We start from the raw sequence: 56,065 nt of genomic DNA, 5'->3' as shown, positions 1-56,065 counted from the left end.
GCCGGGGCGGCCGACCAGGCACCCCGTCTGCTGCAGGACGGCATCGGCCTGTACCCGCGAGCGATCCGCCTCGCGCACCAGGGCGAGGCGGACGACCGTCTGCTCGCCTCCGTCGTCACCTTCGAGGGGGCCGACGGCGCGGAGGGCTCTGGCGCGATCTTCGAGTCGACCGACGGCGGCGCCACGTTCGCCCAGGTCGGAAAGGTCTTCGACGAGGCGACGCAGGGCGGGGAGGGCATCTGCTGCGCCACGCTCTACGAACTCCCGCGCGCGATCGGTGACCTGCCGGAGGGCACCCTGCTCTGGAGCGCCTCGGTCGGCGCCGACGCGCCCGAGCGCCGGATGACGATCCGCGTCTGGGCGAGCACGGACCTCGGCCGCAGCTGGGAGCGACTGGCCATCACCCACGCCGCCGCCAACACCGGCGGCCTCTGGGAGCCCGAGTTTGCGACCACGGATGACGGCATGCTGGTGCTGCTCTACTGCGATGAGACCGACGCCGAGCGCCACTCGCAGAAGATCGTCCTGCAGACCTCCACGGACGCTCTGAACTGGACCGACCCGGTGCCCGTGATCGAGCTCGAGGACCCGACGTCCCGGCCGGGCATGCCCAACGTGCGCCGCCTCCCGGACGGCCGCTGGGCGATGACCTACGAGGTGTGCGGGCCCAGCCCCACCGATGCCTGCCGTCTCTTCGTGCGCACGGCCGACGATCCCCGCGACTGGGGTCCGGTCACCGCGAGGGACGCCGCCATCGTCGCCGACGACGGCACCGAGCCCCGCCACACGCCGACCCTCACCCTGGATGCGGACGGCTCGGTGATCCTGGGCTCGCAGATGCACTACACCGTCGACGGCGCGATCTCCCCGAAGAACGGCCAGGTGCTGCTGCGCGCGCGCAACAGCGCTCTGACCGGGGACATCTCCTGGTCGACCGAGCCCGCGCCCGTACCGGTGGAGGACTCCGACGACTCCCCGTGCCCGAACTACTCCCCCACGTTCGTGCGCACCTCCACCGGGCGGCTCCTCGAGATCACCACCGCGCCCGGCGCCGACGGCTGCCGGGCCTGGTACGGCTCGAGGGAGTGAGTCGGGGCCCGGCTTCGGCGCCGGTCCGGCCGTCGGTCCGCGGCCTCCTTCCCGAGTCATCTGCCGCGCGTTGGTCAGTGGGCGGCAAGCGGCGTTCCGGCACAGCCCTATCTCCGTACCGGAACGCCACTCACGGCCCACGCCCGTGGGGCGTGCCGCTCGGGCCTGAACGGGTCGCTCGGGTCGAGTCAGGCGAGTGCTCCGAGCCGCTCGCGTAGGAGGACTGCGCCCTCACCCTCGAGGCAGTCCGCGGCCTGTGCCCGACCGGCCATCGTCAGCACGAGGTCGAGCGCGGTACCGCAGACGGCGGGGCCATCGCCCAGGCGCAGGTCGAGATCTGTCGAACAGAGCTGCAGTCCCTTCACCAGCGTCGCGCTGTTCACGGCGAAATCCTTGCGCGCGAAGAACTCCGCGACCGTACGCAACGCTTCGGGTGAAGGATCGAGTGGCAGGCCGAGCGGACGCGCGATGTCCTGGCCGTGGACCACCACCTCGCCGAGCGCCGCCTCGAGCGCGCCGAAAGGGGCGTTCGTCGTTGAGATGGTCGCCTGGAACGATCGGATGGCGGCGGCGGGTCCGTTCTCGAGATGCCGACGCAGCAGGCGGTCGTTGTGGCGATCCGTGTCGAATCTCGAGCGGATCATGGTCAGCAGCCAGATCGGTGTAGGCGTCGACGCGGCCGCAGCGAGATGGGCGACGATCTCGTGGACGGACCACGACGGGCAGAGCGTGCTGTGCTCCCAGTCGTCGGTGTCGAGCTCCGTGAGCAGCTCAACGAGGCGGGAGCGTTCGGCGCGAAGCAGCTGCGGCAGGTCCGACATGCCGCGATCATAGGTCCGCGGCCCTATTCCCCCGCCCCTACTCCCCCGCCACCAGCTCCCGCGCGGTCGTCGAGTCCACGACCAGGTGCGTGACGAGCCCGGCCGTCAGGGCCGCGCGCAGGGCCTCGGTCTTGCCGGCCTCGGCGGCGACGAAGAGGCGCACGGGGATGCGGCGGACCTCGTCGAAGGGCATGCCTGTGGAGCGGTCGTTGACGGCGATGCCGTCGGTCGAGCCGTCGGCCCGGAAGAAGATCGAGGCGAGGTTCCCGACGGTCCTCTCGCGCGCGAGCTCCTCGACGTCCCCTGCGGCGAGGAAGCCTGATTCGTAGAGCCGGCTCGGGTGGTCGGTGTCGGGAACGCCCACGGAGGTCAGCAGGATCTGGGCGCCCGCGCGCATGGCGAGCGTGCGACGGATGCTGCCCTCCTGCCACATCAGGCGGCGGGTCTGGGCGGAGTCGAAGATCGCGGGCACGGGGAACAGGTGGACGTCGGCCCCGAAGGCGCCGCCGAAGCGGTCCAGGATCACTGTTCCGTAGTTCTTGCCGAGGCTCGCGACGTTGCCCGAGCCGTGCATCTGGACCACGTGCAGCCCGCGCACGCGGCGGTGGGTGAGCTGCGAGGAGACGGCCTCGATGGTGGAGCCCCAGGTGACGGCCAGGGTGGAGTCGGGCTGGACGAGGCCCAGCAGCAGTCCGGCGGCCTCGCGCCCCACGGCGAGGCGGCGGGCGGCGTCGCTCGCGTCGGCCGGGACGTCGGCGATGACGGCCTGGATGCCGAAGCGGTCCTCGAGCTCCTGGCGGCGGATCGCGGGCGAATCGGGGTCGCGGTGGATGAGGAACTCGACGACGCCCTCGGCGCGGGCCTGCGCGAGCATCCTCGAGACGGTCGACCGCGAGACGCCGAGCTCCCGGCCCACGGCCTCGACCTTCAGATCGCGGCCCCAGTACAGCTCGGCGGCGTCGGCCAGTCGATCGCGCTGGGACGGACTGAGCATGGCTGGCTCCTCGGGACGGCACCGATGACGTGGGCGCTGGGAAAAGTCCCGCGAGTCGCGCCTCTGACCCCAGAGTGACACATTTTCCCGATTCCGTCCCTCTCATTGCTCAGATCCACCCTCTCGATGCGACGATTGCTCACGCTTCACCCGCCCGGACCCACGAAGGAGTGAGCGATGTCCGCACCGCGCAGCCGCCTCGGCAAACCCACCCAGTACCGCTGGCTCGTCCTCGGCGCGATCTTCCTGACCTACGTGGTCGCGATGGCGGACCGCTCGAACGTCGGCACCGTGCTGCCGTACATGCAGCAGGAGTTCCACGTCTCGAACACCGCGCTGGGCGCGATCTCGAGCTTCTTCTTCCTGGGCTACGCGATCTCCCAGATCCCCGCCGGCATCCTCATCGGCCGCATGGGCACCCGCACGATCGTCTCGATCGCGGTGCTGCTGTTCTCGGTGATCACCTTCCTCATGGGCTTCACGACCACCGCGGTCATGCTCATCGTGCTGCGCCTGCTGCTGGGCGTGCTCGAGGGGCCGACGCCCGTGGGCATGACCTCGACGATCAACCGCTGGTTCCCGACCAAGGAGAAGGGCCTGGCGACCGGCGTCTACATCGCCTCCACGCAGGTCGCGCCGCTGGTCGTCCCCGTGATCGCGGTGTTCATCGCGGAGGCCGCCGGCTGGCGTGCCGTCTTCCACTGGTTCGCGATCCCCGGCGCGATCATGGCGATCGTCTTCTTCCTCGTGGTCCGCTCCCGCCCGAGCGACGCGAAGCTCGTGAACCAGGCCGAGGCCGACTACATCAGCGACGTCGCCGGCGCCGTCCCGGTCGTGGCCCGCGAGTTCGGCGACATGGGGATCATCGACCGCATCATCCGCCTCAAGGACTCCGCTCCCCTGGGCGACGCCCGCTCCGTGCTGAAGTCCTGGAACGTCTGGGGCATCACGCTCGCCTACTTCTTCATGAACAACGTCCTCTACGGCATGATCACGTGGGTGCCCACCTACCTGCGCGATGCGCGCGGCTTCGACGCCGTGGGCATGGGCTTCGTCGCCTCGACCCCGTTCATCGGCGGCATCATCGGCGCGATCGCGGGCGGCGCCGTCTCCGACCGCCTGTTCCGCGGCCGCCGCAAGCCCACCGCCCTCATCACGGCGCTCATGACCGCGATCATGATGGCGCTCGTCATCGTCATCCCGCAGAACACGCCGCTGCTGGTCACGGCCCTGATCCTCACCGGGTTCTTCCTCAACATCGGCTGGTCCTCGTTCACCTCGTACGCGATGAACCTGACCACCGGGCGCACCTACCCGTTCACGATCGCCGTCATCAACTCCGGCGGCAACCTCGGCGGCTTCTTCGCCCCGATCATCGTGGGTGCGCTCCTCGACGCGACCGGCAGCTACTCGATCGCCTTCAGCTACTTCGTGGGCGTGCTCGTGGTCGGCTTCGTGCTGCTGCTGAGCATCACCGAGATCCGCCCCCGCAAGGAGCAGGGCGCGATCACCGCGACCGACGGACCCTCGTCCCTCGCCTCCGACGACCCCCACGAGGTGATCGCGTGAGCCGTCTCGGGATCGTCGCAGACGACCTCACGGGCGGGACCACCGTGGGCGCGCTGATCGCCCGCGAGGGGTCCCGCCCCACGGTGCTGTTCCGCCACCACGGGATCGCCGAGGCCGTGACCGGCGACGAGGACACGATCATCGTCTCCACGGACTCCCGCGCGATGGAGCCCGAGGTCGCCTTCGGCCGGGTCCGGCATGCGGCCGAGCAGCTCCTCGCCCTCGGCGCCGAGCAGCTGTCCAAGCGCATCGACACGACCCTGCGCGGCGGCGTAGGCCCCGAGGTCGAGGGCATGATGTCGGCCCTCGAGGACGCGGGCGAGGACCCGACCGCGATCATCGTCCCGGCGATGCCGCAGTCCCGCCGGATCGTCGTCGGCGGCTACTCGCTCATCGACTCCGTGCCGCTCGCCGAGACCGACGTCGCGCGCGACGTCCGCACCCCGGTCACCGAGTCCCATCTGCCCACGCTGCTGTCCCGCCAGTTCTCCCGCGAGGTCGCGCACGTGGGCCTCGCCGACGTCCTCGCCGGGCAGGCCGCCCTGCGGGCGCGGTTCGCGCGCCTGCACGAGAGCGGCGTGCGCGCGATCGTGCTGGATGCGGCCACGATCGAGCACGTCGACGAGATCGCCCGCGCGGTCGTCGCCGTCGGCGGCTGCGTGGTGGCCGTCGACCCCGGGCCCTTCAGCGTGCGCCTGGCCGCCCACCGCGGCCTGCTCGCCGGCGCCGAGAGCATCGAGCGTCCGCTGCGCACCGCCCCGTCGGCCGAGGCGGAGCACGGCACCATCGCGGTGGTCGCCGGCAGCGCGTCGGCCCGCACGCACGAGCAGATGACCAGACTCGCGGCCGAGCCCGGCACACAGGTGCTCACGGCTGACGTGCTGCGCCTGATCGGCGACGAGACCTCCTTCGAGGTCGAGGCGGCGCGCGTGCGCGGGACGCTGCGAGGCCTGTTGGACGGGCCCGAGCCGGTGCGCGTGGCCCTGCTGGCCCTGGACACCGTGATCAGCGGCGGCCGCACCGCGAAGGCCGACCTCGAGGCCGCCAGCGGACTCACCGGACATCGCATCTCCACCCTGCTCACGCACCGATTCGGGCGGCTGGCCCGCCTGGTGCTCGACGAGATCGGGCGCGAGCACCTCGCCGGCGCCTATCTCACGGGCGGCGACGTCATGGTCGCCACCTGCCAGGCCCTCGAGGCCGACGGCCTCGCCATGGTCGACTACGTGATCCCCCAGGTCGATCAGGCCGGGATCGTGGGCGGCCCGTACGCACATCTTCCGGTGGTCTGCAAGGGCGGACTCACCGGCACCGAGGTCACCGCCCTCCAGTCGGTGAACCGCCTGTTCGACGAAAGGACCCTCTCCTCATGACTGCCCCCGACACCACCGCGCCCCGCAAGCCCACGATGGCGATCACGCTCGGCGACCCCGCCGGCATCGGCCCCGAGATCGTCCTGAAGACCATGCAGTCCCCCGAGATCTTTGAGATCTGCGATCCGTTCGTCATCGGCCACCGCGACAGCCTCGAGCTGGCCGCGAAGATCCAGGGCGTCGACGCGCAGTTCCACATGATCTCCGACCCCTCGGAGGCCCGCTTCGAGCTGGGCACGATCGACCTGCTGCAGACCGACGTCGAGAACGACGCCGAGATCGAGTTCGGGAAGGTCCAGGGGGCCGCCGCCCTGCGCGCCTACTCCTACCTGGAGAAGTCCATCGAGCTGGGCCTGGCCGGGAGGATCGACGCGGTCTCCACCGCCCCGATCAACAAGGCCGCCCTGCAGGAGGCCGAGGTCCCGCACATCGGCCACACCGAGATCTACCAGGCGCTCACGGGCTCGAAGTACGCGCTGACCATGTTCAACTGCCACAAGCTGCGCGTGTTCTTCCTGACCCGCCACGTCTCCCTGCGCCAGGCCTGCGACCAGATCACGCGCGAGCGCGTGCTGCAGTACCTCCAGGACATCGACGGCGAGCTGCGCGCCCTGGGCATGGAGAACCCCTCCATCGGAGTGGCCGCGCTGAACCCCCATGTGGGCGAGGGCGGCATGTTCGGCACCGAGGAGATCGAGCACATCGGCCCCGGCGTCGAGGACGCGAAGGCCCAGGGCATCAACGCCGTGGGTCCGCAGTCGGCCGATGCGATCTTCGCCTTCAACCTCGACGGCCACCACGACGCGATCCTGTCGATGTACCACGACCAGGGCCACATCGCCTGCAAGACCTACGACTTCCAGAACGCCGTGACCATCACCCTGGGCCTGCCCTTCATGCGCAGCTCCGTGGACCACGGCACCGCCTTCGACATCGCCGGCAAGGGCATCGCCCAGGGCGAGTCGATGATCGAGGCCACCCGCGTCGCCGCCGTCTACGCCCAGATGCAGCTCGACCACCGCCAGAAGCAGGGCGCCGCCGCCTGAGCGGGCCGGGGCGGGGTCGGGGCCGGGGTCCGACCACCCGTGTCACCAGCACGCACCACCAGCGCACATCGCGCACCACACACCAGCACTACGCACCACGCACCACGCACCACGCACCACGCACCACGCACCACCACGAGGAGCAGAACATGGCACTGAGGATCGTCGTCGGCGGGGACAACGCCGGATACGGGTACAAGGAGGAGCTCAAGGCTCTTCTCGAGGCCGACGAGCGGGTCGCGTCCGTGACCGACGTCGGCGTCACCGGCCGTGAGGACGGCACCTACTACCCGAACGTCGCGGTCGACGCGGCGGAGAAGGTCGCGGCCGGCGAGGCCGACCGTGCGCTGCTGGTCTGCGGCACCGGCCTCGGCGTCGCGATCGCGGCGAACAAGGTCAAGGGCATCCGCGCGGTGACCGCGCACGACCTCTACTCGGTGCAGCGCTCGATCCTGTCGAACAATGCGCAGGTGCTGTGCATGGGCGAGCGCGTGATCGGCCTGGAGTCCGCGAAGGCCCTGGTGGACGTGTGGCTGGATCTCGAGTTCGACCCGAACTCGTCGTCTGCCGCGAAGGTCGACGCGATCTGCGCCTACGACGGGTCCCTCGAGGAGAACTGACCTCGGGGCGCGGCCCTCGGCCGCCACTCCCGCCGATCGGCCTCGCCGGCCGCACCCGCGGAGCCGAACCACGATCGGATCGGCCGGCCTGCGGCTCCACCCGACGACCCAAGATCCGACGGCCCCTCCGATCCAGCGATCGGAGGGGCCGTCGTCGTACCTGTCCGTCTCTCTCCCCCCTCCCCCTCCCCGGGAGCCCGGGACGAGAAAGACCTGGGGCCCGGATCGGCGTCGAGGGGGATGGGTGGCAGGGGGCTACGAATTGCGGTGGAAAATCGACGCTTCCGACGCCGGCCCCTTACCGACCATTTCCCACCGCAACTCGTAACGCTCCCGCACCTTCCCCTGTGCGCATACCGCAGGCCGCACCCCCGTATGCCCCGCCCCGTGCCAGTGCGCGAACGTGCGATTCGCGCGGATCGCGCCCGCCCATAGTCTCGGAGCAGCCCGCCGCGCACCCATGAAAGCCCGCTCGAGGAGGAGCATCGTGCCCGCACCTGCATCCGCATCCACGTCCGCGTCCGCGCACCGCATCACCATCGTCGACTGCGACCACGAGGCCTTCGCCGAGGAGCAGCAGGCGGCCGACGCCGCCGGCATCGAACTCGTGAAGGCCCAGGCCACCACCGAGGACGAGGTCATCGCCGCCGCTCAGGGTGCCGACGCGATCCTCGTGCAGTACGCCCCCATCACCGCTCGGGTGCTCGACGCGCTGCCCGACCTGAAGGCCGTCGGACGCTACGGCGTGGGTGTGGACACCGTGGACCTCGAGGCGGCGACCGCCCGCGGCGTGCCCGTGTGCAACGTCCCCGACTACTCGATCGAGGACGTCTCCGACCATGCGATCGCGCTGGCCATGACCCTGGTGCGCGGCACCGCGCAGCTCGACCGGCAGGTGCGCGCGGGCCGCTACGGGCTCGAGACGATCAAGCCCCTGCACCGCGTGTGCGAGCAGACCTTCGGCGTGGTGGGCCTGGGCCGCATCGGCCGGGCGACCGCGACCAAGGCGCGGGCCCTCGGCTTCACCGTCGTCGGCTCGGATCCGATGCTCGAGGTCGGAAGCACCTCGGACGACGGCACGCCCGTTCTCGCCTTCGAGGACCTCCTCGAGCGCAGCGACGTCCTCTCCCTGCACGTCCCGCTGACCGACGCGACCCACCACCTGATCGGTGCCGACGCCCTCGCGCGCATGAAGCACGGCGCGATGCTCGTGAACACCTGCCGCGGCGGCGTCGTGGACACCGGGGCGCTGCTCGCAGCCCTGCCCGCGGGCCGGCCGCGCTCCGCGGCGCTCGACGTGTTCGAGACCGAGCCGATCCCCGCCGGTTCCCCGCTGCTGGAGGAGGAGAACCTGGTGCTCACACCGCACGCCTCCTGGTACAGCGAGGAGTCGGAGGCGGAGCTCAAGTCCCGCATCGCCGCGGCCATGGTCGCGGCCGTCCGCGGCGAGCGCCCGCCCCACGTGGTGAACCCGGACGCCCTCGCGGCTGACGACGCGTCTCACGCGAAGCTCACGCGATGTGGGAGCCCCCGTTGATGTCGAGGGTGACGCCGGTGAGGTAGCCGCCATCGCGTCCCAGCAGGTAGGCGATGCCGCCGGCCACGTCCTCGACGGTGCCCACGCGCCCCACGGGCAGCTCCTGGAGCAGGAAGGTCTTGCGCTCGTCGCTCAGGCGGCCGCCCATGATGTCGGTGTCGATCGAGCCGGGCGCCACGCAGTTCGCGGTGATCCCGTACTCGCCGAGCTCGCGCGCCCAGGTGCGGGCCATGCCCAGCAGCGCCGCCTTCGACCCGGAGTAGGCGGCGCGTCCGTAGACCCCTCCGCCGCGCTCGGCCGAGGCGCTCGAGACGTTCACGATCCGCCCCAGGCTGTGGCGGCGGAACACCTTCACCGCCTCGCGGGTCACGAAGTATGTGCCGTGCACGTTGACGTCGAACACCCGCTTCCACTCCTCGGTGCCGACATCCGTGAACGGGGTCGGCGAAGAGATGCCGGCGTTGTTGACGACCCCGACGAGCTGCGGGAGCTCCGCGTCGATGCGGGCGACGGCGTCGATCACGGCCTGCTCGTCGGAGATGTCGACGCCGAGACCGAGCGCGGGCATGCCGGTCTCCTCGGAGATCCTGGCGGCGACGGCCTCGCTCGCGGCGCCGTCGAGGTCGAGCACGGCGACGGCCCAGCCGTCGCGCGCGAGCCGGTGCGCCGTCGCACGGCCGATGCCGCGCTCGGAGGCGGCGCCGGTGACGATCACCGTCGGACGCTCGGGGAGGTCGGAGGCCGGGTAGGCGGGAACGGGCATGATGTCCTCTCGTCGTGAGTGTGGTCGTGTGCTGCGGGTCGGAGGCCCGGGGGCGAACTGCACCCCCGTCGTCCATGCCTGCGCCTATGCCTCGGACTCGCCCTTCAGCGCCGCCTCCTGCAGGTGCGCCGTCTCGGACTCCACGTAGCCGTAGACCTCCGGCAGGATGAACTTGGCGGAGAGGAAGCCGATCAGCGAGAGCACGGAGACGGCGAGGGTCGCGCCGACGGGTCCCCAGGCGGCCGTCATGACCGGGAAGACGAAGGCTCCGAAGAACGACGCCGCCTTCACGAACACGTAGCCGAAGCCCGATGCCGTGCCCTTGAAGCGCGGCGGGGCGACCATCGACACGATCGTCATGCCGTTCGAGGCGTCCCAGTAGTGGCCCCACATGAGCACGAGTGCGGCGATCACGATCAGCGGCTTGATGTCGGCCCCGAGCGCGAAGGCACCCGCGACCAGGCCGATGAACGCCATCCCGTAGCCGGCCATGGCGAGCCCGCGGTGGCCGAGCTTCGGCAGCACGATCGGGGCGGTGAAGCCGGAGACCGTCGCCACGCAGTAGATGAGCGCGGTGATGAGGTTGGTGCCGATGTAGCTCTCGGTGCCGTCGCCGCTGGTGCTCACGCCCACGCCGGCGACCACGAGGATCACCGGCAGGTAGAAGCCGAAGGCGGTGAACTCGGCGCCCTGCATGGCGTTGGAGATCCAGCCGAAGATCGTGCTGCGCTTCTTGATCGGGTCGGCCCACATGACCTTGAGGAAGTCGCTGACCTTCACACGGGGCAGCTCGACGTCCTCGTCCGGCAGCATCTCCAGCGGATCCCCGAACAGCTTCTCGGAGGACTGCTTGGCCTGCCGGAAGCGCCCGCGCTGGACCAGCGAGAGCGGGGTCTCGGGGAGGTTCACGCGGGAGATGAGCAGGATGATCGCAGGGATCGCGCCGAGCGCGAGGCCCACGCGCCAGAGGATCTCGTGGGGCATGCCGGTCGCGTACATGATCGTGACGATGACGATCGCAGCGACCTCGCCCAGGCCGAACATGAACTGCCAGCGGCTGCCCATCTGCTCGCGCTTGCCCTTGGGCATCGACTCCATGATGTAGGCGTAGCCGTTCGAGATGTCGCTGCCCAGCGGGATGCCGATGAGGAAGCGGATGATGATCAGGTCCCAGATGTTCTGGGAGAAGCCCTGGATGACCGCCAGCACGATGAACAGCGCCATCGTCAGCAGGAAGACCTTCTTGCGGCCCAGGCGGTCCGCCACGTAGCCGCCGATCAGCGCGCCCACCAGGGCGCCGCCCTGGACGGCCGCCGTGGCCAGGCCCAGCTGGATCGCCGTCGGCTCGTACTCGTTCTTGATGAAGATCAACAGGAACGAGATCGCATACAGGTCCCACGCCTCGATGAGGATCGTCGAGATCATCATCCAGCCGCCGCGGGTCGAGGACCCCGTGCCCGGCTTGTTCTGCAGCCTGATGGTGGCCATGTCGGAGAGCTCTCGCACGCGCGATGCGTCCATCTCTGCCCCTCTTCCACGTCGTCGTGCCGGGGCGGGTCGTCCCGGAATCCAGGGGCCAACTGAAGCCCCGCAGGGGCTCGCGCGTCAAGCGGCGGCACGAGATCTGGACGGGATCCGGGCGCGGGTCGTGCACCTCGGCTCGACTGCGGTCCCTCGGCCCGACCATCCAGTGACCCCCTCATGACCTGGGCGTGCGGAGCGGACTAGGGTGATCTGCGGTCGGCGCTCGCCCTCGTCGGCACTCCTCACATCAGCCCCCACCCCAGGAGATGATCCGCACGACCGCCACCGCACCCCGGCGCTTCGCGGCCCTGCGCGACGGGCACTCGCGCCCCTATCTGTTCACCGCGGGGCTCTCGATGATGGGCGACAACATCGAGCACGTCATCACCTACTGGGTGCTGTGGAACCAGTTCCACTCCCCCGGCCTGGTGGGCTTCGAGGTGATCAGCCACTGGCTGCCGTTCCTGCTGCTCTCGGTGTGGTTCGGTGGGCTCGCCGAGCGCTTCGACTGCCGGCGCATCATCCAGATCGCCCAGGGGCTTTTCGCGTTCGTGTCCCTGGCCTGGGGCGTCCTCTTCCTCACGGGCACGCTCGAGATGTGGCACGCGTGCGTGCTGCTGGTCCTGCACGGTTGCGCGGGCGCCCTGTGGGCCCCTGCCGAGCAGCTCCTGCTCCACGACTTCGCCGAGCCCGAGGACCTCCCCGGCGCGGTGCGCCTGAATGCGACCTTCCGCAGCCTCGGCGTGCTCGCCGGTCCCGTGGTCGGCTCGGTGCTGATGCTCGTGCTCGGGCCGACATGGGGCATCTTCGCGAACGTCCTGTTCTACCTGCCGATGACCCTGCTCATGCTGCGCACCCCCTTCACGGGCCACACCCGCAGCGGCTTCGTGCGCCGCGAGCGCCTGAGCATCCTGGACTCCTTCTCGGTGCTGCGCACGGTGCGCTCCGACACCGTGCTGATCGCGATGATCGTGCTCGCGGGCCTGGTCGCGGTGTGCGTCGGCTCCTCGCTGCAGGTCTCGATGCCGTCCTTCGCCGACGCTCTCGGCGCGGGCTCCGCGGGCCTCGGCTACGGCGTGCTGCTGTTCGCCAACGGCGCCGGCGGTGTCCTCGGAGGCTTCCTGCTCGAGGCCACCGGGATCGTGCGGCCCGACACCCGCGCGGCCGTCGTCGCGACCTTCCTCTTCGGGCTGACGACGGTGGTGGTCGCGACCACCTCGCACTACGCGATCGCGGTGATCGCCCTGGTCATCGGCGGCGTCGCGAACATGGCGGCGATGTCGATCGGCCAGGCCGTCGTGCAGCTGCGCGCCCCGATCGAGCAGCGCGGACGCGTGGTCGGTGTGTACAACATGATCGGCAGCGGCCTGCGCACAGGCAACGGTCTCACCCTCGCCCTGCTCGGCGCCGCGGTGGGCGTGACCGGTGCGGTGCTGGTGGGAGGGGTCGTCCTCGCGATCGGTTCGGTGCTGATCGCGGTGCTCGTGTGGGTCGGCTTCTCACGAGCCCGGCGCGCTCGGGGCTGAGGGGCGGTCGCCCTCGGGTGGACAATGCCTGTATGCCCAGCGCCGCGTCCGCTCCCCCGTCCACCTCGCTCGACGCCGGAGGTGCGACCACCACGCTCGGCGCGGCTCCGCGGATCCTCTGGGGGATCGTCGCGGTGTGCGCCGTGTTCGGGATGTGCGGCTCGTTCGTGCAGACCGTGGGCACCGCGCTCTCCCCGGCCGACGGGCCCGGCCTGATCGTGAGCGTCGTCCGCTACTTCTCCTACTTCACGATCCTCACGAACCTGTTCGTCGCCCTCGTCGCGGTCTCCCTCACCGTCGGCCGACGTCCGGGGCCGCTCCTGCGCGTGCTCACCCTCAACGCGGTCACGGGCATCGTGATCACCGGGGTCGTGAACTGGTTCCTGCTGCGGCCGGGCGCGGTGATCGCTCCCGGGATGCCGACGATCCTGGACACCGTCCAGCACATGCTGGTCCCGGTGCTCGCGCCGGTGGTGTGGCTGGTGATCGGCCCGCGGGGCCACGTGCACGCGCGCACCTTCGCCGCGAGCCTGGTCTTTCCGCTCGCCTACCTGGTCTGGACCCTCGTCCACGGGGCCGTGACCAGCTGGTACCCGTACCCGTTCATCGACGTCCCGCGCGTGGGCTACGCCAGCGCGCTCACCGTGGGCGGGCTGATCCTGGTGATCATGTGCGCCCTCGCGGCTCTCTGCTGGGCGTGGGAGAGGTGGCGGGCGCGGCGCGCACGCGTCTGAGCGGCCTCTCCCGGGCGCCTTCTCGGCCGACGAGAACCCCCGTTGCCCACCCCCTCGACCCGGGCGAAGACTCGGGGGTATCAGGGGCCCGCAGCGCAGGGCCCGACCGTCGGCCCGAAGGAGCGCCGTGCCATGCCCTCCACCACCTCGCCCTCACTCACCGTCCTCGCCAGCCCCAGCCGCTACGTCCAGGGGAAGGGGGCGCTCGACGAGCTCGGCACCCACCTCGCCCGGCTCGGCCGCAATCCGCTGATCGTCGCCGACGACACCGTGTGGGGCCTGTTCTCCCAGCAGGTCACCGATGCCCTCGCCACGACGGATCTTCCCGCCACGCGCGTGGGCTTCGAGCGGTTCGCGACGCCGGAGGCCGTGGACTCGCTGGTCGACGTGATCGCCGCGGGCGGGCACGACGTGATCGTGGGGCTCGGCGGCGGGTCGACGATCGACGCCGCGAAGGCCTCGGGCCACCTCGCGCGGGTCCGCTGGGCGAGCGTGCCCACGGCGGCCTCCTCCGATGCGCCGACGTCCTCGCTCGCCGTCATCTACACAGCCGACGGCGAGTTCGTCGAGTACCGCTTCTTCCCGCGCAACCCCGACCTGGTGCTCATCGACACCCAGGTCGTCGCGAACGCCCCCGTGCGCTTCCTCGCGGCCGGGATCGGAGATGCCCTGGCCACCTGGCTCGAGGCCCGCGCGACCCGCCGCGGCACGGCGGACGCGATGGCGGGCGGACGCCCCACCCGCGCCGGCACCGCGCTCGCGGAGCTCAGCTGGGACATCCTGTGGGAGAACGCGCTGCCGGCGCTCGACGCGGTCGCGGCGCACGTCGTCACGCCCGCCCTGGAGGCGGTGGTCGAGGCGAACACGCTGCTCTCGGGCCTGGGCTTCGAGTCCGGCGGCCTGGCCGCGGCGCACGCGATCCACAACGGGCTCACGGCCGCCCCGCAGACCCACGGCCTCACCCACGGCCAGAAGGTCACCATCGGATCCCTCGCGCAGCTGATCCTCGAGGGCGCCCCGACGGAGGAGACCGAGGACTTCATCGCCTTCACCACGCAGGTCGGACTGCCCAACACGCTCACCGAGATCGGACTGAGCCCGGAGGACCGCGACGAGATCGAGGCCGTCGCCGAGGCCGCGACCGTCGAGGGCGAGACGATCCATGCGATGCCCTTCCCGGTGACGGCGGACCAGGTCGTGGACGCTCTCATCGCGACCGAGGGCATCAGCCGTCGGGTCCGCTCCGAGCGCGGCCTGCCCGTGCCCGAGCTCTATACGGGCGGGGGCCACTGAGCCCAGGGGGACGCCCCCGAGGCCCGGCGGGGACCGCGGCGCTGGCCCGGCAGGGGCCGCGGTGCAGGCCCTCGGGGCGTTCGGCCGCGCACGCATTTACGAACCCCTTGGCTTTTAGAAAAGCAGAGGCTTTTCGAAATACCTCCGTCCCCTTAAGAGGTAAGGCAGGTATTCCTTTCTAGAATTCTGCGCAGAGTACGTCTATTCTTCCTGCAGAGCCCGCGATGTGGGCGCTGACCTGCACAGGAGGAGACATGACCGCCATCGAGATGCCGAAGGTGACCGAGTGCTCGGTCTCCGGATGCTCCTACAACCATGACGGCTGCACCGCATTCGCGGTGACGGTCGATGCCGATCACGACTGCGCGACGTTCATCCCCCTGGACACCAAGGGCGGCCTCTCGAAGGTCATCTCCCAGGTGGGCGCGTGCCAGCAGACCGACTGCGTGTTCAACAAGGACCTCGAGTGCTCGGCCGGTTCCGTGCGCATGGGTCCGGGCGCCGGCGCCGCCGCCGAGTGCCTCTCCTTCCAGCAGGCCTGAGCCGCTCCGTCCCCAGGCCTGAGCCCCACCCGCTTCCCCACCCCGTCGGCCCGTCACTCGCTCGAGCGGCGGGCCGACGCCGTGCCGAGGAAGGTCGCCGTGCCGCAGCGCGACGCGGGGCGACTCTGTGCCGCGGGACCTCGCGAGCTCCCCCGTCGATGTCCGTCGATCGGCCTACCGTGGGCCGCATGACGATCCTCGATCTCCGCGTGACCCTCGTCGACTGCGAGCCCGCCGTGTGGCGGGAGGTGCGTCTGCCCTCCGACGTGCTGCTCACCGATCTGCACCACGTGCTGCAGATCGCGATGGGCTGGGAGGACACGCATCGGCACGGCTTCGGGCGCGGCGAGAGCTACTGGACGGCGAGCGCGCGCTGGCTCCTCGAGCCGGAGTCCGAGGAAGCCGAGGAGCGCGGCGTGACCCTCGAGGACGCCCTCGGCGATGGCGCCGTCCTGACCTATCTGTACGACATGGGGGACGACTGGGAGCATCGCGTCGCGGTCGCCGGCACGAGCGAGGGCACCAGCGAGACCGCCGAACTGCTGGGCGGCGAGGGCGCCTGCCCGCCCGAGGACTCCGGTGGGATCTTCGGCTTCGCCGAGCTGGTCGCAGCGCTGCGCCGGGTGCAGGCGGGCGAGGAGCCCGACGGCTGGGACGCCGACCGTCTGCACCACCTCGTGGGCGACGGCGACGCCCAGGAGCTGGCCACGAAGCTGCTGGACTTCGACGACGTGGCGGTGCGCGCGGAGCTCGAGGGCGCCCCGATCACGGAGCTCGGCTCCCTGCGCGACCAGGACCAGGACCCGCACTTCCCCTGAGGTCGACCCCCTTCGATGTCGCTGTGTGAGGTCTCGAGCCCCTGTACGCGTTGAGACCTCACCCAGCGACATCGAAGAGCCCGGCCCCGTCCCAGCCCGCGCACTCCCCCGTCGGCGTAGCCTCGCGAGCATGACCGACGCGACCAGCACCCCCGCCCCCACCCGGATCGCCCTCATCACGGGCGCCAACAAGGGCATCGGCTTCGAGACGGCCCGGCAGCTGGGGCGCCTCGGTTTCACCGTGCTGCTCGGCGCACGCGACGAGGAGCGCGGGCGCACCGCCGAGGAGAGCCTGCGCGACGAGGGCATCGACGCCCGCGCCGTCCGCCTCGACGTCACCGACGAGAACTCCGTGCGCGCGGCCGAGCAATGGGCCTCCGCCCGCTTCGACCACCTCGACGCCCTGGTCAACAACGCGGGCGTGCCCAGCGTCGGCGGGCATCGGGCCGCACCGAGCGACACCTCGATCCAGGACATGCGCTCGGTCTACGAGATCAACGTGTTCGGGGTGGTGCGCGTGACCAACGCGTTCCTGCCGCTGCTGCGCAATGCCCCCGCGGCGCGCATCGTGAACGTCTCCAGCGAGATCGGCTCGATGGACGCGACCGTGAACCCGGGGTCCCCGGTGAGCGGCACGCCCGCCTCGATCCAGTACCCGAGCTCGAAGGCGGCGGTGAACATGATGACCGTGCAGTACGCCAAGGAGCTGCGGGACACCCCGATCAAGGTCAACGCCGCGAACCCGGGCTTCACCGACACCGACTTCACCCAGCACCGCGGGATCCGCCCGGTCGAGCAGGGCGCCGCGCCCAGCGTGCACCTCGCGACCCTCCCCGAGGACGGCCCGAGCGGCGTGCTCTGGGGGCACCTGTGGACCACGGAGGGCGACGGCGACGGCGGCTACGGCATCCTGCCCTGGTGACAGGCGCCTGAGCGGGCCGACGCCGACGGGTCGCAAGCGGGCGACGGTCCGCCACCGGGCGACGGACCGCCGGAGGCCGACGGGCCCGAGGACGGGGCCCGTCGGTCCTCCACTCAGCGGCGGAGCAGCTCCTCGGCGCTGGTGCCGGGCACGGCGAGGCTGACCTGCGTGCCCCAGGGGTCGTGGACGACGACGCGATGGGACTCGTCGGCGTACTCGATGCCCGCGCGCCGCAGGCGGGCCACGAGCGCGTCGAGGTCCTCGCGGCCGGGCACGGTGATCGCGACGTCGCCGAGCCCGAGGGTCGCGGCGCGCGGTCCGGCGCCGGCGCTGTTCCACACGCTCATCGCCACGTGGTGGTGGTAGCCGCCGGCGGAGGCGAAGAGGGCGCCGGGGTGGTTGCCGACGGTGGTCTCGAAGCCGAGGGCGTCGATGTAGAAGCGTCGGGCGGTGGGCACGTCCCCGACCTGCAGGTGCACGTGTCCGACCTTGCCCGCCCGCGAGGGACCGGCGGCGACGACGTCCTGGTCCAGGTGCGCGGTGAGGTAGGCGTTGGGCTCCAGGTAGAGCGAGTCCATCTGCACCTCGCCGCCCAGCCACGTCCACTGGTCGCGCGGACGGTCGATGTAGAGCTCGATCCCGTTGCCCTCGGGATCGGTGAAGTAGAAGGCCTCGGAGACCAGGTGGTCGGCCGAGCCCACGTACCGGCTGCGCGGATCGGAGGCGGCCCGGGCGACGGTCGCCGCGAGGGACGCCTGGTCCTCGAAGAGGAACGCGGTGTGGAACAGGCCCGCGGCGCGCGGGTCGACGGCGGGCAGGCCGGGCGTGCCGATGAGGCGGATCATCGGGACCTGGCCGCGACCGAGCACCCGGTGCACCTCGGTGCCGCGGGTGCGCTCCTCCATCGGCTCGAGCGCGAGCGCGTTGGCGTAGTAGGAGGCCATGTTCTCGAGATCGCCCACGCGCAGCGTGACGGCGTCCATCCCGGTCTCAGGGTTCAGGTGCAGCTCATCGGTCACGGACGCGGTCGCGGTCATGGCTCTCTCCTTCGTCGTCGGCTTCAGCCTCGCGGCCGCCCCTCCCGGGTGCGACGTGTGTTGTTGAAGATTCATCTATAGTGTGCCCGTCCCCTTACCCGCTGGCAAGGACGGGTGCGTCACAGCGTGCAGGGGCGCCAGGAGACCACGAGGTGCGTGACAGCAGACGGGCGGCGTGGTCACAGGGAAGACCCGTAGGCGGCAGGTCACGTGGTCGTCGTCGGGTGGGCCTCGGCGTCAGATCCGCTGACGCGCCTTCTTCACTCCCCGCGCGCGTTGTAGACGAGGGAGCCCGAGGCGCCGAAGTCGCGCAGCACCTGCAGTGACTGCGCATGGCGCACACCGGTGGTGACGTCGATGCCGCGCGCGGAGAGCTGCTCGACCCAGTCGGCGACCATCGGCCCCTCGTCGAATCCGGTGGCCGCCTCGACCTCGGGACCGTCGGCCCCGATCACGAGTGAACGCACGCCGCTCCACAGCACCGCGCCGAAGCACTGCACGCAGGGGCGGGCGTTGACGACGAGCCGGCGACGCGCGCCGCCGGCACCGAGATCCCAGCTGCCTGTTCGCTGCTGGGCGAGGGAGAGCGCGGTGACCTCCGCATGCAGAGCGCTGAGCCCGGTGCGCGGCACGAGGTTCACGCCCACGGAGACCAGAGTCCCGTCCTCTTCGACCACCAGCGCGGCGAACGGGCCGCCGTCGCCCGAGCGCCAGGTGAGGTCGGCCAGTTCGTCGGCCACGCCCATCTGCTCCTCGACGGTGGGGAGCACGGTCGGCAGCTCCTCGATGCGGGTGACGAGCCACCGCGGGAGCTCCACGTGCAGCGTCGTGACCAGGTCCATCGCGGGCTCCTCTCGAGGCGGCGGGCCGCTGACCGGGCTCCTGCCGGCAGTGTGCGCTCATCGTACGAGGCCGGGGGCGGGGACGGGGAGGCTCCGAACTCGATCCGCCACGGAATTTGTGCACCACCTGAGCGCGCAGATCGCGAGTACGTATCCCGTTGTTCGCTTTTGGAACCTGCCGGCTTACACTTCTCCATGTCTGATCCACTCGCGCTGAACCCGGCATTGTTCGGATACACTTTTCGGAGCAGTGCGTCCCTGCCAGATCCGCACTCCCGTCCACCCCGTCCCCATCCACTCACGAGAGGCAGCGACATGGCCGCCCGGAACGACCGCGAGAGCGTCTTCACGACGCTGCGCAGCGAGATTCTCGAGGGCGACCTCGCCCCTGGCACTCCCCTGCGGGAAATGGCTCTGGCCAGCCGTTTCGAGGTCTCCCGCACGCCTGTTCGCGATGCCCTGTCGCGGCTCGAGCAGGCAGGGCTGGCCGTGCGCGCGGCGCGCGGGCTCGAGGTGCGAGGGGTGGATCCGCAGGCACTCCTGCAGGCGCATGACGCGCGCATCCCGCTGGAGGAGCAGATCGCCGGCGATGCCGCCGTGCATCGCACGGTGCAGGACGTGCTGCGGCTCGAGGCCCTCCTGGACCGGGACCGCGCGCTCGAGGACTACGACCCCGCTGAGCTCGCACGCCGCGATCTCGCCGCTCATCGGGCGTTGTGGACCGCCGCGCAGAACCCGGTGCTCAGCGAGCTGCTCGAGGCCCTGGCGGTCCACCTGGCGCCAGGCGCGAGCGCACTGCTCGAGGTGCAGGGACGCTGGGAGGACTCCCTGGCCTCGCGCACCGAGATGCTGCGGGCCGTCGGCGATCGCGATCCTTCAGCAGCGCGCGCGATCGCTCGATCGCGCCACGAGGCCGATCGCGAGGCTCGTCTGCAGCTGCTGCGCGAAGCCACGATCGCCGAGGCCGAGCGGACCGGGGACGGTCCCCGCACCTGACACGGCCCTCGCAGCCGACCTGACGCGGACGACAGTCCAGGTCAGGCGCCCTCGCGCACTTCGTCGACCGAGGCGACAAGATCGTTCGCGAACGCCTTCGCCTCCGCGTCGTCGAGGTCGTGCACGGTGATCCGCAGGTGCTCATCGGCCGACGCTCCGTCGCGCCTGGCCGTCGGCCCGTCGTCGACCCCGAGGTCGAACTCGGCGCCGGTGCGCACGAGCCATCCGCGGCGCATCAGGCGCTCGGAGACGGCGCGTGCGTCGACCCCGCAGCCCACCCACAGACTCATGCCGTCCTGCGCGGGGACCTCGAGCCCGCGCATGCGCAGCAGCTCGCGCATCCCGGCGCTGCGCTCGGCGTAGTGCTCGGCGGCGCGATCGATGAGGGCGCGGGAGCCCTCGTCGGAGAGGAGGGCGTGGGCGATGCGCTGCAGGAGGTGACTGACCCAGGTGGTGCCGGGGCTCAGCCGCAGGGCGAGGCGCGCGGCGGTGCGCTCGTCGGAGGCGACCAGGGCGAGGCACAGATCGGGACCGAGGAACTTCGAGACCGAGCGGACCAGGGCCCAGCGCTCGTGCCCGGGGCCGACGATGGAGCGGAACGGGCCGCGGGCGAGCATCGAGTAGTAGTCGTCCTCGATGACCAGCACGAACGGGTGGTCGACCAGCACCGTGCGCAGCTGCTCGGCGCGGCGCGCGCTGAGCGAGGCCCCGGTGGGGTTCTGGGCGCGCGGGGTGCAGACGATCGCCCGGACCCCCGCCTCGAGCGCAGCACGCAGGCCCTCGACGGTCATGCCCTCGTCGTCGACGGGGATCCCCATGGGCCGGTAGCCGCCCAGGCGCACGGTCTGGATGCTCGCGAGGAAGCAGGGGTCCTCGAGGCCCACGGCGTCGTCGCGCTCGAGGACCTGGGCGAGCAGACGCTCGATCGCATCGACGGCGCCGCCGGTGACGGTGATGTGCCCGGTGGACGGGACGTCCGGCTCCATCCACTGACGCGCCCACGCCCCGAGGTCGGCGTCGACCACGGGCTCGCCGTACAGCACGGGCCGGCCTGTGACGGCGCGCAGCGCCTGGGAGGGATCGGGGATGAAGCGCGGGGCGGGGTTGCCGCTCGCGACGTCGCGCAGGGGACCCGCCGGGGCGGCGCCCTCCTGGGGGATGCGGGCACGCCCGGCGATGCGGGTGCCGGCGCGACCCTGGGCGACCACGATGCCCGCGCGGGAGAGCCGGCGATAGGCGGCGACGGCGGTGTTGCGGTTGACCCCCCGCTGCTCGGCCAGGGCGCGGACCGGCGGGAGCGCATCGCCGGCTCCCAGCACGCCGCGCTCGACGAGTCCGCGCACGCTGTCGGCGATCTCGAGGGCGGTGGATCCGGTGATGCCGGCGGTCGACGCGGCGCTCGATGCAGCGGTCGATGCGGTGGTCGATGCGGTGGTGGGGGCGCTGTCCTGCGCGTTCATCGTCTGCTGCTCGCCGTCGTCCACGCTCGGCAGTCTAGGCGGCGGACCGTCGGCCGAACGACGCTCGATGAACGACCCGGGCCGTGCTACGTTTTGGCCTAGGTCATAGTTCGCGCGGCGCGTGCGCCACCACTCGTCACGGGCACCTGGCATTTTGCACTGCCGCCGCGCACCACCACCTGGCACCACCACCCGCTGCACCCATCCACGCTCGCACCGATGCACCCCGAGGAGTCGCCATGAGCGCACCCGCATCCACCACCCCTGCCACCAGCGCCGACGCCGTGCAGAAGCCCGCCGCGGGCACCGTCCGCGTCAAGCGCGGCCTCGCCGAGATGCTCAAGGGCGGCGTGATCATGGACGTCGTCGACGCCGAGCAGGCGAGGATCGCGCAGGACGCGGGCGCCGTCGCGGTGATGGCCCTCGAGCGCGTGCCCGCCGACATCCGCGCGCAGGGCGGCGTCGCCCGCATGAGCGACCCGCAGCTCATCGAGCAGATCCGGCAGGCCGTGACGATCCCCGTGATGGCGAAGGCCCGCATCGGGCACTTCGTCGAGGCGCAGATCCTCCAGGAGCTGGGCGTGGACTACGTGGACGAGTCCGAGGTCCTCTCCCCCGCCGACCACGCCCACCACATCGCCAAGCAGGACTTCACCGTGCCGTTCGTGTGCGGGGCGACGAACCTGGGCGAGGCCCTGCGGCGCATCGCCGAGGGCGCCGCGATGATCCGCTCCAAGGGCGAGGCCGGCACAGGCGACGTCTCCGAGGCGACCCGCCACATCCGCACCATCCGCGCCGAGATCCGCCGCCTGTCCTCCCTTCCCGAGGAGGAGCTCTACGTCGCCGCGAAGGAGCTGCAGGCCCCGTACCCGCTGGTCGCGGAGGTTGCGGCGACCGGGACATTGCCCGTCGTCCTCTTCACCGCCGGCGGGATCGCCACGCCGGCCGACGCCGCGATGATGATGCAGCTCGGGGCCGACGGCGTCTTCGTCGGCTCGGGCATCTTCACCTCCGGCGACCCCGCGAAGCGCGCCGCGGCCATCGTGCAGGCGACCACCTTCCACGACGATCCCTCCGTGGTCGCCGACGTCTCGCGCGGGCTCGGCAAGGCGATGGTCGGCATCAGCGTCGCGGACCTCCCGGCGCCACATCGTCTGGCCGAGCGCGGCTGGTGAGCTCCGAGGCGACCGACGGAGCGCGCGGGGAGATCCCAGTGCCGGAGCTGCGCGTCGGGGTCCTCGCCCTGCAGGGCGACGTGCGCGAGCACGAGGCCGTGCTGCGGGGGCTGGGCGCCCACGTGGTGCGCGTGCGTCGGCCGACGGATCTCGACCGCTTGGACGCGCTCGTGCTGCCGGGGGGCGAGTCCAGCGTCATCGACCGCCTCTCCCGCCTCACGAACCTGCGCGACCCGCTGCGGGAGCGCATCCGCGACGGCCTCCCGGTGTTCGGCACCTGCGCGGGTCTCATCCTGCTCGCCGATCGGATCCTCGATGCCGCACCGGGCCAGGAGACGCTCGGCGGCCTCGACGTGCTGGTGCGCCGCAACGCCTTCGGCACCCAGACCGACTCCTTCGAGACCGCCCTGGTCACGCCCGCGTTCGATGGGCCGCCCGTGCGCAGCGCCTTCATCCGCGCTCCGCTCGTCGAGGAGCTCGGCGAGAGAGTCGAGGTGCTCGCGTCCCTGCCCGACGGCCGCGTGGTCGGAGTGCGCCAGGGCGCTCGCATCGGCCTGGCCTTCCACCCGGAGGTCAGCGGCGAGGACCGCTTCCATCGCCTCCTGCTCGAGGCGGCGCGGGGACGAGCAGACGACAGCGCGATGGGGCGGACGCCCCGACACATGCCACGCGTGCGCAGCTAGCCTGAGCACCACGGCCCCGTGCCTGCGATCGGCCCCGTCGGGTGCCGCGGGATGCGAGAAGGCCGTCGTCCACCGTCGCGAAGGAGCCCGAAGATGAGCACGCCACCCGCCCCGTCGCCCCAGCCGTCGACCGTCCCGTGGCGCACGCTCGCTGCGGGTCAGGTCTCGCGGATCCGGGTGTGGGAGCGGGGCAGCGGGGAGATCCGCACGGTGCACGTCTCGGCCGAGCGCCTCTTCGAGGCCCCGAACTGGCGGGCAGACGGACTGCTGCTCGTGAACGCCGAGGGCGCTCTGTGGACCCTCCCGTCCGACGGCTCACAGGACCCTCAGCGGCTCGACGCGCCCGGACTGCCGCCCGTCAACAACGACCACGTGCTCGCCCCGGACGGCGCCGGTGTCTTCGCCTCCGCGAGCGACCACCACATCTGGCACGTCGCCTTCGACGGTTCCCCTGTACACCGCGTGACCAGCGAGGACGGTGTCTGGCACTTCCTGCACGGCGTGAGCCCCGAAGGGTCTCTGCTCGGCTACGTGCGCATCGAGCTCAGCGGTGAGGACGCCTGGTCCCGGGCCCTGATCCACACGATCCGCGCCGACGGCTCCGACGACCGGAGCGTCACCACCGATCCCGGTCCGGCCGACGGCTGCGAATGGACGCCCGACGGCTCCTGGATCCTGCTGAACACCGAGCAGTTCTCGACGACGCCGGGCCACGCGCAGCTCGCCCGGGTACGGCCCGACGGCACCGGCATCGAGCAGCTGACCTTCGACGAGCGCGTGAACTGGTTCCCGCACATCGCCCCCACCGGCGACGTCGCCGTCTACCTGAGCTTCCCGCCGGGCACGACCGGGCACCCCGCGGACCGCCCCGTCGAGCTGCGCATGGTCGACGTCGACGACTGGACGAGGCCGACGACGCTGCTCGCCCTCGACGGCGGCCAGGGCACGATCAACGTCCCCAGCTGGGCGCCCGACGGCTCGGCCTTCGCCTTCGTCGACTACCCGTTCCCGGACGCGCAGTCCCCGGACGACCCCGCTGCATGAGCCGGCGCGCCCGCACACGAGGAGTGGTCCCGCTGTCGCCCCGCTGGGCGTCGCGGCTGCGGGATGCCGAGGTCACGGCGCCGTGGGATGCCGCATCACCGGGCCTCGTCCCACCGGGCTTCCGCGGCATCGAGCGCTCTGCGCCGCTGGTCCGGCGCGATCTGGATGGGGCCGGCGAGGACCTGCTCGGTTGGCGGATGCACACGCGCGCAGGCCTCGAGGTCGCCGTGGTTCCCGGCCCCGCGTACGCGGGCCATGCGCACCCCGGAGAGGTGATCGCGCTGCGCCTCGGCGTCGGACGGCTCCGCGTCTGTGCACCGTGCCGCGTCCTCGAGGTCTTCGAGGAGCCCGACCGCCGCGGCCTCACCTACGGCACGCTCCCCGGGCATCCGGAGGCCGGGATCGAGCGCTTCGAGGTCCTCCGCGCGGCCGACGGCGCCCTGCGGCTGAGGATCTCGGGATACTCGCGCCCCGGCTCGCCTCCGGTGAGGGTAGGAGCGCCGGTCGCGCGGATCGTCCAGGAGCGCATCACCCGCCGGTACCTGCGGGCGCTGGACGAGAGATGACGAGACGGCCGGCCCCTCACACGGAGGGACCGGCCGTCGGCCGATCACACGCGGAGCCTCAGCGGTGCTCCGCGAGAGTGAGCGGGTCTGCTGCGTCGTGGCGTCTCAGGCGCCGGGGTTGACCAGGCCCTTCGTGCTGCGAGCGTTCTCGAACCGCGCCTGGACATCCGCCCAGTTCACGATGTTCCAGATCGCCTTCACGTAGTCGGCCTTCACGTTCTGGTAGTCCAGGTAGAACGCGTGCTCCCACATGTCCAGCTGGAACAGCGGCACCGTCGCGACCGGGATCCCGTTCTGCTGATCGTAGAACTGCTCGATCACCAGGTTCCCCGCGATCGGCTCGTACGCCAGGATCGCCCAGCCCGACCCCTGGATCCCCAGGGCCGCCGCCGTGAACTGCGCCTGGAACGCATCGAACGACCCGAAGAACTCCTCGATCGCGGACGCGAGCTCACCGGTGGGCTTGTCCCCGCCCTCGGGCGAGAGGTTCTTCCAGAAGATCGAGTGGTTCGTGTGACCGCCCAGGTTGAACGCGAGATCCTTCGACAGCTGGTTGATCGAGCCGAAATCGTTCGCCTCGCGCGCCGCCGCCAGCTTCTCCAGCGCCGTGTTCGCACCCTTCACGTACGTCGCATGGTGCTTGTCATGATGCAGCTCCATGATCCGGCCCGAGATATGGGGCTCCAGCGCCGCGTAGTCATAGTCGAGATCGGGAAGCGTGTACTCCGCCATGGTGGATTCCTCTCCTCTGGCTGACAGGACGCCTTCGACCGTAGAACTTCACGCGCACGTGAGGTCAAGGGCCGGGGCGCGGCGCCGGACAGGGCCCACGGCGTCGGACCGGCGCGTCACCGGGCGAGGCGTTCCAGGAAACGCTCGCGGTCGACGGGGGCGCGGTCGATCTCGCCTTCGCCCACGATCCGGCCGCGTGCATCGGTCGCCCGGGCGGTGAAGGTCCAGATGCGCTGCGCCGGGTCGGCGGGGCCCTCGGCCGTGATCTCGACCGTCCCGCCCACGGGCGTCGGCGCCGCGTGCACAATGCGCACAGCCGTGCCCACGCTCGTGCGTCCCTCATCGAGATGCGCGGCGGCCGCGCGGACGGTCTCGGCCTCCATCCAGGCGAGCAGCCGGGGCGTTGCGAGCACGGGGACGTCCCCGCTGCCGAGCGCCTGAGCAGTGTCGTTCTCGGTCACGTCGTACGAGGTCATGCTGGCGCCTCTCCTGAGCAGGGGCGGCCGACGCTACCACCGCGGATTGACCTCAAGCGCGCGTGAGGTTCTATCGTCGAGGGACGTGGGAGCACCCGCGACGAGCGAGGAGCGAGCGAGGAAGGAGCCGCGAGCGTGACCTATGTGATCGCCCTGCCCTGCGTGGACGTGAAGGATCGCGCCTGCGTTGACGAATGCCCCGTGGACTGCATCTACGAGGGGAACCGGTCGCTGTACATCCAGCCCGACGAGTGCGTGGACTGCGGCGCCTGCGAGCCCGTGTGCCCCGTAGAGGCCATCTTCTACGAGGACGATCTGCCCGACGAGTGGTCCGACTACTACAACGCCAACGTCGAGTTCTTCGACGAGCTCGGCGCCCCCGGCGGTGCCGCGAAGACGGGCGTGATCGACAAGGACCACCCGCTCATCGAGGCGCTGCCCGCGCAGGAGAATCCTCTGGAGTGAGGCGCGGCGAGGGCATCAGCCCCGGCGGTCGGAGAGCACGGGGAAGCTGACGCCCGTGAGTGCCTCCGAAGCCGTCCACAGCCTGCGCGCGACTTCTGGATCCCGCGCCCGCGACGACCGCCCGACCAGGACCGGCGCTCCCCTGCTCTCGAGGAACCCGCCCGGGCCCGCGTAGCTGTTGCCGGGGATCTCGCTCACCGCTGCATAGAGGATCGGCAGGGCGCCGGCCTGCTCGCTCTGGGACAGCGCCCGGACCGCTGCGTGCTGAATGCTCGCCCAGGCGGGGTTCGCGCCGTCCGTGCGGAGCAGATTCGTGGTCGCAGCTCCCGGATGGGCCGCGACCGCGATCACGGGGGAGCCTGCGAGGCTGAGCCGGCGCTGGAGTTCGGCAGTGAACAGCAGGTTCGCGAGCTTGGATTGGCCGTAGGCCGCCATCGGTCGATAGCGCCGACGTGACCAGTCCAGGTCCTCGAAGTCGATGCGTCCCGCACGGTGCCCCATGGACGAGACCGTGACGACGCGGTCCTGCACCCGCCCGATGAGAAGTGAGGTGAGGGCGAAGTGACCGAAGTGGTTCGTGCCCATCTGGAGTTCGAAGCCGTCCGCCGTGCGGGAGTAGGGCGGGATCATCACGCCCGCATTGTTGATGAGGATGTCGATGCTCTCCGGGGCGCCCTGGGCGAAGGCACGCACCGACGCAAGGTCGGCCAGGTCCAACCGGCGCACCTCGACGTCTCCCGGCATCGACGCCGCGGCGACCTGTCCCTTCTCGACGGAGCGCACGGCGAGGATGACGTGAGCTCCTCGCGAGGCGAGGATCCGGGCGGTCTCGCGACCGATTCCGCTGTTCGCGCCGGTGACAATGATGGTGCGACCACTCTGATCCGGCACGGTCGAGCTGGTGAATGTAGTCATAGGCAACACAGTAGCCACCGGAAACATATGTAGTCAATGACTAGATCCTCCTATGCTGGGATGATGATCGAGTCCTCCGGCGACCGCCCGTACCACCACGGGAATCTCCGTGTCGCCCTGCTCGAGGCTGCGGAGAGTCGCCTTGCACAGAGCGGTGTGGAGGCGATCACCCTGCGCGATCTCGCCCGCGAGATCGGGGTCAGCCACGCGGCGCCGCGCCGCCACTTCGCCGGCCGCCAGGCACTCCTGGATGCGCTTGCGATCTCGGGCTTCACCCGGCTCGACGCGGACCTCCATCGCGCGATGGCTGCGACGGCAGGGGACTTCCCCTCTCGACTGCGGGCCGTCGCCGCGACGTACACACGCTTCGCGACGGAGAACGCCTCGCTGCTCGAGCTGATGTATGCGAGCAAGCACCGCCCCGGAGCGGAGGGCATCGTCGAGGCGGCGGAGAAGCCGTTCTCGATGCTCTTCGAGCTGATGCGACAGGGACAGTCCGAGGGTGCGCTCTCCTCCGAGGACCCCACCGACATCGCCACTGTGCTGTTCGCGACGCTCCAGGGCATCGCCACGATGATCAACGGGGGCTTCGTGCCCTCTGCGCAGCTCCAGGTGCTGACCGACACCGCCGTCACCCAGTTCCTGCGCGGAGCGCGGCCCTGACAGCCTCCTGATCCTCGCCCACCCCGAGGCGCACTGAGGCGCAGCGAGCACGCCCCTCACAGGCGCTCCTCCTGCGTCCGAAGCGCCTGCGGCGGGTGCACCAGCGTCACCAGCACCACCGAGATCATCATCAGCAGCAGCCAGGCCACCATCTTCGTCAGCGGCACCGGCTCCCATCCCGCCTGCTGGTGCGGGTAGATCCAGGCGCCGGCGGCGGTGCCCACGTTCTCGGCGACCCACAGGAAGAACGCGGTGCCGGCGAAGGCCGCGAGCACCGGCATGCGATGCCGGGCACCACCCCGGTGGTTGCGGAAGCTCATCATGCATCGGCCGAACAGAAGTGCCACCAGCACGAGCAGCACCCAGCGGGCGTCGGGCAGGAAGTGGTGGGTGAAGAAGTTCGCGTAGATCGCCGCCGCGAGCAGCGCCGTCGCCCATCGCGGCGGGTAGCGCGTGAACCGCAGGTCGAACAGCCGCATCACGCGCACCATGTACGAGCCGACCGCGGCGTACATGAACCCCGTGTACAGCGGCACCGCGCCGACGCTCAGAAGGCCCTCGCTCTCGTACTCCCATGAGCCGACATGAGTCTTGAACACCTCCGTCGCGGTGCCCGCGACGTGGAACAGCACGATCGTGCCCATCTCGCGCAGTGTCTCCAGGCGCAGCGCGAGCATGAGGACCTGCAGCGCGAGCGCGGCGATCACCAGGGCATCCGCCCGAGCGACCGGGGCGCCCTCGGGATACAGCAGCCGCGCGAGCACGAGCAGCGCGAGCATCGAGGCGCCGAACACGCACGCCCACGCCTGCTTGAGCGTGAAGACCACGAGCTCGAGGGCGCGAAGGCGCCACGGGCCGGCGTTCTCGGCGAGCGCACGCGTGCGCCGGTGCGCCCAGGCGTCGATCCGCTGCTCGAGCGGGGTGAAGGTGCGAGCGCGGCCGTCGGACCGGGCGCGCTGTTCACGGATGACGTCCCCCATGCGGTGAGCGTACGAAGAACCTCCGTGCCGAGGGCGGGGGAACAACGCAGGTCAGAAGGAGGAATCGCGTGGCCCCCGCGGAGATCCTGTGTGCTCGGTCGCGCGCAAGGCCCCGTCGCCGCCGCCCACCGGGTTGCAGGGACCATGCGCCGACGTCACTCGGTGCGGGGCGGACCCCCGAGGACGTTCGCTCCGGCAGGCGGGGGGATCGGCCCGCGCGCGAGCGGGTCGTCGGTCTCGCGCATCCAGCTCTCCAGGCGTGCTCTCATCTCGACCAGGACGTCGCCGTAGGCGGGGTCGTCGACGAGATTGCGGGACTCACCCGGGTCGAGCTGGAGATCGAAGAGCATCTCCCTCTCCGGCGCCCGGTCGCCCCATCCCCTCTCCACGAGGTACTCCTTGCTGGGGCCCGCATCGGTGTGCTCGAGGATCCTGTGTTCGAGCGCTCGGAACGCACGGACGTATGCGAAGCGCTCGGTGCGCACGGAACGCTGCGGCTCGTAGTCCACGTGGTAGGTGAGCTCAGCATGGACGGCGTCGTGCAGCGTGGCCTCCTCGTCCTCGAGAACGGGCGCCAGCGACGTGCCGCGCAGCCCCTCGGGCGCGGGCACCTCCGCGAACTCGCAGAGGGTGGGGAACAGATCCAGCTGGCTGACCAGCGCATCGCTCACGGTGCCGGAGCGGATGCCCGGTCCGCGCATCATCAGCATGACTCCGAGGCCGCCGTCGGTGAGCGTGCATTTCATCCCCGGGAACGCCGGGCCGTGGTCCGTCGTGCACACGACGAGCGTGTGATCGGCGATCCCGGCGCGATCGACCGCATCCAGCACCGCGCCCACCGCGTCGTCGAGACGCCGCACGCTCGCCGAGTATCCCGCCATGTCCTCGCGGGTCTCCGGCGAGTCCGGCAGGTGCGCCGGAGCCCGCAGATAGCGGGCGTCGTCCTGCGGCCCCGGCTCCGGGTAGCGCCGATGGGTCTCGATGAAGCCGATCTCGAGGTAGAACGGCTCCTCATGCTCACCCGACACGAACTGGGCCGCGACCGGCCCCACGTCGACGGCCGAGTGGCTGTCGACCGGCAGGATCTCGTCGAATCCGAGGAGCGCCGGGTCCTCGGAGACGTGCTGCACCCCCGCGAGGGCCGTGCGATAGCCCGATCTGCCCAGGACGTGGCTCAGATGCTCCGTGGGATCGGTGAGGGAGAAGCCCCGATGGCTGAGACCCAGCATCCCGACCTCGTGCGGCCAGCGCCCGGTGAGCAGCGCTGCCCGGCTCGGGGAGCACGTCGGCGACGCGGAGAACGCATGCCGGAAGACGATTCCCTGCTCGGCGAATCGCTGCATCCGCGGGGTGGGCGCGGCGTACCCGTACGGGCTGATCCAGCGCCCCGTGTCGTGGGAGTTCAGATAGATGATGTTCGGTCTCACGGGATCATCCTTCGGCGGCCTCGGACAGGGCCTTCTCGTACTCGTCCCTCATGGTGTCCCCGCCGTTCTTCTTCCAGGTCTTCACCGCTCCGGCCCATGCGCTCACGGGTTTGCGCCCCTGGATGATGTCGCTCTCGATGTCGCCCAGGGCGCTGCCGATCTGCTTGCCCTTGCGGGACTGCGTCTCGGAGTAGAGGCCCGTCGTCGGGTTCTTCACGGCGTTCGGGATCGAGGCGGCCTCCGCCGCGTGCTGGTCCTTGGTCACCTCGGGCGCGCCGGGGGTGAAGTTCACCCACGGCCCCTGGCCTACGTACCGCAGGGCCAACTGGGTCTCGTTGCGGCCCTTCTCCGTGAGCACGGGGTCCGTGCCCTTGAGCTCGTGGTCCACCCCTTCGATGCCGAACATCTTGAAGGTGTACTCCTCGCTGCCGAACGGGGCCGCGAAGTAGTTGAGCACGTCCAGCAGCGCCTCGGCCCGGTCCTCGGCCTTCTTGCTGATCGCGGTGATGTTCTGCGAGGTCGGACCGTGCCAGATCGGTGCCGTTCCCCCGCCGTCGGCCTTGGGCGGCTGGAGGACGTTCAGTCGGAACCCGTCGGGGAGGGGGTAGTTCTGGAAGTCGGCCCAGGCGGTGAGCGTCCCCTGCAGCAGCGGTGTGGTCCCGTTGATGACCCAGGTCTTCTGCTTCGGGCCGTCCGCCGTGAACGCGTCCGGATGGAGCAGTCCGTCCTTGACCATCGCACGCACCGCCTCGAGGGCATCCTCCTGCCGCTCGTGCTCGTTCGCACTGGTCAGCTTCCCGTCGGCCTCGGACCAGCCGTTGGGGATCTCGAACATCTCGCGCACGAACTGGGTGGGTGCACCGCCGAGCGCCCATTGCTTGCCACCTGTGAGCTCGCGGCACGCGTCGGTGAAGTCCTCCAGGGAATCGGAGGTCACCTCCACGCCCTTGTCCGCGAGGAAGTCCTTCCGCGTGTACATGACGATGGACTGCATGCCTCCGCGGGGGATCGGAATGGCGAAGATCTTCCCGCCGTAGACGCAGGCCTGCCAGGTCTCGGTGGAGATGTTCGCCAGGAACGGGTACTTCTTGACGGCGTCCCCGGACAGCAGGTCGGTGAGGTCCGCCGCCTTCGCGGAGAGCATCGCGGGAAGGCTCGGCACGTCGCCCGGGAAGAAGGTGAAGATCTCCGGCAGCTTGTCACCGGCCAGCGTCGTCTGGAACCGGTCCGCGAAGTCGCCCGTGGGGACCACGGTCACCTTCATCGTGCAGCCCAGGCGCTTGTTGAGCTCCTGCCAGTACTTGTTCTTGTCCATCGCCGGCGGGGCGGGGTTGTTCGTCAGGGCGAACACCCCGAAGTCCTTCCCGTCGCCGGGCGTGCCCTCGGTGACCTTCTTGGGCTTCTCCGGATAGGTCAGCATGGCGTCGCTGACCCCGTCCTCACCGGGCAGGTCGAATTCGATGCCCTTGTAGGGGATGTGGCTCGGGAACACGGCGTCCGAGTTGTCGCCGACCGCCGCGCTGCCGCGGCCCTCGTTGCTGCATCCGGCGACGGTGAGAGCGCCGAGGGCGCCCGCTCCGAGTGCGCCGACGCCGAAGGCTCGACGGGTGAGGCCTCGCTCGGCGGATGGGGTGGGGTTGTTCGGGGTGCTGTCCATGGTCTGACTCCTCATCGAGTGTGCGGATTGGTCGGGACTGGTCGGAACTGGTCGGGAAACCTCAGGTGTGGGCGCGGTCGGCCGCTGCGGGGCTCATCCCTTGACCGCGCCGGTGAGCATGCCCTTGGCGAAGTGGCGCTGGAGGAAGGGGTAGACGATCAGCACCGGCAGCACGGAGACCACGAGGATCGCCATCTGCAGGGAGATCTGCGGCGGGAGCGAGGCGCCGTCGATGCCGATGTCCTGGCTGCCCAGCTGGGTCCCCTGCACCACGTAAGTGCGCAGGACCATCTGCAGCGGCCACTTGCTGTTGTCGTTGAGGTACAGCAGGGCGTTGAAGAACGAGTTCCAGTAGCCGACGGCGTAGAACAGCCCGACCACGGCGAACACGGCCTTGGACAGCGGCAGTCCGATCCGCAGGAACAGCTGCAGCTCGCCGGCGCCGTCCACCTTCGCGGAGTCGAGGATCTCCTGGGGCAGCTGCACGAAGAAGGAGCGCACGACCACCACGTTGAAGGCGGAGACGCAGGTGGGGATGATGAGCGCCCAGAGCGTGTCGAGCAGCCCCAGCTGCTGCACGACCAGGTACCCGGGGATGATGCCGGGGCCGAACAGGAGGCTGATGAGCACGATCAGCAGCAGGGGGCGGTTGCCGAAGGTGCCGCGGCGGCTGAGCGCCCAGCCGAGGGATGCGGTGAGGGCGAGGCTGATCGCGGTGCCGACCACGGTCACGAAGATCGAGACCCCGAGGGCGCGGGTGACGACGCCGCCGGCGAAGATCAGGCGGTAGGAGTCGAAGTCGAGCCCCTTGGGGAGCAGCACGAAGCCGCCCGCGTCGGTGACCTGCTCGGGGGTGGCGATCGACGTGGAGACGACCCCGATGAAGGGGACGACCACCGCCGCGCAGCAGATCAGGAGCACGATGCCCTTGATGACCGACTCGACCGGCCCGGGCGTCGGGATGCCGTCGATCATGCGGCGACGACGCCTGCGCTTCGGGGCCTCCGGTGCGGGTGCCGCCGTGGGACGGGTGCTCTGTGCGGTGCTCATGCCTTGTACACGCCTTCCTCGCCGAACATGTGCGCGATCTTGTTGGCACCGAGCACGAGGATCAGTCCGACGATCCCCTTGACCAGGCCGACGGCCGCCGCGACTCCCCAGTACCCGCCGACGACGCCGTTGTTGTAGACGTACGTGTCCAGCACCTGGGCGACGCCGGTGCCGACGGCGTCCTGCTGGAGGATCAGCTGCTCGAATCCGACGGAGAGCGAGTCACCGAGCTTGAGGATGAACAGCATGATGATGATCGGCCGCATGCCCGGCAGGGTCACGTGCCAGGTCTGGCGCCAGCGGGAGGCTCCGTCCACCGAGGCGGCCTCGTAGAGGGACTTGTCGATGCCCGCGAGCACGGCGAGGAAGAGGATCGTCGCCCAGCCGGTGTCCTTCCAGATGACCTGCGAGGTGAGGAGCGCGTAGAAGACGTCGGCGTTGCCGATGATGTCCACTGCCTTCCAGCCGTGGTCCTGGAGGAAGTTGTTGAGCAGTCCGGCTCCGCCCAGCATCTGCTGGAACAGGGCCACCACGATCACCCACGAGAGGAAGTGCGGGAGGTAGAGGACGGACTGCACGGCCTGGCGGATCCTGTTCGAGACGAGGCTGTGCAGGGTCAGGGCCAGCAGGATCGGGGCCGGGAAGACGAACACGGTCTGCAGCAGGGTGATGATCAGGGTGTTCTTCAGGGCGTTGAGGAACTCCGGGTCCCCGTTGAAGAGGATCGAGAAGTTCTCGAAGCCGACCCACAGGCTCTTCCCGATGCCGAGATACGGCTGATAGTCCTGGAAGGCGATGACGTTCCCGCCGAGCGCGAGGTAGTGGAACGTGACGATGACGGCGATGCCCGGGAGCGCGAGCAGGAGCACCGTGCGGTCGCGCCACATGCGCTTGTACCAGGGGAGCCGACGACGGCGCAGGGGCCGGCCCGTGCCACCAGGCGCAGCCGCCGGCTCGCCCGGGCTGGTCGACCCGGCCGTCCCGCCCGCTCGAGGAGGGCTGATCTTCTGTGTGCTTGACGTCTGTTCGAGGGTCACGGGGGCCCTCCCTTCTGCAGGCCGTTCACCATCCGTGGTCGATGAGCGGGAATGCGGTATGACGGGGTGAAAGCGGTTGCCGAACGGCTTGTGCTCCCACCGTGGGGCGAGGGGGATGAGCGGGTCTCAGCGTGGGCGGATCCGGGAGACCGGGAGCGAGCACCAGGGACGACACCGTCCAAGTGATCGATCACTTGATTCCCACGTTAGAGGGTGCGGTACCGCCTGACAAGGGGTCAACGCGCTTGCCGCCGGTTGCCACGTCGTCCACGGGCGGGGCCCGACTCGCGCGCGCCCTCGACACGCGGGAAGATGCAGGTGCGAGGCCTGTGGTCACGGTCGACCACGCGCCGCACGGCCGGGGAGCGAGTGCGACGCGCTCACGAGGAGAGGACCGGAGCGGGGACGGGACACGGAGATCGGGAGAAGAGGAGTGCGATGTCGGGGCTGACGGGCAGGGCGACCATCTGGCAGGTCGCGGCGCGCGCGGGGGTCTCCCACCAGACGGTGTCGCGATACATCAACGGGGATCCGCGCATGCGCCCCGAGACGCGGGCGCGCGTCGCGGCATCCGTCCGCGAGCTCGGCTACCGTCCCAATCTCGCGGCCCGCTCCATGCGCACGCAGCGCAACCAGCGCGTGGCCGTGGTGCTTCCCGCGATGATCCACCAGGGTCTCGCGATGGCCCTGGGCGGCGCCGTCCTCGCCGCCAACGAGGAGGGTTACGCGGTGCAGGTCGTCAGCGAGAGCGGGGACCTCGAGGAGCGTGCGGATCGCGTGCGGGAGATCGCGGAGTCCGGAGACGTCGACGGCGTGCTCGCGCTGATCCCGCTCCCCCCGGCGTCACCGGGCGCCTCTCCGAGCAGAGCCGCGGTGGTGATCGCCGACGACTACGACGAGGGCTCGCGCTCGATCGGGGAGCTCGCCGACGCGAGCCCGATCGCGGAGATGATCGAGCATCTCGCAGAGCTCGGGCATCGCCGGTTCCTCCACGTCACGGGCGAGCTGCGCTTCCACTCCGCTCGCGAGCGCAAGCGGGTCTTCGTCGAGACGATCGAGGGGCTCGGGCTGGGACCGGCGCGCGTTCACGAGGGGACCTGGACCGCACAGGCGGGACGCGAGGCGATCAGCGCTCTCGGCGACGTCGATCGGCCCACCGCGATCATCACCGCGTGCGACCCCACGGCCGCCGGCGTTCTCGAAGCGGCCTCCGAGCGCGGCTGGTCGGTCCCCGGAGATCTCAGCGTCACCGGCTGGGACAACCATGTCCTGGGCGCGAACATGCGGCCCTCCCTGACCACGGTCGACACCGACCATCGACAGCTCGGGCGCAACCTCATGCACCGACTCACGGCCTCGCTGCGGAACGAGGACCCGCCGGCCGACGAGGCGCCCCTGAACGAGATCCTCTGGCGTGGCTCCACGGGCCCGGCGCCGCACTGATCAGGCACTGCCTGCGAGGGCGATCTCAGGGGGCCAGGCTCGTCGCGACCCCCGCGAGCACCATCGCCAGCTGTGTCTCGAACCGCTCCTGCGGGTCGGACCTCAGGTGCCCCGTGCGGCGCACGAGCGGCGCATCCTCGCCGATGAACGCGTCCCTGCGCTCCGGGTCGTAGCGCTCGGGATCCTCCTGCGCGTACTGCGAGCGCTCCTGCTCCTCGATCACGAAGCCGACCACGAAGGCCGTCACCAGCTCCGCGGCGTCGACGGCGGTATCGAGAGGGATCCCGCCCGCGGTCCACGCCTCGAGCCACGGCTCCTGGGCGCGCAGCACGTCCGGATCGGTGAGCCGGGTGCCGCTGAAGGTGCGGGCGCCGTCGCGATGCAGCAGGTACTCGCGACGCAGAGCCCGTGCGTACTCGCCGAGCGATTCCAGGGTGCTCGCCCCGGGGCGGGGCGCAGAGGAGGCGATCACCCGCCGCTGGATCTCGGTCCCCATCTCGTCGAGGAGCTCCTGCTTGCCGCCCACGTGCCAGTAGAGCGCGGGCGCCTTGACGTCGAGCCGGGAGGCGACGGCGCGCACGGTGACGGCGTCCGCCCCTCCCTCGTCGAGCACGTCGAGGGCGGCCTCCACAATGCGCTGCCTGGTGATCCCCTTCGCCATGCTTGACACCTTAACAAAGTTAAAGCATGCTGAGGTCGCTATTGAACTTAGTTAAGGAAGAGGAGCACCCATGCGCTCAGCAGTCATCTCCGCACCCGACGGCCTCCCCGTGGCCACTGATTTCCCCGACCCCGAACCCCGGCAGGGCGAGGAGGTGATGTCCCTGGTGGGTGCCGGCATCCATCAGGTCGTCCGCTCGATCGCCTCCGGTCGCCATTACGGGAGCACGGACCGCTACCCGCTCGTGCCCGGGGTCGACGCCGTCGCCCGCCGTGCCGACGGCGCCCTCGTGTACACGGGGTTCGCGCGGGCTCCCTGGGGCACCATGGCCACCTCCATGGCCACGCCCTTCGGCCTCCCGCTCCCCTCCGGCGCCGATCCCCTCGCGATCGCCGCGCGGATGAACCCGGCCATGTCGGGCTACCTCCCGCTGGTCGACCACCGCGAGACGCACGGCGAGCTGGGCACCGTGCTCGTGCTCGGGGCCACCGGGATGGCGGGACGCGCCGCCGTGCAGTCCGCCCTCGCCCTCGGAGCGTCGAGCGTGATCGCCGCCGGCCGCGACGAGCAGTCCCTGGCCGAGCTCGCCTCCCTCGGCGCGCGTCCCGCGGCGATCGGACACTCCGCCGAGCCGCTCGCCACGGAGATCGCCCGCTCCACCCCGTCCCTCGTGCTCGACTACGTCTGGGGCCCCGTCGCGGAGGCGACCTTCGCCGCTCTCGGACGACGCGGGCTCGGGGACGACGCCGCGCAGATCTCCTACGTCCAGATCGGGAGCCTCGCGGGTGCCGATGCGTCTCTTCCCGCGAGCCTCCTGCGCAGCCGGCGCATCACCCTCAGCGGCAGCGGAGCCGGCTCGGTGGACACGCAGCAGCTGATGGCACGGCTTCCCGGCCTGATGGACCTGATCGCCGACGGCACGCTGCAGATCCCCTTCACCGCGTACCCCCTCGCGCGCGTGGCCGAGGCCTGGCAGCACGCCGGCCGGGACCGCGCGGTCGTGGTGCCCGACTGAGACCGGCTCAGCGCCGTGCATCAGGTGCGCCGGACTCGTCGCGAGACACCACCCCACCCCACCCCGGGCACCGCCCGGATGCCTGCCCCGGAACTCAGACATCTCTGCTCGCGAGGAACTCCGCTACAGAGGCGTCGAACAGATCCGGCCGCTCGAGGTTCGGATAATGGGCGACGCCGGGGATCTCCTCGTACTTCCCATCGGGGACCGAGGCGGCGAGCCGCTTCCCCATCCGTCGATGGTCCGTGCCATCGACCGCCCCGCACAGGGCGAGGACAGGAACGTCGATCCGGTCCAGACGCTCCCAGGTCCGCGTAACCGGCGTGAACGGCATCGGCGCGATCGGGGTGCCGTCCGCATCGAGTCGGAGATGCTTGGCCACCGTGTCCCTCGCCATGGTCTCCACGAGCTCGACCACGCGCGGGTCCACACCGCCGCGCTCGCGACGCGGGCCCGCCGTGAATTCACTGAACACCGAGATCCAGGCCTCGAGGTCCCCGGAGGACTCGGCCGCCTGCCATCTCCGCAGGACGTCCAAGCACCACGGATCCGTGAAGGTCGGCTCGCTCGTGCCCGTACCGCTCACCACCAGGGCCGACGCCCTGCCGGGATGCTCGAGCGCGACATCCACCGCGGTCCCTCCGCCCATGGAGACGCCCGCCAGCACGGCCCGCTCGATCCCGAGGGCGTCGAGAAGGGCGATGACGTCGTCCCCGAGCCGGTAGGGGCTCCGCGCATCGGAGGACTCGCCGTGGCCGCGCGCGTCGGGGACGATCACTCGACGATCGGGGAAGGACGCGACCTGGGGTCTCCACATCCGATGATCCACCGCGCCGCCGTGGAGCAGGACCAGAGGGACTCCGTCCCGGGCGGACGCTGCGGAGGCGGGGATGTCGAGGTAGGCGATCGTCTGTTCGGGGAGGGTGCGCCGCTGCATCGTCGCTGTCATGACACCTAGGGTGTCATGATGTCGACATTTTGACAACCGAGGTGTCATGCTCCTGTCATGAGCCCTCCCCTGGATCCCGAAGAACTGGCCGATCGCCTCGCGGAGGTCTACGTCGCGATCGGGCCCGTGTATCGCACGGTCGCGCGGATCGTGGAGCGCAGCGAACCGATCATGGGCATGTCGACGGGAGTGCGCAACGTCCTGGATCAGCTGCGCCGCGGCGGCGACCTCACGGTGCCTCAGCTGGCGAGCGCCCAGGATCTGAGCCGGCAGTTCGTCCAGCGGATGGTCGATGACGCCTCCGCGGCCGGCTTCGTCGAGAGGCGCCGGAACCCCTCCCATCGGCGCTCGTTCCTCGTGCATCTCACGGCCGACGGGGAGGCCGCCATCGCCGCGGTCGCCGCTCGTGAGCACACGCTGATGGGTCAGGTGGGCGGCGAGCTCACCGGCGCCGAGGTCGACACGACGCTGCGGGTCCTGCACCACATGCAGCGTGCCCTCGTGGCGATCGACGACCGCGGCGCCCCGCCGCGCTGAGACGCATACGGGCGGTCTGGCGCGAGCGATGATCACGAACCCGTCAGCACCACCCGGTTGCCGTCCGGATCGGCCAGCACGAGGATTCGGGCCCCGCCGCCCGGCTGCGGTCCGTCGTGCGCGATGCCGTGCGCGAGGAGGCGCTCGGCGTCGGCGTCGATGTCCGTCACGACGAGGGACACCGTGGAGTGCCCGGCTCTCTCCGGCTCCGACCACACCTGCAGTCCGAAGCCCGGCCCCAGGTGCCACTCGAGCAGCCCGGGCATCGGCCGGGCGTCCGGAGGCGAGCCGCACAAGATCGTGAACCAGTCCTCGGCGCGGCCGACATCGGTCACCGCGCACTGCCCCAGAAGTCCTTCGAACATGGCGTGCTCCTCTCGCGAGTGCCGTCACCCATCCTGCTCCCGATCACGGCTCCGGGCACCCCATGCCCGCACCTCCGTGCGGTCCTCACCCTCCGGAGAGCAGCATCCGCAGCTCCGCGGCACGGGACTCGAGCGGCCACCGACGGGTCTCCTCCAGGGTCACCACCACGCGCCCCGGCGGGGAGACATGGTCGGCGATGTCACCGACCAGATGGCAGATCTCCGCGAGGGCGGGGAGGTGATCCATGAGCTGCACCCTCGTCCCCGCCGCATCGAGGACCACGGCGCGTGGGCCGTCCTCCGTCCCCGTGATCCGCAGCTCCAGTCGTCCCGCCCCACGGACCGTGCGACCTTCCGAGCCGCCACGGGCAGGCCATCGACGCGCCTCGACAGCAGCCACAGCCCTCGAACACCAGCTTGCCGCACGATCGCCGTCACCCCGGTCCTCGCCCCCATGACGCTGTGCCTGCCCGCGACGGCCGTCGCGGGCGGGTGCTGAGCTCCCGCGCCGACCATCGTCCTGCGCACCGCCACGTTATAGCCCCATAGCGGCATGATGGGAGGAACCTCGAGGTTCGTCGCATATCAGACCTTCCGGAACCGGGCCGGTCGGCCCAGGAGGCGGGTCACGCCCAGGAGACGGGTCAAGCCCGAGAGATCGCGACGCGCGCGAGCTCGTCGAGGAAGCCCTGCCAGCCCGCCAGCACGCCCTCCTGCTGCTCCGACGTGAAGCCGGGAGTCTCCTGGGCGAAATGCATACGGGTGCCGAGCTCCGTCGGCGAGAGCTCGACGAGGATGCGTGCGCGCGCCGCCCCCTCGGGCCGGTCGCTGATGGTGAGCACGATCCGCTGCGCGGGGACGACCTCGAGGAACTCTCCGACCCAGTCGAGGGTCGTGCCCTCAGGAAGCACCATCCGTGCGCGCCAGGTGCGTCCCGGTTCGGCGACCAGGTCCAGGCCGTCCTCGGGGACGTCGACCTCGGGGCCGCCGAACCACCGGGCGAAGGCCGCCGGCTGGGTCCACGCGGCGAACACGGCCGACGGCGGCGCGGGGACGTCGCGGTCGATCTCGATGCCTTCGTCAGTGGTCCCGGTCATCTGTGCTCCTGCGTCTCGAGCCTGAAGGTCCCACCATGGAACGGTAGGTGCACGGAATGGATCAGGCCCCCTTCCTCGAGGAAGGGGGCCTGACCGTGCTGTGGAGACTAGGGGGATCGAACCCCTGACCTGAAGCTTGCAAAGCTACCGCTCTACCAACTGAGCTAAGTCCCCGTGTCCGAGCTCTCGGATGAGCTCAGGACTTCGACTGCTGCTCGCTGATCTTCTCGGCCTCGGCCCAGAGATCGTTCTCGAGCTTGTCCGCCTCGACCTTGCGCCACACCAGGACGCCTGCGACAGCGCTGGAGACGAGGACCGCGGAGTACGTGAGCAGCTTCTTCATCGGAACCTCCGAAAGCGTGGGAGTGGGCCTAACTGGACTTGAACCAGTGACCTCTGTCTTATCAGGACAGCGCTCTAACCGACTGAGCTATAGGCCCGTGTGCTGCGGATCCGGATCACCGGGCCGCACCGACGCTCAACTGTAGCGAAGCGTGCGCTTCCGCGTCCAACCCGATGGGGGCCCTGTACCGGACATCACAGGCCCCTGACCGGGCCGTCCCTGATCGGGGCGTCCCCGGCAGGGCCGGGAGCCGCGGGCCCGAGCACGGTCCCGACCGCTGCGCCTCACCCGCGTCCCATCCCTTACGGCTTCGTCACAGGTGTCGACGCCCTTCGCGCACAGGAGCAGACTCGTATCGACCGCGCGCCCCATCGATCGCCGATGCCGCCCGGTCGGGAAGGAGCGTCGCACCGTGGTCGATCTGCGCTCGCGACCGAGCACGGGGAGCGACCCGCGACGGCCGGCGGCTCCCCGTCCTCCGCGCGGCATCCCGTGGTGGTCGGCCCTGGCCGGGATCGCCTCGGGCCTCGTCCTGCTCGCGGTCTCAGGGGTGTGCTCGCTGGCCTTCAGCTCGTCGTCCGCGCCGCTGATCGCGGTGGGCGGCACCTTCGTCGACGTGGTGCCACCAGGGTTGAAGGACCTGGTCATCGGACTGTTCGGCACGCGCGACAAGCTCGTTCTCGGCATCTCGATGCTGCTCGTGTACGCCGTGGTGACGGGGCTGCTCGGAATACTGGCCGCGAGGCGTCCGCGAACGGCGGCCGTGCTGCTCGCCCTGCTCGGCGCCGCCGCCGGCGTCTTCGTCCTCACCCGCGCCCAGAACTCCGCGGCCGACGTGGTGCCGACCCTGGCCGGGACGGTGATCGCGGTCGTGAGCCTGCTCGCGCTGGTCAGCAGATCCGGTGCGTCCCCGTCGGCCGACGGGCAGGACGGGCGGAAAGCACCCGCCCGTGCCGGCGCGGTCTCATCCGCCACCGCGCCCTCCCCTGCCACTGCGCCTTCCCCTGCCGCCGCCCCGCCCCGCCGGACCCTCATCGCGGGCACGGGCGTGCTCGCCGCCATCGTCGCCGCCGGCGCGCAGGGCCTCGCGACCAGCCGTGATCTGAGCCGGAAGGTCGCGCAGTTCGTGCTGCCCACCCCGCGGAAGCGCGCGGCGCCGATCCCCGCCGGGGCACAGGTCGACGTCGCGGGGATGCCGCCGTTCGTCACGCCGAACGGCGACTTCTATCGGATCGACACCGCTCTCGCGGTGCCCCGTGTGGACCCCACGAGCTGGAGCCTGCGGATCCACGGACTCGTGGACCGGGAGATCGAGCTCGACTTCTCCCAGCTGCTCGCCGAGCCCATGGTCGAATCCCACGTGACGCTGACCTGCGTCTCCAACGTCGTGGGCGGAGATCTGGCGGGCAACGCCACGTGGATCGGCGTGCCCGTCGCCCGGCTCCTGGAGCGTGCCGGTGTTCAGGACGGCGCCGACATGGTCCTCTCCCGCTCGACCGACGGCTTCACCGCCTCCACCCCGCTCGAGGCGCTCACCGACGGACGCGACTCGCTGCTCGCCGTGGGCATGAACGGCTCCCCGCTGCCGCCCGAGCACGGCTACCCGGTGCGGATGGTCGTCCCCGGGCTCTACGGCTACGTCTCGGCGACCAAATGGCTCACGGAGCTCACGGTCACCCGTTTCGCCGACCAGACCGCGTACTGGACCTCCCGGGGCTGGTCGGAGCGAGGCCCCATCAAGACCGCCTCGCGCATCGACGTGCCCCGCGAGGGCAAGGACGTCGAGGCCGACGGGGAGGGCGCCGTGATGCTCGGCGGCACCGCCTGGGCGCAGCACCGCGGTGTGCGATCCGTGCAGGTCCAGATCGACGACGGGAGCTGGCTCGACGCCGAACTGGGCACGGCGGTCACGTCCGACACCTGGACCCAGTGGGCCCTGCGCTGGGCAGACGCGCGCCCCGGTGAGCACACGGCCCGGGTGCGGGCGATCGACGGCACAGGCGAGCTGCAGACCTCGCAGCACGCCGATCCTGCGCCGAACGGCTCGAGCGGCTGGCACACGATCCGCTTCACCGTCGCCTGAGACGAGCCAGCCGGCGGCCTCAGCCGCCCACAGAAGCCCCGGTCCGGCCCGTCGCCCACACAGGCGCTCCGGTCAGCCCCGCCCACAGGCACGCCGGTCCGCCCCGTCGACCAGGGCCGCCCCGGTCCGGCCTGTCGCCCACCGGTGTATACCGGACCCCTCTGCCGTATATGGCAGTGATGTCGCCCTGGCGCCGGTGGCCGACACGGCACACGCAGCAGAGCCCGCGAGAGCCCACGCGGCCCGCCGCCGCACCGTGCCTCGACGCACGCAGAAGCGCCCGGCACCGCCGTGGCGGGACCGGGCGCTTCGCAGAGGTGCGCGGAGGAGATCGGCGCGCGACGGATGACCACCGCGCTCGCTCTCAGTCGGCTGTCACTCGTCGGTGAAGGTCATCTTCAGCCCGCCCAGGAGGGCGGCGACGATGTTGTAGAGGAACGCGAGGAGCGTGCCGAGCGCCGTGATGATGACGATGTCGACGACGGCCGCGATGGTCGCGTAGCTGATCATCTTGGAGAACTTGAAGTACTCCATGAAGGGCAGCGGCTTGTCGTTGTTGAGGTCGCGGCCGATCTCGTCGATCTTGTCCCAGATGCCGATGACCTCGACGAGGTTCCACAGCACGGCCACGGCGACCACGGTCGCGATGCCCACGGCGATCGCGATCAGGAACGACATCTTCATGACGGAGAAGGGGTCGATCCGCGAGAGCGTGAGGCGGATGCGGCGGGGGCCGCCGGAGCGCGTGGGCGCCTTGGCCGTCGCCTTCGCAGGGGAGCGGCTCGCGCCCCTGTTCGCACCGTTCGCACTGCCGGTCCCGCGAGGGTTCGCGCTCGACGCGGAGGTCGCGGAGCCCGTGCGCTGGGCGCCGGTCCGCTGTGCGGAGGCGGGTCCGGCGTTCTTCGCGCCACCGGTCTTCGCGCCAGCAGTCCTCGTGCCGCCGGTCCTCGAGCCGCCCGCGCGGTCGGCGGAGCCCGCGGAGCTCGCGGTCGCCGAAGAACCGGTCGACGCGCCCTTCGAGGAGGTCCTCGAGGAGCCCTTCGCGGGCCCTTCAGCGTCGTCGGTCGCCGTGAACGTGACCGTGGGCGCGCCCTCCGTGCCACCGGCGCCGCCCGGGCGGCCGGGCGTCGAACCGTTCTTGCTGCTTGCCACGGGTCACTCCTCCGATGAGACGTCGCCGGTGGACGCGTCGTCGCTCGACGCGTCGTCGGACGCACCCGAGCCTAGAGCATCTGCGTCCGCATCCTCGGCAGACGCGTCGGGCGCCTGCTCCGCGGGATCGACCGCGGGACCGGCCGACGGATCCTCCGCTCCATCCTCCGGGTCGGCCTCGTCGAGGTCGACGTCGGACTCGGCGCTCACGGCGACCAGCACGATGTGGTCGTTCTTGCCGGGCTTGGCGAAGACGACGCCCATGGTGGTGCGGCCCTTGACGGGGATCTCGGCGACGCGCGAGCGCACCACCTTGCCCTTCTCCATCACGACCAGCAGCTCGTCGCCCTCCTCGACGACGGCTGCGCCCACCAGGTGGCCGCGGTCGTCGGGCAGCTTGGCGACGCGGATGCCGAGGCCGCCGCGGCCCTGGACCCGGTACTCCTCGATGTCCGAGCGCTTGGCGAAGCCGCCGTCGGTCACGGTGACCACGTAGGTGCCGGGGCGCACCACGTCCATCGCGAGCAGCTCGTCGTCGTGGCGGAACTTCATACCGGTGACGCCGCTGGTGGCGCGGCCCATCGGGCGCAGCACGTCGTCCGAGGCGGGCATGCGCACGCTCTGGCCGTTGCGGGAGACCAGCAGCAGCTGGTCGTCGCCGTCGACCACGCGGGCGGCCACGAGCTCGTCGGGCTGGGGCCCGTCGGCCGTCTCCATCTCACGCAGGTTCACGGCGATGATGCCGCCCGTGCGGGACGAGTCGAACTGGGTGAGCGCGGTCTTCTTCACGAGGCCGTGGCGGGTGGCGAGCACCAGGTACTCGGCGTCCTCGTAGCTGGAGATCGCGAGGACGGAGGCGATGTGCTCGTCCGGCTGGAAGGCGAGCAGGTTCGCCACGTGCTGGCCCTTGGCGTCGCGCGGGGCCTCGGGGATCTCGTAGCCCTTGGCGCGGTAGACGCGGCCGGCATCGGTGAAGAACAGCAGCCACTGGTGGGTGGTCGTGGTGAAGAAGTGCTGGACCACGTCGTCGTCCCGCAGGCTGGCGCCGCGCACGCCCTTGCCGCCGCGCTTCTGGGCGCGGTACTGGTCGGTGCGGGTGCGCTTGACGTAGCCGCCCTTGGTGATGGTGACGACCACGTCCTCCTCGGGGATGAGGTCCTCCATCGACATGTCGCCGTCGAAGGGCAGGATCTCGGTCCGACGGTCGTCGCCGTACTTGTCGACGACGCCCGCGAGCTCCTCGGAGACGATGTCGCGCTGGCGCTGCGGGGAGGCGAGGATCGCCTTGTACTCCTCGATGAGGGCCTGCAGGCGGTCGTGCTCCTCGATGATCTTCTGGCGCTCCAGGGCGGCCAGGCGACGAAGCTGCATCGAGAGGATCGCGTTGGCCTGGACCTCGTCGATCTCGAGCAGCTCCATGAGGCCGGTGCGGGCCTCGTCGGCATCCGGGGAGCGGCGGATCAGCGCGATGACCTCGTCGAGCGCGTCGAGCGCCTTGAGGTAGCCGCGGTAGATGTGGATCTGCTCCTCGGCGCGGTCCAGACGGTACTGGGTGCGGCGCACGATGACGTCGAGCTGGTGCTTCGTCCACTCGCGCACGAAGGAGTCGACGGACAGGGTGCGCGGCACCCCGTTCACGAGCGCGAGCATGTTCGCGCTGAAGTTCTCCTGCAGCTGGGTGTGCTTGTACAGGTTGTTCAGCACGACCTTCGCGACGGCGTCCCGCTTGAGCGTGAGCACGAGGCGCTGGCCGGTGCGGCCCGAGGTCTCGTCGTTGATGTCGGCGATGCCCTGGAGCCTGCCGAGCTTGACGAGCTCCGCGATCTTGCGGGCGAGCGAATCGGGGTTGACCTGGTACGGGAGCTCGGTGACGACGAGCGCCATCCGCCCGCGGATCTCCTCGGTGGAGACCACGGCGCGCTGGGTGATGGAGCCGCGGCCGGTGCGGTAGGCGTCCTGGATGCCGCGGGTTCCCACGATGGTCGCGCCCGAGGGGAAGTCGGGGCCCTTGATGCGCGCGAGGCACGCGTCCAGCAGCTCCTCCTTCGTGGCCTCGGGGTTGCGCAGCAGCCACTGGACGGCCTCGGACACCTCGCGCAGGTTGTGCGGCGGGATGTTCGTGGCCATGCCCACGGCGATGCCGGCGGAGCCGTTGCACAGCAGGTTCGGGAATCGCGCCGGCAGGATCGTCGGCTCCTCGAGGGTGCCGTCGTAGTTGTCCTGCATGTCGACGGTGTTCTCGTTGATGTCGCGCACCAGCTCGAGGGCCAGCGGCGCCATCTTGCACTCCGTGTACCGCGAGGCGGCCGCGCCGTCGTCGCCGGCCGAGCCGAAGTTGCCCTGGCCCAGGATCAGCGGGTAGCGCATGTTCCAGGGCTGCACGAGGCGCACCATGGCGTCGTAGATCGCGGAGTCGCCGTGAGGGTGGTAGCCGCCCATGACCTCGCCGACGACCTTCGCGCACTTCGAGAAGGAGCGGTCGGGGCGGTAGCCGCCGTCGAACATCGCGTAGACGATGCGGCGGTGCACGGGCTTGAGGCCGTCGCGCACGTCCGGGAGGGCGCGGTCCACGATCACGCTCATCGCGTAGTCGAGGAAGGAGCGCTGCATCTCCTGGTTCAGGTCGACCTGGGTGATCAGGTCGCCCTCGCCCTCGTCGAGCGGGTCCACCAGGGTGATCACGCGCTCGGAGGCCTCGCCGACCTCGATCTGGGTGCCGCCGGCGTCAGGCCCGTCGGGGCCGACGGGCGCTCCCGAGCCGGTCGCGTCGTCGGAGGGGTCGGGGACGTCGCCCGCGCCCTCGGCGCCGGTCGGGGTGTGCTGGTCCTCGGGGCCGCCCGGGGTGCCGGGGTTCTCGGGGGTGTCGGAATCGTCGTTCATCAGCTGGCGCCTTTCGTTCAGGGCCTGTCAGTGCGGGTCGTCTCGGAGGGGCGGGGCGGGCTCGCTCTCGATCAGATGTCGAGGAAGCGCACGTCCTTCGCGTTCTCCTGGATGAAGCGGCGGCGGGACTCGACGTCGTCGCCCATGAGCACGGAGAACACCGCGTCGGCGTCGGCCGCCTCGTCGACGGTGACCTGCTTGAGGGTGCGCGAGGCGCGGTCCATCGTGGTGGTCTGCAGCTCCTGCCAGTCCATCTCGCCCAGGCCCTTGTAGCGCTGGATGCCGTTGTCCTTGGGGATCCGCTTGCCGGAGGCGCGGCCCTCGGCGAGGCGCGCGTCGCGCTCGTCGTCGCTGAACACGTAGTCGTGCGGGGCGTTGGACCACTTCAGGCGGTACAGCGGCGGCATCGCGATGAACACGTGGCCGAGCTCGATGAGCGGGCGCATGTAGCGGAACAGCAGCGTCAGCAGCAGGGTGCAGATGTGCTGGCCGTCGACGTCGGCGTCGGCCATCAGGATGATCTTGTGGTACCGCAGCTTGGTGGCGTCGAAGTCCTCGCCGATGCCGGTCCCGAAGGCGGTGATCAGCGAGCGCACCTCCTGGTTGTCCAGGGCGCGGTCCAGACGCGCCTTCTCGACGTTCAGGATCTTGCCGCGGATCGGGAGGATCGCCTGCGTGCGCGGGTCGCGGCCCTGCACGGCGGAGCCGCCGGCGGAGTCGCCCTCGACGATGAACACCTCGCACTCGGCGGGGTTGCGGGACTGGCAGTCCTTGAGCTTTCCGGGCATGCCGCCGCTCTCGAGCGGGGACTTGCGGCGGGTCGCGTCGCGCGCCTTGCGGGCGGCCTCGCGGGCCAGCGCGGCGCTCTGGGCCTTGCGCACGATGTCGCGGGCCTCGCCCGGGTGGGACTCGAACCAGTCGCCGACCTTCTCGGTCATCACCTTGGAGACGAAGGTGCGGGCGATGGTGTTGCCGAGCTTGGTCTTGGTCTGGCCCTCGAACTGGGGCTCGCCGAGCTTCACGGAGACGACCGCGGTGAGTCCCTCGCGGATGTCCTCGCCGGTGAGGTTCGGGTCCTTGTCCTTGATGAGGCCCTGCGCCTTGGCATAGCGGTTGACGACGCCGGTGAGCGCGGAGCGGAAGCCCTCCTCGTGGGTGCCGCCCTCGTGGGTATTGATCGTGTTGGCGTAGGTGTGGACCGACTCGGAGTAAGCGGTCGTCCACTGCATCGCGATCTCCACGGAGATCATGACCTCGGTGTCCTCGGCCTCGATGTCGATGATCTCGGGGTGCACGATGTCGGCCCGCTTGACCGAGTTGATGTAGGCGACGAAGTCGCGCAGGCCGTTCTCGTAGCGGTAGGTGACGGTGCGGGGCTTCTTCGGGTCGGTGCCCTCGGCGGCGTCCTCGGCCTCGCGCGCGACGTCGACGGCCTGGTCGTCGTCCTCCTCGACGTCCTCCGGGCGCTCGTCGGTCAGCGTGATCCGCAGGCCCTTGTTGAGGAAGGCCATCTGCTGGAAGCGCTTGCGCAGCGTCTCGAAGTCGTAGTCGACGGTGTCGAAGATGTCGGCATCGGCCCAGAAGGTGATCGTGGTGCCGGTGTCCTCGGTCTCCTCGCCCTCGACGAGATCCGTCGACGGGGCCCCGCGCAGGTAGGTCTGGCGATGCACGTGGCCCTCGCGGCGCACCTCGACGTCGAGCCGGGTGGACAGGGCGTTCACGACGGAGGAGCCCACGCCGTGGAGACCACCGGAGACGGCGTACCCGCCGCCGCCGAACTTGCCGCCGGCGTGCAGCTGGGTGAGCACGAGCTCGACGGTGGGCTTGCCCTCGGTGGGGTGCATGCCGATGGGGATGCCGCGGGCGTGGTCGACGACCCGCACTCCGCCGTCGGCCAGCAGCGTGACCTCGATGGTCTCTCCGTAGCCGGCCATCGCCTCGTCCACGGAGTTGTCGACGATCTCCTGGACCATGTGGTGCAGGCCGCGCTCACCGGTGGAGCCGATGTACATGCCGGGGCGCTTGCGGACCGCGTCCAGGCCCTTGAGGACGGTGATGTCGGAGGCGCCGTAGTTCCCTCCGGCGACCTCGGCCGAGAGCTGGTGCTCGGTCTCCTCCGACGTCTGCTCCTCGGGATTCTCGGCTGCCATCGCGCTGTCGCTCACGTCGGGGTTCGCTCCTCGGGTCTCGGTGCACACAGCGAGCGGGGACTTTCCGCCGACGGGTGCCGTGCTCGCCGGCCGACGGCATCGCCGACCGCAGATGGCGCACCGATCCCCCCACGGCGCGAGTCCGTGCGATGACCTGGGGCGACCCGGAGCGAGCGGCCGCAGCCGACGTCTCCTGATCCGCGGCCGTGGATGCTTCCGGCCGAACCTCTTCATTCTAGCGGATCCGGAGCCACGATTCACGCCATGCGGCACGAAAATGGGGACAGATCGCCCCCGGAAGTGCCTCCAGGAGGCTCTGCGACGCCTCTCGGAGTGATCCGGGGTGGTGGAGATGAGGGCCGGTACGTCCGGCGGGCCGCTGACGCGTCTGGAGGGCGCCTGGTGCTTCGGCCCGGCGCCGCGCGGCGCCTTCCGCGCCGTCGACGTCCGCGGCATGCCCCTCCGCGGCAGCACTCAGGGGCGACCCTCGCGCTCCCAGCGTCGACGGACCATCGGCAGGAGGTGGTCACGGCTGCTCCGACGGTGCTCGCCCAGGGTCGGCAGCGAAGGATCGACGTCCCATCGGGAGGCGTCGACGAAGAAGCCGAGGATCCCTGCGAGAACATCGGTCGCGTCGGATCTCGGCGCCCCATGTCGGTCCATGAGCGCGTCGATCCGGGCGTCGACGTCCAGCGCCCCATCGGCGTCGTCCACCGAGGCGAGCAGCTGCAGGGCGTCTGCGACGCGGCTGCCCCGGCCGGCCCAGGCCCAGTCCACGATCACCACGGATCCGTCGGGCCGCACCAGCAGGTTGTCCGCTCGGAGGTCGGTGTGGCACAGCGTGTCCCCGTCCAGCGAGGCGATCCCGTCGGTCCCGGCTGTGGCGAGATCTCGGATGCGCGCACGAATCCAGGGATCGAGATCCGCAGGGGGATCTGCGTGAACCCGCTCGAATCCTCGTAGGTCCTCCCCGGTCAGATCGGGAACGGACGGAGCACTCGGGAGAGGTGAGGGAGTGGCCTCCCGCTGCAAAACGTCCAGGGTCTCGAGGACCGCGTCGAGCACCGACGGTGTCCACGGCAGAGTCGGGAGCGAGCCCTCGACCGCCTCGATCATGAGCACGAACCAGGGGCCCTCGCGGAAGGAGGCGATCAGTCGTGCGGCGGGGACCGCGGGAGGGATGCGCTCGAGGTTCTCTGCCTCCTGGAGGTTCAGGCACATCGAGCCGGCGTTGGTCCGTGCCGTCACCGCCTTCACGAAGGCCGTGCGCCCATTGCGGGCGGTGACGAGCTCAGCGCTGCTCGGGGAGAAGCCTCCGTGGGCGCTGCGATGCGCGCGGACCGGCGCGCCGAGCACATCCCCCACGCGGGCACGCACGCTCTCGGGCAGGTCGTTCCAGGTCAGACGGTGGGTCGTGGGCTCGGTCATGGTTCTCCTCCCAGTGGCCGACGATCCGATGATTCCGAGGTCCGGACGGGGTCTCCACCGGTTTTCCGGTGCGCGCCTCCCCGACCACCGGAGATCGACGGCCCGTCTTCGGCTCAGCCGTAGGTGTCGCGGGGGCCGCGCCAGGTGACCGTGCGCCGGCCTCTCTTCCACGAGCGCTCGGCCGCCGCGGGCCCGGTGACGCGCAGTTCGGAGACGACGTGCGCGCCCACGTGCTCCTCGATCGTGGAGATCAAGCGGGGCGTGAGCATGCGCATCTGCGTGGCCCAGGCCGAGGAGCTCGCCGAGACCACGAGGACTCCCTCGTCGAGAGAGACGGGAGTGCAGTGCTCGGCGACGCTCGCCCCCACGATCTCGTCCCATTCCTCCAGGACGCGCCCGGAGTTCATGCCCTCGGTCCAGCCCAGGTCGCCCAGCACCCGTCGCATCACGGCCTCGAGCCCCTGCGGGTCACGGGCGTCGGGGCGGGAGCCCGAGTACCCGGGTGTGCTGCGCTTCCGTCGCTCGTGCAGACCCTGGGTCTTCGCGGAGATCGGGAACAGGCCGCGATCCCGCGCGGCGGCACGGGAGCGGTTGACGGTGCGCCGGGCGAGCTCGAAGGAGTCGTCGCTGCGCGGCAGCTCGGGAGGGTCGACGGGCTCCTCGTCGACGCGATCCACCTCGCCGGGCGTCCGGCCGGCGGACCTGAACGCCGGCTCGTCCGCCGGTTGCTCCGCCTCCCCCTTCATCGGCGAGGTCGCGCCGCCCCGACGTGCAGGAGCACGCCGACCGCCGCTCCCGGCGAGGGCCTGGCGCCTCTCCTCCTGCGCAGCGCGCTCCCGCCAGGTGCCCAGGTCGTAGGGGTTCGGCACCCCGCCCGACGCGGGAGTCACCAGCTGCTCCCGCCGCCGTGATGGAGCGTGCCCTCACGCACGCGGGCCTCGCCCAGCTGCACGTCGACCACGTGGATCTCGCCCTCGAGGGAATCGGGGATGTCCGAGTCGTTGGCGGTGGTGATGAGCACCTGTGAGGCGCCGGTGACGATGCGTCCCAGGCGCTCACGGCGACTGGTGTCGAGCTCGCTGAAGACATCATCCAGCACGAGGATCGGCTCGCCGTCGCCGAGATCGCCCTCCTCGAGTCGCAGCAGGTCGTAGGAGCCCAGGCGCAGAGCGAGGGCGAGGGACCAGGACTCGCCGTGGCTCGCGTACCCCTTGGCGGGGAAGCCGTGCAGACGGATCTCGAGGTCGTCGCGATGGGGGCCGACGAGGGTCACGCCCCGATCGACCTCGTCGTCGCGCTTGGAGACGGCCTCGGCGAGCAGGGCGTCCTCGAGCTCCTTGGTGCTGGGCAGCGCGCCGTCGGGCACGGCGAGGGTGTCGAGCACGCTCGAGCGGTAGGAGATGTCGGCCGGGGAGTCGATGCTGCCGCGCTGGTCGGGAGGCAGGTCGAGGGAGGACTCGGCGCCGGCGTCGCTCGCCACGCGCAGGTAGGAGTAGCCCACGTGCGGGCGCAGACGATTCACGAGATGCACGCGCGCGCGCAGCAGCTCGGCGCCGAAGCGGGCGAGCTGCTGATCCCAGACCTCGAGGGTCGAGACGGCCGCCTCCTCGGGGTCGAGACCGCCCACGGAGCGGCCGGCGCCGCCGCGGCGCATGGTGCGCATCTGCTTGAGGAGGCCCGTGCGCTGCTTGACCACCCGGTCGTAGTCGGCCTTCACGCCCGCGAAGCGCGGGGCGATCAGGAAGAGCAGCTCGTCGAGGAATCGCCGTCGGCCTTCGGGATCGGCCTTGACCAGGCCCAGGTCCTCGGGGGCGAAGAGCACGGCGCGCACCTCGCCGAGCAGGTCCCGCAGGCGGTTCAGAGCGGCACCCTGCACGCGCGCGCGGTTCGACTTGCCCGGGGTGATCTGCAGATCGACCTGCAGGTCGCGGCCGGCGCGCACGAAGGCGGCGCGGATGATCGCGGTCGATTCCCCGCGCCGCACCAGGGCGGCGTCGTGCGGGACGCGGTGGCTGGAGAGGGTCGCGAGGTACCAGAGCGATTCGACGATATTCGTCTTGCCCTGCCCGTTGGGGCCGACGAAGACGGTCACGCCGGGGGCGAAGGGCAGCTCGAGGTGCTCGTAGGAGCGGAAGTCGAGAAGATCCAGGGAGGTCAGATGCACGGGGACATCACCCCGCCCCCTCAGATCCGCATCGGCATGATCAGGTACTTGTACTCACCGGAGGCATCGCCCTCGAGGGACTCCTGGCCGCTCATGACCGAGGGCTTGATGGAGTCGGTGAAGGTGAGCTTCGCGAAGTCCTCGCCGAGGGCGCCGAGGCCGTCGAGCAGGAAGCCGGAGTTGAAGCCCACCACGAGCTCCTCGCCGTCGAGCTGGGCCTCGAGGGACTCGGAGGCCTGGGCGTCGTCGCCGGCGCCCGCCTCGAGCGTCACGTTGCCCTCGGTGAAGGAGAAGCGCACGGGCGTGTTCCGCTCGGCGACCAGGGAGACGCGCTTGACCGCGTCGATGAGGGGAGCGGTCGCGACCACGGCCGTGATCGGGGTCGAGCTCGGGAACAGGCGGCGCACCGGCGGGTAGTCGCCGTCCACGAGGGTCGAGGTGGTGCGGCGGCCGCCGGACTCGAAGCCGATGAGGTTCGCGGAGGAGTCGTCGGAGATCGCGATGTCGACGCTGCCACCGGTCGCGAGGGAGCGGGCCACCTCCTGCAGGGTGCGGGCGCGCACCAGGGCGGTGATCTCGAGGTCGGGCCGCGAGGGACGCCAGGTGATCTCGCTCATCGCGAGGCGGTAGCGGTCGGTCGCCATCAGCGTCATCTTCTCGCCGACGATCTCGACGCGCACGCCGGTCAGCAGCGGGAGGGTGTCGTCCTTGGAGGCGGCGACGGTGACCTGGGAGATCGCCTCGGCGAACACGTCGGCCTGGACGGAGCCCGCGACCGGGGGCATCTCGGGGAGCTGCGGGTACTCGTCGACGGGAAGGGTCGCCAGGGAGAACGCGGCGCTCCCGCAGCGGACCTCGACCTTGGTGCCGACCAGCTCGATCGAGACGTCCTTGTTGGGCAGCGAGCGGACGATGTCCGAGAGCATGCGGCCCTGGACCAGGACCTCGCCCGGATCCTCGACCTCGGCGGGAAGCGTGATCTGCGCGCTGACCTCGTAGTCGAAGGTCGACAGCAGCAGCTCGCCGGTGCTCTGGGCGACGATGCGCACGCCCTGCAGGATCGGCATCGCGGGCCGGACGGGGAGCGTACGGGTCGCCCAGGTGACGGCGTCGCCGAGGACGCCGCGGTCGAGGTGGAACTTCACCGTTGCCACTCCTTCGCAGGGGGTCGAGGTCGGTGCCGGTCTGCCGGCGGATCAGGTGCGAGGTGCCGAGCGGCCGGGGACACCGGCTCTCGGCGGGAATCGCCCCGGGGACGGATCCCGCGGGGCGCGGTCGCCAGCGTAGCCGCTCGGAGGCACTTCTCGCGACACACCGAATCACACGCTTGACATTCACTGCCTCGAAGCTCCGGGGTCTCCAGGCCGACGGACGCAGCCCTCGCACCACGACTTCTCCACATCATCAGCGGAACAAGAACAGGATTCCTCTTCTTCACGGCTGTTGATGTCGTGGAGAACTCACATCATCGCAGGTCACACCGCATGATGCGGTCGTGCACGCAGCGTTGACGACGACGTCCTCGATGTGGGCGCTCTGTGCACATCTGTCCGATCCGGCCCTCATAACCACAAGAATCCATGCACATCGACCCCTGCGGGAACGCTCCACCCTCCACATTGTCCACAGAGTTGTTCACACTGGGGACGAAGACCTCTCGACCTCCCCTGTGATCCATGGTCTGTCGCACGGTGTGTCAGGGCCTCGGACGCTCAGGGCATGCCCGCTTCGGGTTCGGGCCTCAGGCGTTCTGGGAACTCGAGTTCTTGATGCGCGCCGTCAGCTCGGTCACCTGGTTGAAGATCGCCCGCCGCTCCTTCATGAGCTCGGAGATCTTCTTGTTCGCGTGCATGACGGTCGTGTGGTCGCGGCCGCCGAACTCCTCCCCGATGCGGATCAGCGGCATGTCCGTGAGCTCGCGGCACAGGTACATGGCGATCTGACGGGCGGTGACGAGCACGCGCGTGCGCGCGCCGCCGGTGATCTGGTCGACCGTGAGCCCGAAGTAGGACGCGGTCTGCGCGATGATCGTCGCTGCCGTGACCTCGGCGCCGTCGTCATGGGCCAGGAGGTCCTTCAGCACGCTCTCGGCGAGGGAGACGTCCATCGGCTGCCGGGACAGGGAGTGCAGGGCCTGCACTCGGATCAGGGCGCCCTCGAGCTCGCGGATGTTCGTGGAGATCCTCGAGGCGATGTACTCCAGGACGTCCCGGGGGACTTCCTGGGTGCCCTCCATCTCGACCTTCTTGCGCAGGATCGCGATGCGGGTCTCGAGGTCCGGCGGCTGCACGTCCGTCATCAGACCCATCTCGAAGCGGGAGCGCATGCGGTCCTCGAAGCCGCCCAGCTGCTTCGGGGGCAGATCGGAGGTGATGACGATCTGCTTGTCCGCGTTGTGCAGGGTGTTGAACGTATGGAAGAAGGCCTCCATCGTCTCCGGGGCCCGCTGCAGGAACTGGATGTCGTCGATGAGCAGGATGTCGATGTCGCGGTAGCGGCGATGGAACTCCTGCGCCTTGCCGAACTGGCCGGACTGCACGGAATTGATGAAGTCGTTGGTGAACTCCTCGGAGTTCACGTAGCGCACCTCGATGCCCGGGTACAGCGACTGCGCGTAGTGGCCCACCGCGTGCAGCAGGTGGGTCTTGCCCAGGCCCGAGCCGCCGTAGATGAAGAGCGGGTTGTAGGCGCGGGCGGGGGCCTCGGCGACCGCGGACGCCGCGGCCTGCGCGAAACGGTTCGAGGAGCCGATGACGAAGGTGTCGAAGGTGTACTTCGCGTTCAGGCGCGAGTCCGAGCCCAGCGTCGACTCCTCGTCGGCGGGTGCGGTCGCCTCCGCGGGCCGACGGGCCTCGTCGACCCGCTGCGTCCTCTCCGAGCGACGGGCCTCGTCCTCGTGGGCGAACCACTCGGCGTCCTCGCGCCGGCTGCGAGTCTCGGACGACGCCCCGGCCGTCCCGGCCTGCGCAGGCTCCTCCGCGGGGAAGCGATCGGCGCCGAACGGTCGGCGGGCACCGGCGCCGCCCGTCGGGGCGGGGTCGGGGGACGAGAAGGACGACGGCGAGGACGTCAGGGGCGAGGGAGCGGAGCGCGACACCCCGGCGGCTGCCGACGACGGGGCCGACGAGGGACCGGAGGAGCCGGAGGAGGTGGTCCGAGCGCCCCCGGAGCCGTCCTCTCCGTCCACGTTGTCCACATCGGTGTCCACAGCACCGGTGGATGCGGTGCGCTCGGCGGTGGCCGTGCTCCGCGGGGATTCGTCGTCGTCCTCGAAGAGGGACTCGTCGACGGTCACGGCGAAGCGGGTCTCCCTGCCTGTGGCCTCGGACAGCGCCTCCTTCAGAGCCCCTGCGATGCGCTGCTCGAAGAGGTCCTTCGCCCAGGTGGAAGGCGCTGCGACCAGGGCGGTGTCCGCGACGATG

At 70.6% G+C, this 56,065-nt stretch carries 52 protein-coding genes and 2 tRNA genes (2 of these 54 cut by a window edge); 23 read left to right on the top strand and 31 right to left on the bottom strand.

From position 1 onward, the window contains the following. Window positions 1-1,089 carry the 3' portion of a sialidase family protein gene (locus tag ACFQ53_RS00790; RefSeq protein ID WP_377853925.1) on the top strand. The gene continues 183 nt to the left of window position 1, outside the view, so only the last 1,089 of its 1,272 coding nucleotides appear in the window; its start codon lies off the left edge, out of view; its stop codon occupies window positions 1,087-1,089. 188 nt (window positions 1,090-1,277) lie between these two features. Here the strand turns inward: ACFQ53_RS00790 and ACFQ53_RS00785 are convergent, their stop codons facing one another. Together ACFQ53_RS00785 and ACFQ53_RS00780 are read right to left on the bottom strand one after the other, a co-directional pair. Beyond that, entirely contained in the window at window positions 1,278-1,910 is a 633-nt protein-coding gene (locus ACFQ53_RS00785) for a maleylpyruvate isomerase family mycothiol-dependent enzyme (protein ID WP_377853922.1), read from the bottom strand. 37 nt (window positions 1,911-1,947) lie between these two features. Then, complete coding sequence (locus ACFQ53_RS00780) at window positions 1,948-2,904, bottom strand: sugar-binding transcriptional regulator (RefSeq protein ID WP_377853919.1); 957 nt, start codon at window positions 2,902-2,904, stop codon at window positions 1,948-1,950. A 177-nt stretch (window positions 2,905-3,081) separates the two neighbouring features. Here ACFQ53_RS00780 and ACFQ53_RS00775 point away from each other — a divergent pair, with 177 nt between their 5' ends. The 5 genes from ACFQ53_RS00775 (at window position 3,082) to ACFQ53_RS00755 (ending at window position 9,049) form a co-directional block, all read left to right on the top strand. Continuing rightward, the gene (locus ACFQ53_RS00775; protein ID WP_377853916.1) at window positions 3,082-4,473 is read left to right on the top strand and encodes an MFS transporter; all 1,392 of its coding nucleotides are present in this window, start codon (window positions 3,082-3,084) and stop codon (window positions 4,471-4,473) included. Further along, window positions 4,470-5,846: a four-carbon acid sugar kinase family protein gene (locus ACFQ53_RS00770; protein ID WP_377853913.1), complete on the top strand. Its 1,377-nt coding sequence runs from the start codon at window positions 4,470-4,472 to the stop codon at window positions 5,844-5,846. The genes ACFQ53_RS00775 and ACFQ53_RS00770 overlap by 4 nt, the downstream gene beginning before the upstream one ends. Beyond that, entirely contained in the window at window positions 5,843-6,892 is a 1,050-nt protein-coding gene (gene pdxA / locus ACFQ53_RS00765) for a 4-hydroxythreonine-4-phosphate dehydrogenase PdxA (protein WP_377853910.1), read from the top strand. Before ACFQ53_RS00770 ends, pdxA begins: the two co-directional genes overlap by 4 nt. Window positions 6,893-7,041: 149 nt before the next feature. Further along, a complete protein-coding gene (locus ACFQ53_RS00760; RefSeq protein ID WP_377853907.1) occupies window positions 7,042-7,512 on the top strand; it encodes a ribose-5-phosphate isomerase in 471 nt (156 codons plus the stop codon). Window positions 7,513-7,999: 487 nt separating this feature from the next. Beyond that, window positions 8,000-9,049 (top strand): C-terminal binding protein, encoded by a 1,050-nt coding sequence (locus ACFQ53_RS00755; protein ID WP_377853905.1) that lies wholly within the window; start codon window positions 8,000-8,002, stop codon window positions 9,047-9,049. Here the strand turns inward: ACFQ53_RS00755 and ACFQ53_RS00750 are convergent. Further along, window positions 9,024-9,812 carry an SDR family NAD(P)-dependent oxidoreductase gene (locus tag ACFQ53_RS00750; RefSeq protein ID WP_377853903.1) on the bottom strand — a complete coding sequence of 263 codons (789 nt, stop codon included), beginning with the start codon at window positions 9,810-9,812 and terminating at the stop codon, window positions 9,024-9,026. The two genes, ACFQ53_RS00755 and ACFQ53_RS00750, sit on opposite strands and share 26 nt — an antisense overlap. A gap of 84 nt (window positions 9,813-9,896) precedes the next feature. Next, complete coding sequence (locus ACFQ53_RS00745) at window positions 9,897-11,333, bottom strand: MFS transporter (RefSeq protein WP_377853901.1); 1,437 nt, start codon at window positions 11,331-11,333, stop codon at window positions 9,897-9,899. Between the two features lie 269 nt (window positions 11,334-11,602). Between ACFQ53_RS00745 and ACFQ53_RS00740 the strand changes: the two genes are divergently transcribed. The 6 genes from ACFQ53_RS00740 (at window position 11,603) to ACFQ53_RS00715 (ending at window position 17,171) form a co-directional block, all read left to right on the top strand. Next, a complete protein-coding gene (locus ACFQ53_RS00740) occupies window positions 11,603-12,862 on the top strand; it encodes an MFS transporter (protein WP_377853898.1) in 1,260 nt (419 codons plus the stop codon). 32 nt (window positions 12,863-12,894) lie between these two features. Beyond that, window positions 12,895-13,596 carry a Pr6Pr family membrane protein gene (locus ACFQ53_RS00735; protein ID WP_377853895.1) on the top strand — a complete coding sequence of 234 codons (702 nt, stop codon included), beginning with the start codon at window positions 12,895-12,897 and terminating at the stop codon, window positions 13,594-13,596. Between the two features lie 132 nt (window positions 13,597-13,728). Next, complete coding sequence (locus tag ACFQ53_RS00730; RefSeq protein WP_377853892.1) at window positions 13,729-14,889, top strand: glycerol dehydrogenase; 1,161 nt, start codon at window positions 13,729-13,731, stop codon at window positions 14,887-14,889. 254 nt (window positions 14,890-15,143) lie between these two features. Continuing rightward, window positions 15,144-15,431: a DUF1540 domain-containing protein gene (locus tag ACFQ53_RS00725; protein WP_377853889.1), complete on the top strand. Its 288-nt coding sequence runs from the start codon at window positions 15,144-15,146 to the stop codon at window positions 15,429-15,431. 188 nt (window positions 15,432-15,619) lie between these two features. Next, complete coding sequence (locus ACFQ53_RS00720) at window positions 15,620-16,249, top strand: plasmid pRiA4b ORF-3 family protein (protein ID WP_377853886.1); 630 nt, start codon at window positions 15,620-15,622, stop codon at window positions 16,247-16,249. A 130-nt stretch (window positions 16,250-16,379) separates the two neighbouring features. Next, a complete protein-coding gene (locus ACFQ53_RS00715) occupies window positions 16,380-17,171 on the top strand; it encodes an SDR family oxidoreductase (protein WP_377853883.1) in 792 nt (263 codons plus the stop codon). A gap of 113 nt (window positions 17,172-17,284) precedes the next feature. Here the strand turns inward: ACFQ53_RS00715 and ACFQ53_RS00710 are convergent, their stop codons facing one another. Next, a complete protein-coding gene (locus ACFQ53_RS00710) occupies window positions 17,285-18,208 on the bottom strand; it encodes a VOC family protein (RefSeq protein ID WP_377853880.1) in 924 nt (307 codons plus the stop codon). Window positions 18,209-18,468: 260 nt separating this feature from the next. Further along, window positions 18,469-19,050 (bottom strand): nucleoside deaminase, encoded by a 582-nt coding sequence (locus ACFQ53_RS00705; protein WP_377853878.1) that lies wholly within the window; start codon window positions 19,048-19,050, stop codon window positions 18,469-18,471. A 315-nt stretch (window positions 19,051-19,365) separates the two neighbouring features. Between ACFQ53_RS00705 and ACFQ53_RS00700 the strand changes: the two genes are divergently transcribed. Next, window positions 19,366-20,046 carry a GntR family transcriptional regulator gene (locus ACFQ53_RS00700; protein WP_377853875.1) on the top strand — a complete coding sequence of 227 codons (681 nt, stop codon included), beginning with the start codon at window positions 19,366-19,368 and terminating at the stop codon, window positions 20,044-20,046. A 41-nt stretch (window positions 20,047-20,087) separates the two neighbouring features. Here the strand turns inward: ACFQ53_RS00700 and ACFQ53_RS00695 are convergent, their stop codons facing one another. Further along, window positions 20,088-21,530 carry an aminotransferase class I/II-fold pyridoxal phosphate-dependent enzyme gene (locus tag ACFQ53_RS00695; RefSeq protein ID WP_377853872.1) on the bottom strand — a complete coding sequence of 481 codons (1,443 nt, stop codon included), beginning with the start codon at window positions 21,528-21,530 and terminating at the stop codon, window positions 20,088-20,090. Window positions 21,531-21,745: 215 nt separating this feature from the next. On the opposite strand from ACFQ53_RS00695, the gene pdxS reads away from it, so the two are divergent. The 4 genes from pdxS to ACFQ53_RS00675 all read left to right on the top strand — a co-directional run bounded on the left by pdxS (window position 21,746) and on the right by ACFQ53_RS00675 (window position 24,974). Further along, on the top strand, window positions 21,746-22,681 hold the full coding sequence (pdxS, locus tag ACFQ53_RS00690) for a pyridoxal 5'-phosphate synthase lyase subunit PdxS (RefSeq protein WP_377853869.1): 936 nt from the start codon (window positions 21,746-21,748) through the stop codon (window positions 22,679-22,681). Further along, window positions 22,678-23,364, top strand: a complete 687-nt coding sequence (gene pdxT, locus ACFQ53_RS00685; RefSeq protein ID WP_377853866.1) for a pyridoxal 5'-phosphate synthase glutaminase subunit PdxT — start codon at window positions 22,678-22,680, stop codon at window positions 23,362-23,364. The genes pdxS and pdxT overlap by 4 nt, the downstream gene beginning before the upstream one ends. A gap of 93 nt (window positions 23,365-23,457) precedes the next feature. Beyond that, window positions 23,458-24,408 (top strand): TolB family protein, encoded by a 951-nt coding sequence (locus tag ACFQ53_RS00680; RefSeq protein WP_377853863.1) that lies wholly within the window; start codon window positions 23,458-23,460, stop codon window positions 24,406-24,408. Next, window positions 24,405-24,974 (top strand): DUF1990 family protein, encoded by a 570-nt coding sequence (locus ACFQ53_RS00675; protein ID WP_377853859.1) that lies wholly within the window; start codon window positions 24,405-24,407, stop codon window positions 24,972-24,974. The genes ACFQ53_RS00680 and ACFQ53_RS00675 overlap by 4 nt, the downstream gene beginning before the upstream one ends. Before the next feature lie 105 nt (window positions 24,975-25,079). On the opposite strand, the gene ACFQ53_RS00670 is transcribed toward ACFQ53_RS00675, so the two are convergent. Continuing rightward, window positions 25,080-25,706, bottom strand: coding sequence for a superoxide dismutase (locus ACFQ53_RS00670; RefSeq protein WP_377853856.1), 627 nt, complete (start codon window positions 25,704-25,706; stop codon window positions 25,080-25,082). A gap of 116 nt (window positions 25,707-25,822) precedes the next feature. Beyond that, the gene (locus ACFQ53_RS00665) at window positions 25,823-26,182 is read right to left on the bottom strand and encodes a thioesterase family protein (RefSeq protein WP_377853853.1); all 360 of its coding nucleotides are present in this window, start codon (window positions 26,180-26,182) and stop codon (window positions 25,823-25,825) included. A 135-nt stretch (window positions 26,183-26,317) separates the two neighbouring features. Here ACFQ53_RS00665 and fdxA point away from each other — a divergent pair, with 135 nt between their 5' ends. Then, window positions 26,318-26,647, top strand: coding sequence for a ferredoxin (fdxA, locus tag ACFQ53_RS00660; protein WP_377853850.1), 330 nt, complete (start codon window positions 26,318-26,320; stop codon window positions 26,645-26,647). 15 nt (window positions 26,648-26,662) lie between these two features. On the opposite strand, the gene ACFQ53_RS00655 is transcribed toward fdxA, so the two are convergent. Further along, window positions 26,663-27,562 (bottom strand): oxidoreductase, encoded by a 900-nt coding sequence (locus ACFQ53_RS00655; protein ID WP_377853847.1) that lies wholly within the window; start codon window positions 27,560-27,562, stop codon window positions 26,663-26,665. Between the two features lie 63 nt (window positions 27,563-27,625). On the opposite strand from ACFQ53_RS00655, the gene ACFQ53_RS00650 reads away from it, so the two are divergent. Further along, window positions 27,626-28,225: a TetR/AcrR family transcriptional regulator gene (locus ACFQ53_RS00650; RefSeq protein WP_377853844.1), complete on the top strand. Its 600-nt coding sequence runs from the start codon at window positions 27,626-27,628 to the stop codon at window positions 28,223-28,225. A 56-nt stretch (window positions 28,226-28,281) separates the two neighbouring features. Here ACFQ53_RS00650 and ACFQ53_RS00645 read toward each other — a convergent pair whose 3' ends face one another. The 5 genes from ACFQ53_RS00645 to ACFQ53_RS00625 form a co-directional block, all read right to left on the bottom strand. Next, entirely contained in the window at window positions 28,282-29,205 is a 924-nt protein-coding gene (locus ACFQ53_RS00645; protein WP_377853841.1) for a DUF817 domain-containing protein, read from the bottom strand. 155 nt (window positions 29,206-29,360) lie between these two features. Beyond that, window positions 29,361-30,632 carry a sulfatase gene (locus ACFQ53_RS00640; RefSeq protein ID WP_377853838.1) on the bottom strand — a complete coding sequence of 424 codons (1,272 nt, stop codon included), beginning with the start codon at window positions 30,630-30,632 and terminating at the stop codon, window positions 29,361-29,363. Between the two features lie 4 nt (window positions 30,633-30,636). Further along, window positions 30,637-32,289 (bottom strand): extracellular solute-binding protein, encoded by a 1,653-nt coding sequence (locus ACFQ53_RS00635; protein ID WP_377853835.1) that lies wholly within the window; start codon window positions 32,287-32,289, stop codon window positions 30,637-30,639. A 93-nt stretch (window positions 32,290-32,382) separates the two neighbouring features. Continuing rightward, on the bottom strand, window positions 32,383-33,339 hold the full coding sequence (locus tag ACFQ53_RS00630) for a carbohydrate ABC transporter permease (protein WP_246482850.1): 957 nt from the start codon (window positions 33,337-33,339) through the stop codon (window positions 32,383-32,385). Then, on the bottom strand, window positions 33,336-34,376 hold the full coding sequence (locus ACFQ53_RS00625) for an ABC transporter permease (protein WP_377853831.1): 1,041 nt from the start codon (window positions 34,374-34,376) through the stop codon (window positions 33,336-33,338). The genes ACFQ53_RS00630 and ACFQ53_RS00625 overlap by 4 nt, the downstream gene beginning before the upstream one ends. 438 nt (window positions 34,377-34,814) lie before the next feature. Here ACFQ53_RS00625 and ACFQ53_RS00620 point away from each other — a divergent pair, with 438 nt between their 5' ends. Further along, window positions 34,815-35,819 carry a LacI family DNA-binding transcriptional regulator gene (locus tag ACFQ53_RS00620; RefSeq protein ID WP_377853828.1) on the top strand — a complete coding sequence of 335 codons (1,005 nt, stop codon included), beginning with the start codon at window positions 34,815-34,817 and terminating at the stop codon, window positions 35,817-35,819. Window positions 35,820-35,844: 25 nt separating this feature from the next. Here ACFQ53_RS00620 and ACFQ53_RS00615 read toward each other — a convergent pair whose 3' ends face one another. Further along, window positions 35,845-36,480 (bottom strand): TetR/AcrR family transcriptional regulator C-terminal domain-containing protein, encoded by a 636-nt coding sequence (locus ACFQ53_RS00615; protein ID WP_377853824.1) that lies wholly within the window; start codon window positions 36,478-36,480, stop codon window positions 35,845-35,847. 70 nt (window positions 36,481-36,550) lie between these two features. Here ACFQ53_RS00615 and ACFQ53_RS00610 point away from each other — a divergent pair, with 70 nt between their 5' ends. Next, window positions 36,551-37,495, top strand: coding sequence for a zinc-binding alcohol dehydrogenase family protein (locus tag ACFQ53_RS00610; RefSeq protein ID WP_377853821.1), 945 nt, complete (start codon window positions 36,551-36,553; stop codon window positions 37,493-37,495). Window positions 37,496-37,589: 94 nt separating this feature from the next. Here ACFQ53_RS00610 and ACFQ53_RS00605 read toward each other — a convergent pair whose 3' ends face one another. Beyond that, window positions 37,590-38,444: an alpha/beta fold hydrolase gene (locus ACFQ53_RS00605; RefSeq protein WP_377853818.1), complete on the bottom strand. Its 855-nt coding sequence runs from the start codon at window positions 38,442-38,444 to the stop codon at window positions 37,590-37,592. A gap of 57 nt (window positions 38,445-38,501) precedes the next feature. Here ACFQ53_RS00605 and ACFQ53_RS00600 point away from each other — a divergent pair, with 57 nt between their 5' ends. After that, window positions 38,502-38,981: a MarR family winged helix-turn-helix transcriptional regulator gene (locus ACFQ53_RS00600; RefSeq protein ID WP_377853815.1), complete on the top strand. Its 480-nt coding sequence runs from the start codon at window positions 38,502-38,504 to the stop codon at window positions 38,979-38,981. A 32-nt stretch (window positions 38,982-39,013) separates the two neighbouring features. Here ACFQ53_RS00600 and ACFQ53_RS00595 read toward each other — a convergent pair whose 3' ends face one another. The 6 genes from ACFQ53_RS00595 to ACFQ53_RS00570 form a co-directional block, all read right to left on the bottom strand. Beyond that, window positions 39,014-39,346: a VOC family protein gene (locus ACFQ53_RS00595; protein WP_377853812.1), complete on the bottom strand. Its 333-nt coding sequence runs from the start codon at window positions 39,344-39,346 to the stop codon at window positions 39,014-39,016. An 85-nt stretch (window positions 39,347-39,431) separates the two neighbouring features. Next, entirely contained in the window at window positions 39,432-39,593 is a 162-nt protein-coding gene (locus ACFQ53_RS00590) for a hypothetical protein (RefSeq protein WP_377853809.1), read from the bottom strand. A 397-nt stretch (window positions 39,594-39,990) separates the two neighbouring features. Beyond that, window positions 39,991-40,443 (bottom strand): SRPBCC domain-containing protein, encoded by a 453-nt coding sequence (locus tag ACFQ53_RS00585; RefSeq protein WP_377853806.1) that lies wholly within the window; start codon window positions 40,441-40,443, stop codon window positions 39,991-39,993. 101 nt (window positions 40,444-40,544) lie between these two features. Then, window positions 40,545-40,617 (bottom strand) — tRNA-Ala (locus ACFQ53_RS00580). 22 nt (window positions 40,618-40,639) lie between these two features. Further along, window positions 40,640-40,786, bottom strand: coding sequence for a DLW-39 family protein (locus ACFQ53_RS00575; RefSeq protein WP_377853804.1), 147 nt, complete (start codon window positions 40,784-40,786; stop codon window positions 40,640-40,642). A 23-nt stretch (window positions 40,787-40,809) separates the two neighbouring features. After that, a tRNA-Ile gene (locus ACFQ53_RS00570) sits at window positions 40,810-40,883 on the bottom strand. 315 nt (window positions 40,884-41,198) lie between these two features. On the opposite strand from ACFQ53_RS00570, the gene ACFQ53_RS00565 reads away from it, so the two are divergent. Beyond that, window positions 41,199-42,869 carry a molybdopterin-dependent oxidoreductase gene (locus tag ACFQ53_RS00565; RefSeq protein ID WP_377853802.1) on the top strand — a complete coding sequence of 557 codons (1,671 nt, stop codon included), beginning with the start codon at window positions 41,199-41,201 and terminating at the stop codon, window positions 42,867-42,869. A gap of 375 nt (window positions 42,870-43,244) precedes the next feature. Here the strand turns inward: ACFQ53_RS00565 and ACFQ53_RS00560 are convergent, their stop codons facing one another. The 8 genes from ACFQ53_RS00560 to dnaA all read right to left on the bottom strand — a co-directional run. Continuing rightward, complete coding sequence (locus ACFQ53_RS00560; protein WP_377853799.1) at window positions 43,245-44,021, bottom strand: DUF3566 domain-containing protein; 777 nt, start codon at window positions 44,019-44,021, stop codon at window positions 43,245-43,247. Window positions 44,022-44,024: 3 nt separating this feature from the next. After that, window positions 44,025-46,901 (bottom strand): DNA gyrase subunit A, encoded by a 2,877-nt coding sequence (gene gyrA / locus ACFQ53_RS00555; RefSeq protein WP_377853796.1) that lies wholly within the window; start codon window positions 46,899-46,901, stop codon window positions 44,025-44,027. 71 nt (window positions 46,902-46,972) lie between these two features. Then, entirely contained in the window at window positions 46,973-49,051 is a 2,079-nt protein-coding gene (gene gyrB / locus ACFQ53_RS00550; RefSeq protein WP_377854479.1) for a DNA topoisomerase (ATP-hydrolyzing) subunit B, read from the bottom strand. A 474-nt stretch (window positions 49,052-49,525) separates the two neighbouring features. Next, window positions 49,526-50,479, bottom strand: coding sequence for a phosphotransferase (locus ACFQ53_RS00545; protein ID WP_377853793.1), 954 nt, complete (start codon window positions 50,477-50,479; stop codon window positions 49,526-49,528). Between the two features lie 113 nt (window positions 50,480-50,592). After that, window positions 50,593-51,369, bottom strand: a complete 777-nt coding sequence (locus tag ACFQ53_RS00540; RefSeq protein ID WP_377853790.1) for a DUF721 domain-containing protein — start codon at window positions 51,367-51,369, stop codon at window positions 50,593-50,595. Next, window positions 51,366-52,643, bottom strand: coding sequence for a DNA replication/repair protein RecF (gene recF / locus ACFQ53_RS00535; protein ID WP_377853787.1), 1,278 nt, complete (start codon window positions 52,641-52,643; stop codon window positions 51,366-51,368). Before recF ends, ACFQ53_RS00540 begins: the two co-directional genes overlap by 4 nt. A gap of 20 nt (window positions 52,644-52,663) precedes the next feature. Continuing rightward, a complete protein-coding gene (gene dnaN, locus ACFQ53_RS00530; protein WP_249477840.1) occupies window positions 52,664-53,788 on the bottom strand; it encodes a DNA polymerase III subunit beta in 1,125 nt (374 codons plus the stop codon). A 596-nt stretch (window positions 53,789-54,384) separates the two neighbouring features. Next, window positions 54,385-56,065 carry the 3' portion of a chromosomal replication initiator protein DnaA gene (dnaA, locus tag ACFQ53_RS00525; protein ID WP_377853780.1) on the bottom strand. It continues 119 nt past the right edge of the window, so the window shows 1,681 of its 1,800 coding nt (coding positions 120-1,800); the start codon falls outside the window, past its right edge — the gene reads right to left on this strand; its stop codon occupies window positions 54,385-54,387.

The sequence above is a fragment of the Brachybacterium sp. NPDC056505 genome (assembly GCF_042794925.1).
Taxonomy (GTDB): domain Bacteria; phylum Actinomycetota; class Actinomycetes; order Actinomycetales; family Dermabacteraceae; genus Brachybacterium; species Brachybacterium kimchii.
Note: the sequence above shows the minus strand (reverse complement) of the source record. Positions and strands in the feature narration are given on the sequence as shown.

Coding starts and splice junctions, on each gene's coding strand:
- gyrB (WP_377854479.1), bottom strand. CDS start 49,051: ATGGCAGCCGAGAATCCCGAGGAGCAGACGTCGGAGGAGACCGAGCAC.
- gyrA (WP_377853796.1), bottom strand. CDS start 46,901: ATGAACGACGATTCCGACACCCCCGAGAACCCCGGCACCCCGGGCGGC.
- ACFQ53_RS00760 (WP_377853907.1), top strand. CDS start 7,042: ATGGCACTGAGGATCGTCGTCGGCGGGGACAACGCCGGATACGGGTAC.
- ACFQ53_RS00785 (WP_377853922.1), bottom strand. CDS start 1,910: ATGTCGGACCTGCCGCAGCTGCTTCGCGCCGAACGCTCCCGCCTCGTT.
- ACFQ53_RS00700 (WP_377853875.1), top strand. CDS start 19,366: ATGGCCGCCCGGAACGACCGCGAGAGCGTCTTCACGACGCTGCGCAGC.
- ACFQ53_RS00670 (WP_377853856.1), bottom strand. CDS start 25,706: ATGGCGGAGTACACGCTTCCCGATCTCGACTATGACTACGCGGCGCTG.
- ACFQ53_RS00665 (WP_377853853.1), bottom strand. CDS start 26,182: ATGACCTCGTACGACGTGACCGAGAACGACACTGCTCAGGCGCTCGGC.
- ACFQ53_RS00645 (WP_377853841.1), bottom strand. CDS start 29,205: ATGGGGGACGTCATCCGTGAACAGCGCGCCCGGTCCGACGGCCGCGCT.
- pdxS (WP_377853869.1), top strand. CDS start 21,746: ATGAGCGCACCCGCATCCACCACCCCTGCCACCAGCGCCGACGCCGTG.
- ACFQ53_RS00610 (WP_377853821.1), top strand. CDS start 36,551: ATGCGCTCAGCAGTCATCTCCGCACCCGACGGCCTCCCCGTGGCCACT.
- ACFQ53_RS00705 (WP_377853878.1), bottom strand. CDS start 19,050: ATGGACCTGGTCACGACGCTGCACGTGGAGCTCCCGCGGTGGCTCGTC.
- ACFQ53_RS00745 (WP_377853901.1), bottom strand. CDS start 11,333: ATGGACGCATCGCGCGTGCGAGAGCTCTCCGACATGGCCACCATCAGG.
- ACFQ53_RS00615 (WP_377853824.1), bottom strand. CDS start 36,480: ATGGCGAAGGGGATCACCAGGCAGCGCATTGTGGAGGCCGCCCTCGAC.
- ACFQ53_RS00740 (WP_377853898.1), top strand. CDS start 11,603: ATGATCCGCACGACCGCCACCGCACCCCGGCGCTTCGCGGCCCTGCGC.
- ACFQ53_RS00715 (WP_377853883.1), top strand. CDS start 16,380: ATGACCGACGCGACCAGCACCCCCGCCCCCACCCGGATCGCCCTCATC.
- ACFQ53_RS00680 (WP_377853863.1), top strand. CDS start 23,458: ATGAGCACGCCACCCGCCCCGTCGCCCCAGCCGTCGACCGTCCCGTGG.
- ACFQ53_RS00650 (WP_377853844.1), top strand. CDS start 27,626: ATGATCGAGTCCTCCGGCGACCGCCCGTACCACCACGGGAATCTCCGT.
- ACFQ53_RS00630 (WP_246482850.1), bottom strand. CDS start 33,339: ATGAGCACCGCACAGAGCACCCGTCCCACGGCGGCACCCGCACCGGAG.
- ACFQ53_RS00545 (WP_377853793.1), bottom strand. CDS start 50,479: ATGACCGAGCCCACGACCCACCGTCTGACCTGGAACGACCTGCCCGAG.
- ACFQ53_RS00710 (WP_377853880.1), bottom strand. CDS start 18,208: ATGACCGCGACCGCGTCCGTGACCGATGAGCTGCACCTGAACCCTGAG.
- ACFQ53_RS00575 (WP_377853804.1), bottom strand. CDS start 40,786: ATGAAGAAGCTGCTCACGTACTCCGCGGTCCTCGTCTCCAGCGCTGTC.
- ACFQ53_RS00725 (WP_377853889.1), top strand. CDS start 15,144: ATGACCGCCATCGAGATGCCGAAGGTGACCGAGTGCTCGGTCTCCGGA.
- ACFQ53_RS00720 (WP_377853886.1), top strand. CDS start 15,620: ATGACGATCCTCGATCTCCGCGTGACCCTCGTCGACTGCGAGCCCGCC.
- ACFQ53_RS00590 (WP_377853809.1), bottom strand. CDS start 39,593: ATGGATCACCTCCCCGCCCTCGCGGAGATCTGCCATCTGGTCGGTGAC.
- pdxA (WP_377853910.1), top strand. CDS start 5,843: ATGACTGCCCCCGACACCACCGCGCCCCGCAAGCCCACGATGGCGATC.
- ACFQ53_RS00605 (WP_377853818.1), bottom strand. CDS start 38,444: ATGACAGCGACGATGCAGCGGCGCACCCTCCCCGAACAGACGATCGCC.
- ACFQ53_RS00600 (WP_377853815.1), top strand. CDS start 38,502: ATGAGCCCTCCCCTGGATCCCGAAGAACTGGCCGATCGCCTCGCGGAG.
- ACFQ53_RS00595 (WP_377853812.1), bottom strand. CDS start 39,346: ATGTTCGAAGGACTTCTGGGGCAGTGCGCGGTGACCGATGTCGGCCGC.
- ACFQ53_RS00775 (WP_377853916.1), top strand. CDS start 3,082: ATGTCCGCACCGCGCAGCCGCCTCGGCAAACCCACCCAGTACCGCTGG.
- ACFQ53_RS00655 (WP_377853847.1), bottom strand. CDS start 27,562: ATGACTACATTCACCAGCTCGACCGTGCCGGATCAGAGTGGTCGCACC.
- ACFQ53_RS00735 (WP_377853895.1), top strand. CDS start 12,895: ATGCCCAGCGCCGCGTCCGCTCCCCCGTCCACCTCGCTCGACGCCGGA.
- ACFQ53_RS00730 (WP_377853892.1), top strand. CDS start 13,729: ATGCCCTCCACCACCTCGCCCTCACTCACCGTCCTCGCCAGCCCCAGC.
- ACFQ53_RS00780 (WP_377853919.1), bottom strand. CDS start 2,904: ATGCTCAGTCCGTCCCAGCGCGATCGACTGGCCGACGCCGCCGAGCTG.
- ACFQ53_RS00620 (WP_377853828.1), top strand. CDS start 34,815: ATGTCGGGGCTGACGGGCAGGGCGACCATCTGGCAGGTCGCGGCGCGC.
- ACFQ53_RS00750 (WP_377853903.1), bottom strand. CDS start 9,812: ATGCCCGTTCCCGCCTACCCGGCCTCCGACCTCCCCGAGCGTCCGACG.
- ACFQ53_RS00585 (WP_377853806.1), bottom strand. CDS start 40,443: ATGACCGGGACCACTGACGAAGGCATCGAGATCGACCGCGACGTCCCC.
- ACFQ53_RS00635 (WP_377853835.1), bottom strand. CDS start 32,289: ATGGACAGCACCCCGAACAACCCCACCCCATCCGCCGAGCGAGGCCTC.
- ACFQ53_RS00675 (WP_377853859.1), top strand. CDS start 24,405: ATGAGCCGGCGCGCCCGCACACGAGGAGTGGTCCCGCTGTCGCCCCGC.